At 39.4% G+C, this 56,828-nt stretch carries 67 protein-coding genes (2 of these 67 running past the window's edge); 9 read left to right on the top strand and 58 right to left on the bottom strand.

Annotated features, from left to right (window positions below; all coding sequences use genetic code 11):
• The 11 genes from rny to B9O19_RS06205 all read right to left on the bottom strand — a co-directional run.
• A protein-coding gene (gene rny / locus B9O19_RS06255; RefSeq protein ID WP_281254348.1) for a ribonuclease Y crosses the window boundary here: on the bottom strand, positions 1–1,564 show its 5' portion. The gene continues 11 nt to the left of window position 1, outside the view; the window shows 1,564 of its 1,575 coding nt (coding positions 1–1,564); its start codon is at positions 1,562–1,564; its stop codon lies beyond the left edge, outside the window.
• Positions 1,565–2,022: 458 nt separating this feature from the next.
• Positions 2,023–2,343 carry a Veg family protein gene (locus B9O19_RS06250; RefSeq protein WP_102365607.1) on the bottom strand — a complete coding sequence of 107 codons (321 nt, stop codon included), beginning with the start codon at positions 2,341–2,343 and terminating at the stop codon, positions 2,023–2,025.
• A gap of 141 nt (positions 2,344–2,484) precedes the next feature.
• Positions 2,485–3,681, bottom strand: coding sequence for a DHHW family protein (locus B9O19_RS06245; RefSeq protein WP_102365606.1), 1,197 nt, complete (start codon positions 3,679–3,681; stop codon positions 2,485–2,487).
• 50 nt (positions 3,682–3,731) lie between these two features.
• Entirely contained in the window at positions 3,732–5,126 is a 1,395-nt protein-coding gene (locus tag B9O19_RS06240) for an MBOAT family O-acyltransferase (protein ID WP_102365605.1), read from the bottom strand.
• 1,275 nt (positions 5,127–6,401) lie between these two features.
• A complete protein-coding gene (gene rodA / locus B9O19_RS06235) occupies positions 6,402–7,517 on the bottom strand; it encodes a rod shape-determining protein RodA (RefSeq protein ID WP_102365604.1) in 1,116 nt (371 codons plus the stop codon).
• 45 nt (positions 7,518–7,562) lie between these two features.
• Positions 7,563–8,219 (bottom strand): O-methyltransferase, encoded by a 657-nt coding sequence (locus tag B9O19_RS06230; protein WP_102365603.1) that lies wholly within the window; start codon positions 8,217–8,219, stop codon positions 7,563–7,565.
• A 33-nt stretch (positions 8,220–8,252) separates the two neighbouring features.
• Positions 8,253–9,407, bottom strand: coding sequence for an endolytic transglycosylase MltG (gene mltG / locus B9O19_RS06225; RefSeq protein ID WP_102365602.1), 1,155 nt, complete (start codon positions 9,405–9,407; stop codon positions 8,253–8,255).
• Between the two features lie 58 nt (positions 9,408–9,465).
• The gene (locus B9O19_RS06220) at positions 9,466–10,041 is read right to left on the bottom strand and encodes a 5-formyltetrahydrofolate cyclo-ligase (RefSeq protein ID WP_102365601.1); all 576 of its coding nucleotides are present in this window, start codon (positions 10,039–10,041) and stop codon (positions 9,466–9,468) included.
• A gap of 3 nt (positions 10,042–10,044) precedes the next feature.
• A complete protein-coding gene (locus B9O19_RS06215) occupies positions 10,045–10,575 on the bottom strand; it encodes a DJ-1 family glyoxalase III (RefSeq protein ID WP_102365600.1) in 531 nt (176 codons plus the stop codon).
• 39 nt (positions 10,576–10,614) lie between these two features.
• The gene (locus tag B9O19_RS06210; protein WP_102365599.1) at positions 10,615–11,352 is read right to left on the bottom strand and encodes a WecB/TagA/CpsF family glycosyltransferase; all 738 of its coding nucleotides are present in this window, start codon (positions 11,350–11,352) and stop codon (positions 10,615–10,617) included.
• A 774-nt stretch (positions 11,353–12,126) separates the two neighbouring features.
• The gene (locus B9O19_RS06205; RefSeq protein WP_102365598.1) at positions 12,127–13,962 is read right to left on the bottom strand and encodes an S-layer homology domain-containing protein; all 1,836 of its coding nucleotides are present in this window, start codon (positions 13,960–13,962) and stop codon (positions 12,127–12,129) included.
• A 257-nt stretch (positions 13,963–14,219) separates the two neighbouring features.
• Between B9O19_RS06205 and B9O19_RS06200 the strand changes: the two genes are divergently transcribed.
• Positions 14,220–17,099, top strand: coding sequence for an S-layer homology domain-containing protein (locus tag B9O19_RS06200; RefSeq protein ID WP_158648928.1), 2,880 nt, complete (start codon positions 14,220–14,222; stop codon positions 17,097–17,099).
• A gap of 299 nt (positions 17,100–17,398) precedes the next feature.
• Here B9O19_RS06200 and B9O19_RS06195 read toward each other — a convergent pair whose 3' ends face one another.
• A complete protein-coding gene (locus B9O19_RS06195) occupies positions 17,399–17,695 on the bottom strand; it encodes a helix-turn-helix domain-containing protein (protein ID WP_102365596.1) in 297 nt (98 codons plus the stop codon).
• An 877-nt stretch (positions 17,696–18,572) separates the two neighbouring features.
• Here B9O19_RS06195 and B9O19_RS12280 point away from each other — a divergent pair.
• Entirely contained in the window at positions 18,573–18,743 is a 171-nt protein-coding gene (locus B9O19_RS12280) for a helix-turn-helix domain-containing protein (RefSeq protein ID WP_102365594.1), read from the top strand.
• A gap of 853 nt (positions 18,744–19,596) precedes the next feature.
• A complete protein-coding gene (locus B9O19_RS06180) occupies positions 19,597–20,031 on the top strand; it encodes a GNAT family N-acetyltransferase (protein WP_102365593.1) in 435 nt (144 codons plus the stop codon).
• 42 nt (positions 20,032–20,073) lie between these two features.
• On the opposite strand, the gene rplQ is transcribed toward B9O19_RS06180, so the two are convergent.
• The 35 genes from rplQ to B9O19_RS06005 form a co-directional block, all read right to left on the bottom strand.
• Positions 20,074–20,415, bottom strand: a complete 342-nt coding sequence (gene rplQ / locus B9O19_RS06175; RefSeq protein ID WP_102365592.1) for a 50S ribosomal protein L17 — start codon at positions 20,413–20,415, stop codon at positions 20,074–20,076.
• A gap of 34 nt (positions 20,416–20,449) precedes the next feature.
• Positions 20,450–21,397, bottom strand: coding sequence for a DNA-directed RNA polymerase subunit alpha (locus tag B9O19_RS06170; RefSeq protein WP_102365591.1), 948 nt, complete (start codon positions 21,395–21,397; stop codon positions 20,450–20,452).
• A gap of 40 nt (positions 21,398–21,437) precedes the next feature.
• A complete protein-coding gene (gene rpsD / locus B9O19_RS06165; RefSeq protein ID WP_102365590.1) occupies positions 21,438–22,031 on the bottom strand; it encodes a 30S ribosomal protein S4 in 594 nt (197 codons plus the stop codon).
• 43 nt (positions 22,032–22,074) lie between these two features.
• Positions 22,075–22,467 (bottom strand): 30S ribosomal protein S11, encoded by a 393-nt coding sequence (gene rpsK / locus B9O19_RS06160; protein WP_102365589.1) that lies wholly within the window; start codon positions 22,465–22,467, stop codon positions 22,075–22,077.
• Positions 22,468–22,603: 136 nt separating this feature from the next.
• Positions 22,604–22,969: a 30S ribosomal protein S13 gene (gene rpsM, locus B9O19_RS06155; RefSeq protein ID WP_102365588.1), complete on the bottom strand. Its 366-nt coding sequence runs from the start codon at positions 22,967–22,969 to the stop codon at positions 22,604–22,606.
• A 122-nt stretch (positions 22,970–23,091) separates the two neighbouring features.
• Positions 23,092–23,205 carry a 50S ribosomal protein L36 gene (gene rpmJ / locus B9O19_RS06150; RefSeq protein WP_102365587.1) on the bottom strand — a complete coding sequence of 38 codons (114 nt, stop codon included), beginning with the start codon at positions 23,203–23,205 and terminating at the stop codon, positions 23,092–23,094.
• A 145-nt stretch (positions 23,206–23,350) separates the two neighbouring features.
• On the bottom strand, positions 23,351–24,379 hold the full coding sequence (locus B9O19_RS06145) for a CapA family protein (RefSeq protein ID WP_102365586.1): 1,029 nt from the start codon (positions 24,377–24,379) through the stop codon (positions 23,351–23,353).
• Positions 24,380–24,424: 45 nt separating this feature from the next.
• On the bottom strand, positions 24,425–24,643 hold the full coding sequence (gene infA / locus B9O19_RS06140; RefSeq protein ID WP_102365585.1) for a translation initiation factor IF-1: 219 nt from the start codon (positions 24,641–24,643) through the stop codon (positions 24,425–24,427).
• 5 nt (positions 24,644–24,648) lie between these two features.
• Positions 24,649–24,918, bottom strand: a complete 270-nt coding sequence (locus B9O19_RS06135) for a KOW domain-containing RNA-binding protein (RefSeq protein ID WP_102365584.1) — start codon at positions 24,916–24,918, stop codon at positions 24,649–24,651.
• Positions 24,919–24,952: 34 nt separating this feature from the next.
• Positions 24,953–25,720, bottom strand: a complete 768-nt coding sequence (gene map, locus B9O19_RS06130) for a type I methionyl aminopeptidase (protein WP_102365583.1) — start codon at positions 25,718–25,720, stop codon at positions 24,953–24,955.
• A gap of 2 nt (positions 25,721–25,722) precedes the next feature.
• Positions 25,723–26,355, bottom strand: a complete 633-nt coding sequence (locus B9O19_RS06125; RefSeq protein WP_102365582.1) for an adenylate kinase — start codon at positions 26,353–26,355, stop codon at positions 25,723–25,725.
• 152 nt (positions 26,356–26,507) lie between these two features.
• Positions 26,508–27,788: a preprotein translocase subunit SecY gene (gene secY / locus B9O19_RS06120; RefSeq protein ID WP_102365581.1), complete on the bottom strand. Its 1,281-nt coding sequence runs from the start codon at positions 27,786–27,788 to the stop codon at positions 26,508–26,510.
• A 2-nt stretch (positions 27,789–27,790) separates the two neighbouring features.
• Positions 27,791–28,231 carry a 50S ribosomal protein L15 gene (gene rplO / locus B9O19_RS06115; protein ID WP_102365580.1) on the bottom strand — a complete coding sequence of 147 codons (441 nt, stop codon included), beginning with the start codon at positions 28,229–28,231 and terminating at the stop codon, positions 27,791–27,793.
• Positions 28,232–28,285: 54 nt separating this feature from the next.
• On the bottom strand, positions 28,286–28,465 hold the full coding sequence (rpmD, locus tag B9O19_RS06110; RefSeq protein WP_102365579.1) for a 50S ribosomal protein L30: 180 nt from the start codon (positions 28,463–28,465) through the stop codon (positions 28,286–28,288).
• 30 nt (positions 28,466–28,495) lie between these two features.
• Positions 28,496–29,026, bottom strand: a complete 531-nt coding sequence (rpsE, locus tag B9O19_RS06105) for a 30S ribosomal protein S5 (protein ID WP_102365578.1) — start codon at positions 29,024–29,026, stop codon at positions 28,496–28,498.
• 31 nt (positions 29,027–29,057) lie between these two features.
• Positions 29,058–29,420, bottom strand: coding sequence for a 50S ribosomal protein L18 (rplR, locus tag B9O19_RS06100; RefSeq protein WP_102365577.1), 363 nt, complete (start codon positions 29,418–29,420; stop codon positions 29,058–29,060).
• Positions 29,421–29,445: 25 nt separating this feature from the next.
• Positions 29,446–29,991 (bottom strand): 50S ribosomal protein L6, encoded by a 546-nt coding sequence (rplF, locus tag B9O19_RS06095; RefSeq protein ID WP_102365576.1) that lies wholly within the window; start codon positions 29,989–29,991, stop codon positions 29,446–29,448.
• 16 nt (positions 29,992–30,007) lie between these two features.
• Positions 30,008–30,406, bottom strand: coding sequence for a 30S ribosomal protein S8 (gene rpsH / locus B9O19_RS06090; protein ID WP_102365575.1), 399 nt, complete (start codon positions 30,404–30,406; stop codon positions 30,008–30,010).
• A gap of 112 nt (positions 30,407–30,518) precedes the next feature.
• Positions 30,519–30,704 (bottom strand): type Z 30S ribosomal protein S14, encoded by a 186-nt coding sequence (locus B9O19_RS06085; protein WP_102365574.1) that lies wholly within the window; start codon positions 30,702–30,704, stop codon positions 30,519–30,521.
• A gap of 25 nt (positions 30,705–30,729) precedes the next feature.
• Entirely contained in the window at positions 30,730–31,266 is a 537-nt protein-coding gene (gene rplE, locus B9O19_RS06080; RefSeq protein WP_102365573.1) for a 50S ribosomal protein L5, read from the bottom strand.
• 33 nt (positions 31,267–31,299) lie between these two features.
• Entirely contained in the window at positions 31,300–31,620 is a 321-nt protein-coding gene (gene rplX, locus B9O19_RS06075; protein WP_102365572.1) for a 50S ribosomal protein L24, read from the bottom strand.
• Between the two features lie 100 nt (positions 31,621–31,720).
• On the bottom strand, positions 31,721–32,089 hold the full coding sequence (rplN, locus tag B9O19_RS06070; protein WP_102365571.1) for a 50S ribosomal protein L14: 369 nt from the start codon (positions 32,087–32,089) through the stop codon (positions 31,721–31,723).
• Between the two features lie 27 nt (positions 32,090–32,116).
• A complete protein-coding gene (gene rpsQ, locus B9O19_RS06065; protein WP_102365570.1) occupies positions 32,117–32,374 on the bottom strand; it encodes a 30S ribosomal protein S17 in 258 nt (85 codons plus the stop codon).
• 13 nt (positions 32,375–32,387) lie between these two features.
• Positions 32,388–32,600: a 50S ribosomal protein L29 gene (gene rpmC / locus B9O19_RS06060; protein ID WP_102365569.1), complete on the bottom strand. Its 213-nt coding sequence runs from the start codon at positions 32,598–32,600 to the stop codon at positions 32,388–32,390.
• Positions 32,600–33,031: a 50S ribosomal protein L16 gene (gene rplP / locus B9O19_RS06055; RefSeq protein ID WP_102365568.1), complete on the bottom strand. Its 432-nt coding sequence runs from the start codon at positions 33,029–33,031 to the stop codon at positions 32,600–32,602. Before rplP ends, rpmC begins: the two co-directional genes overlap by 1 nt.
• A complete protein-coding gene (gene rpsC / locus B9O19_RS06050; RefSeq protein ID WP_102365567.1) occupies positions 33,031–33,753 on the bottom strand; it encodes a 30S ribosomal protein S3 in 723 nt (240 codons plus the stop codon). Before rpsC ends, rplP begins: the two co-directional genes overlap by 1 nt.
• Positions 33,754–33,771: 18 nt before the next feature.
• Positions 33,772–34,107, bottom strand: coding sequence for a 50S ribosomal protein L22 (rplV, locus tag B9O19_RS06045; RefSeq protein WP_102366623.1), 336 nt, complete (start codon positions 34,105–34,107; stop codon positions 33,772–33,774).
• A 102-nt stretch (positions 34,108–34,209) separates the two neighbouring features.
• Entirely contained in the window at positions 34,210–34,482 is a 273-nt protein-coding gene (gene rpsS / locus B9O19_RS06040) for a 30S ribosomal protein S19 (protein WP_102365566.1), read from the bottom strand.
• Between the two features lie 15 nt (positions 34,483–34,497).
• Entirely contained in the window at positions 34,498–35,331 is an 834-nt protein-coding gene (gene rplB / locus B9O19_RS06035; RefSeq protein ID WP_102365565.1) for a 50S ribosomal protein L2, read from the bottom strand.
• A 39-nt stretch (positions 35,332–35,370) separates the two neighbouring features.
• Complete coding sequence (gene rplW, locus B9O19_RS06030; protein ID WP_102365564.1) at positions 35,371–35,655, bottom strand: 50S ribosomal protein L23; 285 nt, start codon at positions 35,653–35,655, stop codon at positions 35,371–35,373.
• Positions 35,655–36,278 carry a 50S ribosomal protein L4 gene (gene rplD, locus B9O19_RS06025; protein ID WP_102365563.1) on the bottom strand — a complete coding sequence of 208 codons (624 nt, stop codon included), beginning with the start codon at positions 36,276–36,278 and terminating at the stop codon, positions 35,655–35,657. Before rplD ends, rplW begins: the two co-directional genes overlap by 1 nt.
• Before the next feature lie 26 nt (positions 36,279–36,304).
• A complete protein-coding gene (gene rplC, locus B9O19_RS06020) occupies positions 36,305–36,940 on the bottom strand; it encodes a 50S ribosomal protein L3 (protein WP_102365562.1) in 636 nt (211 codons plus the stop codon).
• Positions 36,941–37,080: 140 nt separating this feature from the next.
• Entirely contained in the window at positions 37,081–37,389 is a 309-nt protein-coding gene (rpsJ, locus tag B9O19_RS06015; RefSeq protein WP_102365561.1) for a 30S ribosomal protein S10, read from the bottom strand.
• A gap of 1,376 nt (positions 37,390–38,765) precedes the next feature.
• Entirely contained in the window at positions 38,766–38,993 is a 228-nt protein-coding gene (locus tag B9O19_RS06010; protein ID WP_407937702.1) for a helix-turn-helix domain-containing protein, read from the bottom strand.
• Positions 38,994–39,081: 88 nt separating this feature from the next.
• Positions 39,082–39,312 (bottom strand): helix-turn-helix domain-containing protein, encoded by a 231-nt coding sequence (locus B9O19_RS06005; protein ID WP_102365559.1) that lies wholly within the window; start codon positions 39,310–39,312, stop codon positions 39,082–39,084.
• Between the two features lie 194 nt (positions 39,313–39,506).
• Between B9O19_RS06005 and B9O19_RS06000 the strand changes: the two genes are divergently transcribed.
• Positions 39,507–39,818, top strand: coding sequence for a hypothetical protein (locus B9O19_RS06000; RefSeq protein WP_102365558.1), 312 nt, complete (start codon positions 39,507–39,509; stop codon positions 39,816–39,818).
• Between the two features lie 327 nt (positions 39,819–40,145).
• Here B9O19_RS06000 and B9O19_RS05995 read toward each other — a convergent pair whose 3' ends face one another.
• Positions 40,146–40,787, bottom strand: a complete 642-nt coding sequence (locus B9O19_RS05995; RefSeq protein ID WP_102365557.1) for an RpiB/LacA/LacB family sugar-phosphate isomerase — start codon at positions 40,785–40,787, stop codon at positions 40,146–40,148.
• Between the two features lie 100 nt (positions 40,788–40,887).
• On the opposite strand from B9O19_RS05995, the gene B9O19_RS05990 reads away from it, so the two are divergent.
• Together B9O19_RS05990 and B9O19_RS05985 are read left to right on the top strand one after the other, a co-directional pair.
• The gene (locus B9O19_RS05990; protein ID WP_102365556.1) at positions 40,888–43,149 is read left to right on the top strand and encodes a hypothetical protein; all 2,262 of its coding nucleotides are present in this window, start codon (positions 40,888–40,890) and stop codon (positions 43,147–43,149) included.
• A 232-nt stretch (positions 43,150–43,381) separates the two neighbouring features.
• The gene (locus B9O19_RS05985; protein ID WP_102365555.1) at positions 43,382–44,626 is read left to right on the top strand and encodes a helix-turn-helix domain-containing protein; all 1,245 of its coding nucleotides are present in this window, start codon (positions 43,382–43,384) and stop codon (positions 44,624–44,626) included.
• Between the two features lie 727 nt (positions 44,627–45,353).
• Here B9O19_RS05985 and B9O19_RS05980 read toward each other — a convergent pair.
• The 10 genes from B9O19_RS05980 to rpmH form a co-directional block, all read right to left on the bottom strand.
• A complete protein-coding gene (locus tag B9O19_RS05980) occupies positions 45,354–46,121 on the bottom strand; it encodes a tetratricopeptide repeat protein (protein WP_102365554.1) in 768 nt (255 codons plus the stop codon).
• Positions 46,122–46,132: 11 nt separating this feature from the next.
• Positions 46,133–47,482, bottom strand: coding sequence for an asparagine--tRNA ligase (gene asnS, locus B9O19_RS05975; protein WP_102365553.1), 1,350 nt, complete (start codon positions 47,480–47,482; stop codon positions 46,133–46,135).
• A gap of 16 nt (positions 47,483–47,498) precedes the next feature.
• Entirely contained in the window at positions 47,499–48,008 is a 510-nt protein-coding gene (locus tag B9O19_RS05970) for a GNAT family N-acetyltransferase (RefSeq protein WP_102365552.1), read from the bottom strand.
• Positions 48,008–48,937 (bottom strand): ornithine carbamoyltransferase, encoded by a 930-nt coding sequence (gene argF, locus B9O19_RS05965; RefSeq protein WP_102365551.1) that lies wholly within the window; start codon positions 48,935–48,937, stop codon positions 48,008–48,010. The genes B9O19_RS05970 and argF overlap by 1 nt, the downstream gene beginning before the upstream one ends.
• Before the next feature lie 2 nt (positions 48,938–48,939).
• Positions 48,940–50,379: an acetylornithine/succinylornithine family transaminase gene (locus B9O19_RS05960; protein WP_102365550.1), complete on the bottom strand. Its 1,440-nt coding sequence runs from the start codon at positions 50,377–50,379 to the stop codon at positions 48,940–48,942.
• 2 nt (positions 50,380–50,381) lie between these two features.
• Positions 50,382–51,299, bottom strand: coding sequence for an RNA-binding cell elongation regulator Jag/EloR (jag, locus tag B9O19_RS05955; RefSeq protein ID WP_158648926.1), 918 nt, complete (start codon positions 51,297–51,299; stop codon positions 50,382–50,384).
• On the bottom strand, positions 51,265–52,299 hold the full coding sequence (locus tag B9O19_RS05950) for a YidC/Oxa1 family membrane protein insertase (RefSeq protein WP_102365548.1): 1,035 nt from the start codon (positions 52,297–52,299) through the stop codon (positions 51,265–51,267). Before B9O19_RS05950 ends, jag begins: the two co-directional genes overlap by 35 nt.
• 33 nt (positions 52,300–52,332) lie before the next feature.
• Positions 52,333–52,542 carry a membrane protein insertion efficiency factor YidD gene (gene yidD / locus B9O19_RS05945; RefSeq protein ID WP_102365547.1) on the bottom strand — a complete coding sequence of 70 codons (210 nt, stop codon included), beginning with the start codon at positions 52,540–52,542 and terminating at the stop codon, positions 52,333–52,335.
• 117 nt (positions 52,543–52,659) lie between these two features.
• Positions 52,660–53,067 carry a ribonuclease P protein component gene (rnpA, locus tag B9O19_RS05940; protein ID WP_102365546.1) on the bottom strand — a complete coding sequence of 136 codons (408 nt, stop codon included), beginning with the start codon at positions 53,065–53,067 and terminating at the stop codon, positions 52,660–52,662.
• Between the two features lie 96 nt (positions 53,068–53,163).
• Positions 53,164–53,298 carry a 50S ribosomal protein L34 gene (gene rpmH / locus B9O19_RS05935; protein WP_102365545.1) on the bottom strand — a complete coding sequence of 45 codons (135 nt, stop codon included), beginning with the start codon at positions 53,296–53,298 and terminating at the stop codon, positions 53,164–53,166.
• A 472-nt stretch (positions 53,299–53,770) separates the two neighbouring features.
• Here rpmH and dnaA point away from each other — a divergent pair, with 472 nt between their 5' ends.
• The 3 genes in view from dnaA to B9O19_RS05920 are tightly spaced (at most 20 nt apart) and all read left to right on the top strand, a layout consistent with a single transcriptional unit that may run on beyond the window.
• Positions 53,771–55,093, top strand: coding sequence for a chromosomal replication initiator protein DnaA (gene dnaA / locus B9O19_RS05930; RefSeq protein ID WP_102365544.1), 1,323 nt, complete (start codon positions 53,771–53,773; stop codon positions 55,091–55,093).
• A 6-nt stretch (positions 55,094–55,099) separates the two neighbouring features.
• Entirely contained in the window at positions 55,100–56,494 is a 1,395-nt protein-coding gene (mnmE, locus tag B9O19_RS05925) for a tRNA uridine-5-carboxymethylaminomethyl(34) synthesis GTPase MnmE (protein ID WP_102365543.1), read from the top strand.
• A 20-nt stretch (positions 56,495–56,514) separates the two neighbouring features.
• On the top strand, positions 56,515–56,828 hold the beginning of the coding sequence (locus B9O19_RS05920; protein WP_102365542.1) for a DnaD domain protein. The gene runs 697 nt beyond the window's last position; only the first 314 of its 1,011 coding nucleotides appear in the window; the start codon lies at positions 56,515–56,517; the stop codon falls past the right edge of the window.

The raw sequence follows: 56,828 nt of genomic DNA, 5'->3' as shown, positions 1-56,828 counted from the left end.
ACTCTATTGCTCTGAGTTCGCGGATTACATTCACTTTTATCTGACCCGGATATTCCATTGTTTCTTCTATTCTCTTTACTATATCCTTAGCCATCAAAATCGTATCGTCGTCACTAACCTTATCGGCCTTAACCATGATACGAACTTCACGCCCTGCCTGTATAGCAAAAGAGCGTTCAACACCTTCAAATGAATTTGATATTTCCTCAAGCTGTTCAAGTCTCTTGATATAATTTTCCAAATTCTCGCGTCTTGCGCCGGGACGAGCCGCAGAAATACTGTCAGCAGCCTGTACAAGGCATGCCTCTATTGAGTTTGGCTCAATATCTCCGTGATGTGCCAAAATACAATGAACAACCTTATCATTCTCTTTATACTTCTTAGCTATATCGGCACCTATAGTTACATGCGAACCCTCAACCTCATGATCTATCGCCTTGCCAATATCATGCAGAAGTCCTGCACGTTTTGCCAGTGTAACATCCGCACCCAGCTCCGCCGCCATCAAACCTGCTATATGCGATACTTCGATTGAATGCTGGAGAACATTCTGACCGTAACTGGTTCTATATTTCAGTCTGCCTATAAGCTTTACAAGCTCAGGATTAAGTCCGTGAACATTGGTCTCAAATACCGCTCTTTCGCCCTCCTGCTTGATAACATTTTTAACCTCTTTTTGAGACTTCTCAACCATTTCCTCAATTCTGCCCGGATGAATTCTTCCGTCAGTTATCAGCTTTTCAAGCGAACGTCTTGCAATCTCACGTCTTACAGGGTCAAATCCAGAAAGTATAACCGCCTCCGGCGTATCGTCAATTATCAAATCTATTCCTGTAAGCGTTTCTATCGTTCTAATGTTTCTGCCTTCACGGCCGATTATTCTTCCCTTCATTTCATCATTGGGAAGTGGAACGACTGAAACTGTGGTCTCGGTAACATGGTCAGCGGCACAGCGCTGAATAGCTCCGGTAATAATCTTCTTCGCCTTTTCTTCAGCTTCCTCTTTTGCCTGCTCTTCAACACTTTTAATAAGCAGTGCAGACTCATGCTTAACATCATCTTCAACTTCTTTTAAAAGCAAATCTTTTGCCTGAGACGCAGTCATAGTAGCAATTTTCTCAAGCTGAGCTATCTGCAGCTTTTTAACACGTTCTATTTCAGCCTGCAGTTCTTCTGCCTCGTTAAACCTTCTTTGAACCTGTTCTTCCTTCTTTTCAATCATTTGATTTTTCTTATCAATTGTATCTTCTTTTTGCTGTACACGTCTTTCCTGTCTTTGAAGTTCGTTTCTTCTCTCTTTGATTTCTCTTTCAAGTTCACTTCTTGACTTATGTATCTCTTCTTTGGCTTCAAGTAATTTTTCCTTTTTTATGTTTTCTGCATCCTTCTCGGCCGCAGCCGCTGCATCGTTTAAAATACGCTCCGCTTCTTCTTCGGCGCTGCCTATTTTAAGCTCAGCAAAGTTCTTTCTATATGCATAACCGTATCTAAACGACATAAACGCGCTAATAACGCCTATTATGATAACGGCAATTAAAATCAATATCCATATCAAAGTATTTATCTTAAAGCACCCCCTTCTATAATTTTGATTGTAAAACAATTCATTCTTGACTTTTCAATTAACTATCCAGCAAAATCACAATAATAGCGCACTCGCGGCGCAAATTTCTCGGGCTGTTTCAGATCAACTTTCGTAACTGTTATAATAAACACATCATTCAATTGTTCCGCTTAGTCTGCCGGGATAGTTTTGAAATAAAAATCAGCAATTAAAGAAGATGATACATGTGACACTGCATAAAATCTGTGTACGCATAAAACTCACGTATTACATTATACACAAATTTCGTCAAAAAGTCAAGACTAATAAACTTTCGTTTATCCAATATATATATTACATTTTTATAACAAAGAAAAAACGGGATAGGCCTAAGCCTAAATCCCGTTTGCGCTTCGTCCGGCAAAGTGTGCGTAACGCCGGAGCGAAGTCTAATGTTACATTTAAAAAGGTACGTTTCTTTAAACTATGTCTTCTAGTTCGGCAACAACAGAAGTCTCATCAACAGATTTCTCCGAACACTCCTCTTCGGGAGTGTAGATAACAAGTTCAACCGACTTTGTCAGCACATCAGTATAGCTGTAAGAAACCCGCTGCTCCGATGTAAAAAATTCACTCTGGTTATCTAATTTTACAGTAAAGATACTGGGGTATGTGCTCTCGATGACACCCTCGCGTGTAACAATTTGTTTTCTGCCTTTCTTAGCCGTAAGCCGGACCTTATGCCCAACATTGTCAGTAAGATCGGACTTTATCTTGGATAAATCATTCTGACCGTACAATTATCAAACCCCTCTTCACAAATATTTTTTATATTATAACATATTATTACAAATTTGTAAAGAGAAATTACAAAATTCTAACATAAAAGTTACACGACAAATTTTTCATGTCGCTGCAAACGCATTAAACCGCCGTTATTATCAATATATATCATGACACAATTTTATATAATCACGGAAATTTGTTCCCAAAATGTAATTAGTTATTAAGAAATCATCCACCGGAGTTGTGTTAAGTATCTTTGTTATACTTTGGTCAAAAGTTCTCGCGTCAACCACTATTATCTTGCTGTAGGCACATGTCAGCCACGGTATAAGCGCGTTTGAATAAGAATCTTTCAGCATAACAAGAGTTTTCTTATTCGGGCTGTTAGAGTCTATCTCTATATACGGCTGGTCGCCGCCCAAAAACATGTTATATGAAGCCCCGCGGCTCAAATCAAACATTTTTCCTGTGTAGTCAAATTCCTGATCGGGTATATAACTAAAGGTAGTACACTTAAAAGTAATATCATTTAAAGCATTTTTATAATATTCTATAGTATCCTTATGACTGTCTAAATACGGAGCCTGCGCCTGACTGTAAAGATATCCGGTGAAGTCTTTGACCTCACCTTTCTGGAATTCGTCCAGTCTCAGCGTGCCAAAGCCCATATCAGCGCCCATTTTGCAGTAAGCATAGTACGCTCCCAAGCTTGTCCAATGATGGTCTGTTCTGAAATAGACATATTCACCTGCATCAAAATGTTCTTTTAAGGTATCATAAACATTGATATTTTTTACTCTTTTATTAAAGTTACTATATAAATAATCTATATTTTCCTTTTCGTCATCACCCACTGTTTTGTAAAACGGCATAAAATCAATTTGAGTAGGGATAATCATAGAATACAGATTTATACTTGCCGGCAGTTTCTCAGCATAGAAATCCAACATTTTTATATATTCTTCCTGAGCCTGTTCATCGGCACGGTAGACTTCCATAACACGGTCATCGGTCACAAGCAGTTCACTTTTCTTAGTTGAGCCTGTCCCTAAATCGCCGTTCGTTTCCACCAGCTTGCCGAACTCATTTATACCCTTGCTGTTTTTATACGCAGCAGAAACACTCATAAACGTGCTGCGGTAGCCAACATTATCTGAAAGGTATGTCTCAAAATCAGAAGTAAACTTTCCTGATTTAAGCCTTTCAAAAGAAAATGAAGGAAAATCAGCCAGTTTTCTGTTTTCCTGCTGTGCTGACGCCTCGTCTCTGGGCAGAATTACAACAGCAGTAAACCCGGCAATTAAAAATACAATAAATAATATCAAAGTAATGACTCTTCTTGCAGTCTTCACCTTACCTGCCCCCTTAACTCCGCCGCCGCGGATATTCAGCTCATGCTTAATTAAAATCTAAAGTATAAGAACGGATTATATGTTTCGCCGACTAAAAGTATAAAGCAGAACGCCAGCAATGCTACAACAAGCACAGGAGTTACAATCACATTTACAGCGCTGCACTTCTTCGCAAACCACCTGTATCCATATCTTAAAACCGGAGTTGAAATAACGGCGCAGGCAATAAGGAGCCATAGATTCGACATAAGAGTCGTAAAGCCGGCAAAGTCATACAGTTTTCCTGTGCCTCCAAATGCGCATAAGAACCAATCCTTTAAAGCTCCGAAGTCGGTATAGTAGAACAGTGCCCATCCCAAAACAAACACAATGATTGTATATAAATGAGCAAAAAATGACGGGAGCCTCATCAAAGCGCCTCTAAACATTTTCTTTTCAATCACCAATAATATTCCGTAATAAGCGCCCCAAAGCAGGAAGTTCCAGCTGGCGCCGTGCCAAAGACCGGTAAGCGTCCAAACAAGCAAGATATTAAATATCTGATGACGCCGGTTTCCGCCAAGCGGTATATAAACATAGTCTCTAAAAAATGTACTGAGTGATATATGCCATCTCCGCCAAAAGTCTGTAACATTTTTGGCTATGTAAGGATAATTAAAGTTCTCCAGGAAGTTAAAGCCAAACATTCTTCCCATACCTATTGCCATATCCGAATAACCTGAAAAGTCGAAATATATTTGGAAAGTATAAGCAATTATACCAACCCATGCGGACAGAACAGATGATGACGCCATATTGCCGTCGAGCAGCGCGGTTGCTATTGCACCGACGCCGTTAGCAAATACTACCTTTTTAACCATTCCCTGCACAAACCTTAATATTCCATACTCAAATCCTTTAAGAGTGACATGTCTGTCATTGATTTGGTGTTCAATATCGATATATCTGACAATAGGACCAGCAACAAGCTGGGGGAACATCGAAACATAACAAAGGAAACTTAACGGATTTTTCTGAACCTCTATTTCGCCTCTGTACATGTCTATAGTATAAGACAGGGTTTGGAAAGTATAGAAAGAAATACCGAGCGGCAAAGCGAAGTTATAGTATGGGATACTAAGTCCGAAACCGGTATTTATACTGCTGATAATCCAGCTCGAATATTTAAAAGTAGCAAGAATACCCAAGTTGAGCACAAGAGACATGATAAGCGCCAGCTTAGCCTGCCATTTTCCAAAATATTTATGTATTATAAGACCATTGACATAATCTATAGCCGCGCTGAACAGCAAGGCAATAACCCATACAGGTTCACCCCAGGCATAAAAAATCAATGAGGCAATAACCATAACAGTATTTCTGTAGGTAATATTACTGTTCCAAAAGTATAGCAAAAGCACTATTGGCAGAAATATACACAAAAAAAGCAAGCTAGAAAATACCATACCTATCCTGTTCTCCCCTCTGTCAACTAACTGTTAAAAATTAAATTATCCGCAAAATAATCCATTATAATTTATAATTACAAATAATTAGGTTAGATTATAACACCAATAACTTTAAATGTCAATTAAATTTCTTTCATCAGCCGCTGAAACAATCGGCGCGAAATCCGAAATTTATCTAAACAAAATTAACAACTTATCTAAAAAATATACTTATACTTTTTAACAGTATATCTGAAAAATATAGAATGAAGAGGATTTTTTATACTTTTTACAAATTAAAACAAGTTTGAAGATAATATTACAATAATATTAAAAATATAACTTTAAAAGAAAATTTTTTAAATAATAAGATATTGGTATAAGAAAAGCTTCAATAAAACATACAGATACGTTAAGGTCATATATAATCAAAAATAAATAAACGCAATATGACAAGGCCTAGATAAGTGTGCAGGCCTCAATGACTTTTTACATTAAAACCTTAATATCTGTGACTTCTGCCGCAGCTGTAAGGTATATGTTATTCAGACTCGTCCCAATTTGAAATCTACAACGGCATTAGTCTGACTTAATCTGATATATGTTATTGTATATCTCATTAGGTGAACTGCCGGAGTACATGGAGCGTTAACATATTTAAAACAGTTCATCATAATTCTTTTTATATTGAACTATTTCGCAGCTGCACGCCTTACATACCTGATTTCATCCCACTCAAATGTTTGCTATGCCATATTAAAAAAATTCATTATTTTAGAAGTTTTTTATTTACAGTGTTGTTGATAAACATCATCAGGCTTGTTTTGATATACTTGGTGCGTGTAATACGAACCATATTTTGATAACCTGAAACGTCTGTGCCCAACCTGCAAGACAGGTGTGATACAAATTAGCTTATTTTGATTATCCTACAAAGTCAATTGCGGCTACACTTTTGTTTAAAAGTGTATGTAATACAAACTATATTGTATTACATACACTATAAATACCAATAATTAACTTAATTGTAATATATAAATCACTTAGTTGTGATGTATGACAGCAAACAAGTTAGATGTTAGCTCATCTAACACACAGCATTCAATATATAACACAAAGATACTTATTAAATATATACATGAATAATATAGAAATCCTAATTATAAAAGACTGCGCCTTTTACAACCAAAAAGACTAATTGAATCAATATGCATCCACAAATGTTTAGATTTTATGGTGCATGTCAATTCAATTAGTCTTTTTATATTTAACATCAAATCAATGCTTATCTAACTAAAAATTAATCTTCTTATACCGGTACCTCACATTAAGCACAAGTCCCACAGCCAACAAATTCGTCACAAGCGATGAACCTCCGTAACTGAAAAACGGAAGAGTTATTCCGGTTACAGGGAACAACCCTATACACATCCCTATATTTTCAAATGCCTGAAACGCCAGCATAGCCGCCACTCCCGTGCAAATATAAAGTCCCTCGCTGTTCCTCGCATTGAGCCCTATATATAAACACCTGATAATTATCGCTGATAACAGCACTATTACAGCCACACCGCCTATCATACCCAATTCTTCACAAATTACAGAATATATAAAGTCCGTGTGCCGCTCCGGCAAAAGATTATTATAGCGGCTGGAACCGTTGTATAACCCCATGCCCGTAAGCTTGCCGCTGCCTGCGGCAATTTTTGACTGAATAACATGATAGCCGCTGCCTGTCGGGTCATTCTCCGGATTAAACAAGGTGATTATCCTATCCTTTTGATATTGTTTAAGCAGAAATATCCAAATCAGCGGACAGGCCGCCAACAGAGCCCCAAAAGCTCCGGCTAAATACTTCCAGCTGATTTTTGCCATAAACAGCATAGCCAGCGCCATCATCACAAATACTACAACCGTTCCGAAATCCGGCTGAAGCAACATCAAAATACACAGCGCTGCTGGATGCAGAGCTACTTTCCACATGTTTTTCGGTTCATTCAAACCGCTTCCAACCTCACTCAAATGCTTGGAAAACGTTATCACAAATCCTATTTTGACCAGCTCTGCCGGCTGAAAACTGACAGGACCGAAAACAAACCAGCTTCTCGCACCGTTCTGCACTCTGCCCAGTCCGGGTATCAGCACTAAAACCAATAATATGATACATGCCGCATAAATATACTTTGACAATCTCGCCAAATAATCATAATCCAGTATGCTTATTATGACAACCCCTATCAATCCTAAAACTAATGCCGCAGACTGCACTATAACGTATCTAACCGCTCCGTCACCACCGGCACTTGAAATCATAACTATTCCGAAAACAGCCGTCAAAACAGTCAGTGCAATAAGGGTAAAATCAATATTCTTAATCGCGTCCCTAAACTTTCTTGTCTTTTCAAGCATCTATTAAACTCCATTCCAGCGTCATAAAAATAAGCGTAATTCCTATCAGCGTTTAATACTCAGCGCCACCCCGTCTCCCAGCGGCAGAACCGCTGTTTCGAGACTCTCATGTTCACAAAGCATTTTTATATATTCTCTGAGCCTTTTAACTATAGTACGCTTTCTATGCAGAACCAAATCGTCTGTTGCAGTCATTCCCTTGTACAGCACATTATCTGAAACTAACAGCCCCCCGTGTCGCAGCATACTGAAACATGGTTCAAAAAACGAATTATACTGGGCTTTTGCCGCGTCTATAAAAATCATATCGTATTTATTATTTTTATTCTGCGCCAATTCCGGCAATATATCATTTGCGTCACCCTCAAACAACTTTATCCTGTCAGAAAATCCCGCTCTTGCAAAATTCTTTTCAGCAAATACCGCTGCTTGGTGATTGAGTTCTATAGTATCGACCTTCCCGGCTCCTGCGCCTATCATGCGTATGGCCGAATAGCCAATAGCACTGCCGACCTCAAGGACCTTTTCACAGCGCCCAAATTTTATCAAAACTTCTATCAGTTTTATGGTTTCGGGCTGTGAAATTGGCACCTGATTTTCAGCCGCAAATTCCTCCAGCTCTTTTAAAAAACCGGTGCTCTCCGGAATAACACTCCTAATATATCTGATTATATAATCATAATTTACGCTATCGTCTATCATATCTATTCCCTTTTTAAAAAGTCTAAACCATAATCAATTTTTAGCCTTTTCGGTAGGGCTTGGTGTCGGCGTACTCTCGTCAACCGGCTTTCCCTCCTCAAGAAGCTTCATTTTTTCCTGATGTTCATCATAAGTCTGAGAGAAATAATTTTTATTTCCGCTCGGGTCAGCAAGGAAATACATATAATTGGTATCAGCAGGCCTAAGCGCCGCCTTAATCGACGCAAGCCCCGGAGAAGCTATTGGACCTTCCGGCAAACCTTTATATTTATATGTATTATATGGAGAATCTATTTCTGTATCCTCAATACTCAACACAGTTTTTCTTTCATGGAGCAAATACTGCACAGTGGCACACGATTCCAGCTTTTTGCCCTCATACAGCCTATTGTTAAACACGGAGGCAACCAGCTTTTTCTCTCCGTCATTTGCCGCTTCTCTCTCAATCACAGAAGCCATTGTCACAACCTGATCAATCGGGTCTCCGGAACCGCTCTGATTGTATACAGGCAGCACATTTGACTTAAACGCGTCCAGCATCATAATAATTATATCATGAGCCGAGGTGCCCGGATATATTTGATATGTCGCCGGATACAGATACCCCTCAAGGCGATTCTCCGAACGCGGAATCTCATTCACAAAGTCATAATCAAATTCTCCGTTATTTACTTCATCCATAAACTCTTCCTTATCCACCAGTCCGTTCTGAGCCAATATATCAGCTATCTGCCCAAGCTCATAACCCTCCGGGATAACTATCTGAACCTGTTCGCCTACGCCGCCCTCAGCGTAATTTCCAAATGTCTCCAAAAGTTCGTCATAAGTCATAGAAGAATTGACAGAATGTCTTCCTCTTTGAAAAATGTATTTATTTCCGGCATACATTTTAAACAACGCCGGATATTTTATAACGCCGCGGTTTCCAAGCAGGCTAGCAACCTTAGCCGAACCGGCTCCTGCGGGTACATCAATAACATAATTCTTTCCATCGCCGTCTAGACCGTTTATATCACGGTATGCCAAATTACCTGCAGCGCCTATGACAACAGCAACTATGACTGCAGCAATACATAGGGCTATTATTCTTCTGACCCTTTTTCTCTTTTTTTGTTTTAACTGCTTCATTGCCTCTCTTGCCGCTCTTTTTGCTTCAAGCTCTTCAAGAGTTTTATATTCATGCTCCACTTGAATCACCCTCCGTTTATATGTATTTTAAAATCCCGGCTGATTCATAAGCCGCTGTTTAACCGCACATTATATCACTGTCCGTGATAACTGTATCAACTTTTATATCAAACTCGTCACGGTATATTTTATCAAGCAGACACTCTTTAAAACAAAGACCAATAGTATCACCGGCAAAGCCGTTTAAAAACCTGTCGTAATACCCTTTGCCGTATCCTATCCTATATCCGTATTTATCAAAACCCAGTCCCGGAACCACAACTAAATCTATTTCAGAACTTTGAACAGGTTTCAAAACACCGGATTCAATCAGCTCAGAGTCAGGTTCTAAAATTCCATAACTGCCGGATTTCAGCTGACTTAGACTGTCTGCTCCAAAAGCTGTTATTTCACATTTCACACTATCACACAATGGCACAGCCAGCTTCTTACCGTCTGAAATCACTCTGTCCAAAATGTCAAATGTATCAGGTTCACTTCCAAAAGATATGTAAAGCATAACCGTTTCTGCAGATATATATTTATCTGACTTTAAAAATTTTTCTGTTATATCAGAGCTCTTTAAAGTTCTTAATTCCTGTGGAATTTCATCTCTTATTTTTCTCAAAGTTCTTCTCTGCTCTTGCTTATTCATAATCTAAACCTGCATTTTCTGCAAAATGCGCTCACCTTTTGGAGGCTCTGAGAAATAATCCACAATAGCGGCTCCAAATTCCAGCGCTTTCCCTGCGCCTTTAGCTGTGATAAAATTTCCATCTCTCACTACTCCGTCTGATAATATGTTTGATTCTGTCAGACTATCCTCAAACCCCGGGAAGCAAACTGCATCTTTGCCGTCAAGATATCCAAGATCACCTAAAATCATTGGGGCAGCGCAGATAGCGGCAACCAGCTTTTCATTTTTCACACAGTACTCAATTGCATCGGTAACCATTTTATTTTTCTGAAGATTTAGGGTTCCCGGCATTCCTCCAGGCAGAATTACACCTGAAATATCTGAATAATCCGGCTCAGAACAATCTGTTTTTATGGTAATATTATGAGCGCCGCAAACAAGTTCGCCGTCCACTCCAACGAACTTAACCTCCAGCCCTGTTCTTCTGATCACATCAACAGGAGCCACCGCTTCGGTCTCTTCAAATCCATCAGCTAAGAAAATATACAGCATCTTATCAACCTCTTTTTTATATATTTCTCCCTGTTCCCTCTATTTATTTTTCTTTTTATCCTTCCTGACAGTCATAACAAACTTTGGAAGTGTAGCAAATCTACCCAATCTGCTGGGATTCTTGCAAAATCTATACAGCCATTCAAGATTACACTTTATAAATAACTCAGGCGCTCTTTTTGCAACGCCCGCAAATACGTCTAAAGCCCCGCCGACTCCCATACAAAGAGAGACATTAGTAAGCTTTGACTTGTTTTCAAATATCCACTTTTCCTGCTTAGGAGCTCCCAGACAGACTAGAAGCAGCTTAGCGCCTGACTCGTTTATCTGTTTAACAATATCATCGGTTTCATTATCCGAAAAATATCCATGATGAACACCAACTATATTCAAACCAACATATTCATCCAGAAGTTTAACAGCTGCAGCCTCAGCAACGCCCGGCTTAGCTCCGAATAAAAAAACGCCTTCACCTGTCTTTCTGATATTGGACAAAAGACCACAGACCAAATCAAAGCCGGCAACCCGTTCAGGCACAGGAGTTCCAAGCATTTTGGCCGCATAAACAACGCCTATACCGTCAGGGGTACACATATCAGCCGAGTTCAGGACTTCTCTAAATCCGGCGTCTTCATAAGCCGCCATAACTATCTCAGGATTGGGAGTAAAAATAGTTGAAACCCCATCGCTTCTTACCATTTGCTCAGCCTTCTTCAAAGCATAAGCCGATGTAATCCTATCAATTTTAACTCCTAATATATCAATTGTATCTCGCATTCAAAAGCTCCTTACCGATATTTTTACATATTCTAATTTATTATAGCACAAAAACATATTTTATGCAAGATAGTAACGCATTTGTATATATGTTGTAATGATTTGCAAAATAAATTTATCTTTCACCGAGGGTCTATAGATTATATTTCACAAACTATTTGCTATTTGGCTTAATAATAATATTAGATTTAAATATACCTTTTAGACTTCACTGTATACAGGCTCGGTCTTCTATAAACTTTTACTCAACTAAAAATGTTATATAAATTATACCTTTTATATAGTGTTTATGCTATATTTTATTTTCATTAATCATAATACATAATATTAAAATTAATATATAAGAATAATTTTGGTTACAAACTGTATATTGAACAATAAGTGTTTATCTGCTGCTCATCTAACGAGATAAACAATATTTCTCAGGCCGGCTTTCACCGAAAACATATATTTTTATATAAAATTTTATAAATCTATAATTACTAAACACAGAAAGTCATCAAAAAATTATTAAGCTTTTCACGCTCCGTATATTATACAAATATTATATACATATGATTATGAAACAATCAGAAAAAAGATAATCGGATGTATTATTATACAGTTCAGATTATTTAAATAAATATTTTAAGTTCTTATCTATATCCATATATATTTCTTAAAAATTATAAAAATTTTTAAATTAATGTAATATTTCTGTTTTAAAAATTTTTTATTAAATTATATTTAAAAAAGTCCGGCGCTATACAGCGCCGGACTTTTTAGAGAATTATATTAATCTGAAATAACTATAGTTGCTACAAAGTATCCTGTTGAATCTGAACCTGTTGCTGTTATATTAGACCCTGCAACAATATCCTTTGCTGTAATACTCTTTCCGGTGGTTGATTTCAGGAATGTAGTTCCTGACTCATAATATACCGTCTCTGTTCCGCCAGATGAATTGGTTACTGTTATAACCTTAAGCGTTGTGTTTATGCTTACAACTTTACCTGTCACTGTCGTCTTTCCCGTTGATGAAGTCGCGCTGGACTCTATCTTGGAAATATTTGAACCATCTGTAACAACCGTTGCGGCATTTCCCGGACGCAGGTCGTATATAGTTGCGTCCACTCCGTTAACCTTAACAGACGTTGAAGCAGTAAGGTTATATGTCTCACTCTTTCCTTTTACATCAAGAGTAATCTGCGGAGTTTCGCTCAGGATTATCTCCTTTATTGTACCTGATACGTTTTCAGTCTCACTTGTAGCCTTTATTGAAACAACCTTGCCGTATGTCAGTGATAAAACAACGCTGTCGTTCTTAGCCAAATCTCTAACTCCCGCAATATTGCCGTTTCTGGTAACCTCAACACCGTTTATAGAAACGTCAAATGTCTCCTGCTCATTATCACTGTTCTTAATTGTTATTGTTGTACGATTATCGTCTCCGGCATTAACCTTTACGAAAGTTCCGGACACATCTGAGGTTTTGCTCTCTACTGAACATTCAGTTACCTTTGAACCTGACAGTACCAATCTTACAAAGTTGCCTGCCTTAACGTCTCCGTAAGAACCCTGGCTTCCTTTAATAGTATACTTACAGTTTGAAGCGAAAGTATATGTCGCCTTATTGTTCTCGTCCTCGGAATCTTTTATAGTTATCTGCTGTCCGCCGGAATTATCACTTGTCTGAACAACTATTCCATATACAGAAAGATTTTCCTCAGGCGGAACTGTCTCTATCATTCTGACATCGCCGAATGTATAAGTGACCATAACTTCGCTCTGTGATTCTATTCTGCTGAACTTTGAATTTTCGCCATTAATCTTTATACCTGTCATATCTCCGATAGTGCAGGTTGTATTCTTTCCGTCAGCGTTTACTACCATTTTTTTATTGCCAGTATCTATTGAGCTGACTTTTCCCTGAATATAATTTCTGTCCATCTTCTCCATCATACGGTTAAGAAGAGTTGCCATCTGAGCTCTGGTAAGCGTTGTTTCCGGTGAGAAAAATGCTTTGCCGTTCTCGTCGTTTCCCATACCGTTCATGAGCCCTAAATTTGTAGCATAAGCAACATAAGGACGCGCAGCTTCAGGGATAGAAGCATAATCTGAATATTCGTTTTCATCCAAAACAGCTGACTGTGCTTGGTCATCTTTTCCAGCCAGTTTAACCATCAAATACGCTGCCTGCCATCTGAGAAGAGATGTGTTTGCATTTGCCGCTGACGCATAGTCGCGCAAGTCAGTAATATTCAAAACGTCAAAATACATTAAAAAGCTAAGCTCATCAACATATGTCGTATTAATAGCGTTAACCGTAGCCGAGTAACCGGCGTCTGCCCACTTCACCGTCTGCGAATACTCAGAGTCTTCAACTCCCAGAATTCTGGACATCAGAACCAGGGTTTCCACCTTTGAGACTGCACGCTGAGGTTTAAAGGTGCCGTCCTCATAACCTTTTATGTATCCCTTGTCCGTCATCTCGTTTATTGCCTGCTTTGCCCATGCAACTGTCGCGTCGTTTTCCACGTCGGAAAAAGTCGCCGCAAAAACCGAGGTCGAAAGTACCGCTGCCAGCATTGTGCCGCAAAGCAGCGCCGAAATAAATCTTTTAATTTTCATTTTAAACCTCCTATGTATATGATACACATTATATTGTTAATTATCTACTTTAAATATACCATACGTGCCAAAATATTTCAACCGCCAATTATCCAAATGTGAAAGTTTTTTTTAACAATTATGTAACAAAAAACCAAATTTCAAATAAAATGTCTTTAATACCATAAAGTTTTCGGTGTATTTTCAATTCCTGCGCTAATACTAACATTGTAAAAAAATCAAAAATAAAGATGATTTTTGTAATAGGAGGACTGAAAATGAAAAAAACTTTCATTTCCTTTATTGTGGCTATGAGCATCGCAATCTATTCAATGTGCGGATTTGCCGTATTTGCTGATGTAGTGCCCAATGAAGGCGGAACCATTGAAAACTATCCTCAAGGTTCCGTTACTAATAATAATGGAAATAACGAAACAACAACAGGAGAAGGTCAGCAGGATGTCAATCTGCGCACATTTGACGGCACAAACACAGATGGAACAATTGACATAACTAACGGCGTTTCCACAACATTAATCGAAAACGGTTCGAAGTATAACGGTATGGCAACCATGCCGATAAACTCGAATATGGCACAGTCAAGATACAGCACGGCACGCGTTGCGCTGTCTCCGGATATATCAGATACAAAATATGCAGAGGCAGCAGAACTCCTCGGAGCATTGGGAATAATGGTCGGAGACGCCGAGTCAGGCGCATTCAGACCTAACGACCCAATCCTCAGAAGTGAGATGGCAAAAGTAGCTGTATACTCTATTGGACTTGAAGACGTAGTAAAAAGTTCCAACGGAATTACAAAATTTCCTGACGTACCTGCAGATCACTGGGCAACAGGCGCAATAAACACTGCCGACCAGCAAGGTTTAGTAGTCGGTGATACAGAAGGAACTTTTAGACCTGATGACAACGTAACATTTGAAGAAGCGGTAGCAATTATAGTTCGTGCTCTAGGATATGAGCCGGCCGCTGAGGACAAGGGCGGATTTCCAACCGGATATATGTATATCGCGTCATCTAACCAGCTGCTGAGAGGCATTGACGCTACAGCTGCTGAGCCTGCAATGAGAGGCGACATAGCACAGTTGGTATTTAATGCAATGACCGTTAACCTTATGGAGCAGGTTGGATATGGTTCAAGCATATCTTATGAAGTTGTAGACAAGACTTTGCTTTATGACAAATTAAATGTTGAAAAAGCATACGGTCAGATAACAGCAACCGGTGAAACTTCACTGTCTGGCGGTTCAACAACAGCTGAAGACAGAATCCAAATCAACGACAAACTTTATCTGATGGGTGATACAAACGCAACACAAATGCTTGGTTACAATGTATTGTATTACGCAAGAATAGATAAAACCACAGACGAAAAGACACTTATATTAGTAACAGAACAGCCGAACAAAAACAACACATTAACACTTAACTCAACAGACATCGTAGACGTAACAGGCGACACAACAGACAAGAGAACAGTTGAATACTGGGCAGACAGAAATACAGACAGAAGAACAAAAACAGTATCTATAGATCCGAACGCCGTCTATATTTATAACGGTAAGTATAAAACAGGACTCACAAACGAAGACCTTAAACCGGCAAGCGGTAACCTCGTTCTTCTAGACACTAACCTCAACAGTATGTACAATGTTGTATTCGTAAACCACTTTACTAATCTGGTAGTTGACACAGTATCAGAAATAACCGGAAGAGTTACAGACAAATATCTCAACGGTTCACTGGTATTTGACAAAGATAATGCCGACGTTAAATACAGTATCATCAAGGACGGAGCCAAGATTGACATTTCAGACCTCAAAGAATGGAATGTAATTTCTTACACCATAAGTGATGATAAGAACTTGATAAAAGCATATGTTTCAGACGCGTCAATAACCGGTACAGTAAATGAAATTTCTGAAGACGGATACAGAATAGGTGACAGTGAAACACTTTATGAAAAAGCTACAAGTTATCCAAACGAAATTAAACTCCGTGACAGGGGAACATTCTATTTAGATATTGAGGATAAGATTGCTGCTGTAAACACAAAAGCAACAAACGAATCCGCTATAACAACCAACTACGCATACTTGGTTGACGCTGCTCTCAAAGACAGCTTTGACAAAGTAGGTCAGTTTAAACTGTTCACAAAGACCGGTGAAACTGTTGTTATGGAGAGTGCAACAAAACTCAGATTTAACGAAGAATACGCTCAGACTCCTACAACCGTAGTAAATGCCTTGACAGCCGGAGGAAAAGCAACACCGCAGCTCATAATCTATGAAGCTAACAGCGACGGCAAGATAACAGCAATCGAAACAGCAAAAGATGAGACAGCAACAGGCGCTCCGAACACAAGCACATTTACTAAAAACATTCAGAAGGAAGATATGGTTTACAAACGTGCTTCCGGTAAATTAGGAAATGTAGGTATCAACGAGGACACAATCATATTTGATATTCCTGCAAGCGCTGGAACAGACACAGACAAGTATTCAATGCGTAACAGTTCCACATTGTCAAATGATTCTTCATACGACGCAATAATCTATGACCTTCAGGAAAACTATATGGCTAACGTAGTAATAATCACAAGCTCAACAAGCATCACAAGCGCTGAGTCGCCGATAACAGTTGTAAATTATCTCGCAGAGACACAGAATGCTGACTATGAGTATACCGATAAGCTTTATGGATACCAGTCAGGAGAGACAGTTGAAATAATGGCAGCAGACAAGAGCGTTCTTAGAAAGAGTGACGGAACAGCCCTTAAGTCAGGTGATATCATCCAGTATAAGACAAACGCTAAGGGTGAGATTGACGGTATAACAGTTCTGTTCGACAGCGACAACAAGACAGAAGAATTCCTGAGAAATGTAACGACCGACCTGACAACCGTTTACGGAAGAGCTATTAAGAAGTTCAGCGGAAGCGTAAACGTAGCTGTTGGTGACGCAACTTACAACTACTCTACAGGGGACGCAATAGTATATCTCTATGATTCATCAAAGAAGAAGAATAGTATATCTGTTGTATCGCCGGCTGATATAGAGCTTTACGAGAAAGACAACGAAGCAAGACTGTTCGTAAAACTTTATCAGGACGCTGTTCAGGAAATGGTTATCGTAAAATAATCAAATATTTCTAAACAGTAACAAAAGAGCACCTGACAAATATTTGTCAGGTGCTCTTGCCTATTATTATATTTATGTTTATATTTATATTTATATTTATAAAATATTTTATTGCTTTGTATACTCAGCAATATATAAAAAACATACCCGTATCGTAAAATAGGGAAAACATCACAATGTTGTAAAATTTCATGATGGAAAAAATTGTGAGAGTAATCTATCATTTACAGAAAATGGGACAGCTCTGCCAAACCGTTTAAGTTTATATAATATTGTATTTTAAGCAGCTTGCTGTTGCTCTATTTGTCCTTTGAATTTTTATCTTTTTCATCCTTATTAAAATAGGAAGACGGCAAATTAAGATTTAGCAAATCACCGGGTTTTACTCCCAAAATGTCGGCTATATTAAAGAAAACCTCAAGAGAAAAGGAAGCGGTTATATTAGGGGCTTCAATAGAACTTAGATGCGACCGGCTAATATGGGCTTTCTCTGCAAGTTCATATTGGGTATATCCCTTAGCCTTTCTTAAAGCTGAAATCATCAACCCCAATTCAACGAATCGGTCTCTGTTTTCAAAACCTGCTTCTTTACGCATTTTATATCCTCATAAAATAATAAATTAATATAGTTTGTATATTGAACACTGCGTGTTCAGATGATAGCTCACCTAACGCGGCGCATAAATGCGCCCTACCGATGTTCACTGAAAACCCTGCTTTTTTGTATTAATTTAGACTGGAAACTTAGTTTTTTAATTAGTAAATTAATATGAACTCGAAGTATCTTTATTCCGGTAGTACACAAAGTCAACGGGAAGTTACAGGGCTTTTTTCATCATGAAGCCATGCTTCATGGTGAAATGAGCGGGGGGCGAGCGCCCCTTGGAGCCGCAGGCGACCTAAGCGAGCAGTACTTTTTCTTTGGTGAAGCGTTTCTTTTTCTTACGAGAAAAAGAAATGGTTCAAACACCTTATTATGTAATAATAAAATTTTTTATATGGGGTCATATATAAAGAAAATATATACTTACCATAAATATATAATAATACAAAAAATAAGTTTTGAAAACTCTCTATTCAGATAGTATCTATATAAAGAGTATTACAAAATTAAATTAACATTTTAAACTACATTCAAAGAATTAAAACTATATACAATTACAGTCATAAAAAACACCTCAAAATAATTGTAAATAAAAAATATATCCCTACCATTTTATAAATTTTATATATTAGATAAGTATATACAACAAGCAAGTCTTTATGAAAACAAAAAAATTAATTCACCATAAACATTATCAATTATATTTATATCAATAAGATGTTTTTTCCAATATCATAATAGAATTCATTTCTCGCCTAACACAATATAAAAACCGATTGACAACACAAAATAATCACAGTTTTTTAAAAGTTAATCAACTTATTTTTATTACTAACTTTACTCCCAGTTAACTTTTATGCAAAATATTTATGTTTTATATTTCAAGAAACGAGTTGTGTAGAATGACTGGAATGGGATATAGTCAAGTCCAGCGGTATTGTGATAACAAAGTTACAAGAATTGATTTAAGCGTTTTAGAAAGAATTTGTACAGTATTGCCCAATTGCAATTTAAACGATTTAATAAAATTAACAAGATAGAAATTTCTCATTTTGAATCAGCAAAATGATATATTCTATACGGTTATATACAATATTATTTTTAATTAATATTAGATATTGAACACTACGTGTTCAGATGATAGCTCACCTCACGCGGCGCATAAATGCGCCCTACCGTTGTTCACCTAAAACCTGCTTTTTTGATAAGTTAAATCTATAGGAAATCGGTATATTTTTTCACGGTAGTTCACAAAGTCAACGGGAAAGTTACAAAGCTTTTTCTTTTGTGCGTGGAGCGCAAAAGAAATTAGCGGGGGCGAGCGCCCCTTGGAGCCGCAGGCGACCTAAACGAGCAGCACTTTTTCTTTTTTGAGTATACATAATAATGACATTGTAGGTTATTACAAAACAAGTTACTTTGTATCACACGCACCATATAGGTGCGGTCACAGGTGAAGCGTTTCTTTTTCTTGCGAGTGCGACCACACTTTTCTTGAAAGTGTGTGTTATACATATGATTTTATTTTGCCATAACCTACAATGTCATTATTATGTATACTCAAATAAAAGAAATGGTTCAAACACCATTATTATGTAATAATAAATTTTTTTATATGGGGTCATATAAAAAGAAAATATATACTTACTATAAATATATAATAATACAAAAAATAAGTCTTAAAAGCTCTCTGTTCAGATAGTATCTCTATAAAGAGCATTACAAAATTAAACTAACATTTTAAACTACATTCAAGAAATTAAAACTATATACAATTACAGTCACAATTATAAAATTATAATTAAAATTGTATTATCCCTAGCGATTTGACAATTTAACTATATTTTAATATAATTTTACTTAATAAATAAAATAAAAAACCGGAGGCAATAAATGATAATAGAATCTTTTAATTATCTTCCTTTGGAAGCTAAAAATATCAGAGAAACAGTTTTTGTAAACGAACAAGGATTTAATTATGAATTTGATGATATAGATGACATTGCAACTCATTTGGTATTATATACTGATGATAAAGCCGCCGCAACATGCCGCTTTTTTATTGATAAGGTAAAGGATACATACTTAATCGGCAGGATAGCAGTATTAAAAAACTACGGAGGTCTTGGTCTTGGTTCACAGCTGCTGCAAAAAGCTGAAAATCTCATTGCCAAAAAAGGCGGTAAACTAATACGTTTATCAGCACAGCTGCAAGCGGTGGAATTTTACCGCAAAAACGGATATATAGATGAAGGCGAACCTCACTATGACGAATCATATCCTCATGTCTGGATGTATAAAAAATTAACTGACAGTTTAGATAAATAAAAAAATCCCCCTGCCGCACAGGCAAGGGGAAAATAAACTAAATTAAACCAGCTCAAGTACAGAAACCTCAGCAGCGTCGCCGCGTCTCGGTCCAACCTTTATAATTCTTGTATAACCGCCGTTTCTTTCAGCGTACTTAGGAGCGATTTCGTCAAACAACTTCGAAACGACCTCTCTTTTTGTTATATAAGAAAGTGCCTGTCTCTTTGTGTGAAGTGTGTTTCTTTTGCCGAGCGTAATCATTTTCTCAGCCATTCTTTTAACCTCTTTCGCTCTTGTTGTGGTAGTCTCAATTCTACCATTCTCTAAAAACGAAGTAGTGAGGTTTCTGAGCATAGCACGTCTCTGGTCTGTGGGTCTACCCAGCTTTCTTTGTTGTGCCACTTAAATCACCTCTTCCTATAATTCTTAATACAAATTAGTCGTCATTTGCGAGACCAAGTTCCATAGCCTCCAGTTTCGCAATAACTTCCTCCAGCGACTTGCGGCCTAAGTTTCTAACCTTCATCATGTCGCTCTCGCTGCGGGTTGTCAAATCCTGAACGGTATTGATACCTGCGCGTTTCAGACAGTTATAAGAACGTACTGACAAATCAAGTTCTTCAATTGTTGTCTCAAGTACTTTTTCTTTCTGTCCTTCTTCTTTTTCTATCATAATCTCAACGTTTTTAGCGTCGTCAGATAAATCGATAAACAGACTGAGATGCTCACTGATTATCTTAGCTGCAAGGCTCACAGCTTCAGCCGGCGTAATAGTGCCGTTTGTCCACACCTCAAGCGTCAGCTTGTCATAATCGGTAACATTACCCACACGGGTACTGTCGGTATAATAATTCACTTTCTCAACAGGTGTGAAAATCGAATCCGTTGCAATAACACCGATTTGACCTTGAATAAGCTCCTTGTTCTGATCTGATGAGACGTAACCGCGGCCTTTATCAATTGTGATTTCCATAAACAGTTTTCCATCTTCATCGAGAGTTGCAATATGCATATCCCCATTTAGGATTTCCACATCAGCGTCATGCTTTATGTCACGGGCACAAATTTCACCCGCGCCTTCCTGATTGATGTAAACAGTCTTAGGACCATCAGAGTGAAGCTTTATAACAAGATTTTTTATGTTCAAAATAATTTCTGTAACATCCTCTTTAACGCCCGGAACGGTAGAAAACTCATGAAGCACACCGTCAATTTTAACAGACGTTGAAGCGACTCCGGGAAGAGATGACAAAAGCATTCTTCTCAGTGAATTACCCAAAGTAGTTCCGTATCCTCTTTCTAAAGGCTCTATAACAAACTTTGCGTATCTGTCGTCTTCGGATATTTCAACACATTCTATACGTGGCTTTTCAATTTCAATCATTGTTAAACCTCCTATAAATTAGGATAGTAGCGAAACCCTACTATTTGCTGTAATACTCGACTATCAAATGCTCCTCAACAGGGAAGTCGATATCCTCTCTGTCAGCAAGTGCAATGATTTTGCCTTCCAATGTGTCCTTATTCATATCTATCCACTTAGGTACCAGTCTGTTTGAGTTTCTTTCAACGATGTCTTTCATTCTGTCAGCATTTCTGCTGCTCTCTCTAAGACTGATAACTTCGCCCGGCTTTACAAGATAAGAAGGGATGTCTACTCTCTTACCGTTAACGGTAACATGTCCGTGATTAACAATTTGTCTTGCTTCACGTCTTGTGTTAGCCAATCCCATACGGTATATTACATTATCAAGTCTTGACTCCAAAATTTGAAGCAGACATTCACCTGTAACACCGTTCATCTTTGTGGCCATAACATAATATTTTGCGAACTGTTTTTCCAGAACGCCATATATAAATCTGACTTTTTGCTTTTCATTAAGCTGCATACCATATTCGCTCTGCTTTTTGCGTCTCTGGTTAAAAGTTCTGTTAGAACTCTTGTCTATACCCATAACAGACGGCTCAATACCGAGGGTACGGCATCTTTTAAGCACAGGCTGCATATTTTTAGCCATTCTTTTATCCTCCTTACAAATCTATTAACATTCTTAGTTTAGACTACACACGTCTTCTCTTCGGCGGTCTGCAACCGTTATGCGGAATAGGTGTAACGTCCTTAATCATATTAACCTCAAGACCAGCTACCTGAAGAGCTCTGATTGCTGCTTCACGTCCGGCTCCCGGGCCTTTTACGTAAACTTCAACTGTCTTCAAACCATGTTCCATTGCAGCTCTTGCAGCGGTTTCAGCAGCCATTTGTGCTGCGAAAGGTGTGCTCTTTTTAGAACCTCTAAATCCCAATCCGCCTGCGCTTGCCCAAGAAATTGCATTCCCGGCAACGTCTGTAATAGTAACAATGGTATTATTGAATGTAGATTTGATATGTGCAGCGCCGCGCTCGATATGCTTTTTCTCCTTACGGCGTCTTGACTTTCTAGCTACTTTTGCCATTGTATCTTTCACCTCCTATAAGATTACGGAATCTTGCAATATATAAAAATATTGAAGAAAATTCAAAATCATAAAACTATTAAAATAAAAATCTAAACATTAACTGTATTAAAGCTTTTAGCAATTAACTAGTTAATTATTTCTTCTTATTTGCAATAGTTCTCTTAGGACCCTTGCGGGTTCTGGCGTTTGTCTTGCTGCGTTGTCCGCGGACAGGCAAACCTTTTCTGTGACGGATTCCTCTGTAGCAGTTGATTTCCATCAAACGCTTGATATCAAGTGCGATATCACGTCTCAGATCACCTTCAACGTTGTAGTTGTCGATTTCATTTCTGAGCTTCTGAATCTCATCTTCTGTCAAATCACGAACTCTTGTGTCCGGATTAACTCCTGTTGCTGCCAAAATCTTTTTTGAAGTAGAAAGACCAATTCCAAAAATGTAAGTTAAGCCAATCTCAACTCTCTTCTCGTTTGGTAAATCCACACCTGCGATACGTGCCATAATTAATTCACCTCCATAAAAATTTCAAATGAAAAAGGAGCAGAATTTCACCCATATTTTCTATGGCATCGGCAAAAATTTAGTGGTCTTAATGCCTAACCCTGCTCACATTATGTTAAAGCTTAACCCTGCTTCTGTTTATGACGCGGGTTTTCGCATATAACCATAACTTTACCTTTTCTCTTAATTATTTTGCACTTTTCACAAATAGGTTTAACTGAAGGTCTGACTTTCATTTCCTTCACCTCCTAAATTTGTATTATATCCGAAAATATGTATTTCCATACTAACGAACCGTATTATTTTACCACAATTACTGCTTAAAGTCAATCTTTATTAAAAATATTCATCTATTTATCTTTAACAAAGTTTAAATATCTGTTACTCAAATTTTAAGTCAAGATTACCATCGCCGACTTTCTTTGATCTTTCGGAAATCTTCTGTTCAACTCTATTCCTCTCCTCACCCTCTAAAGGTGTCGGCTGATAATTATTGCTTGTCCTGCTTGAAGATATTGAACAGGGAATTATTGAGTAGTAATCATCTTTTGCTGCCATACCTTCTCTAAAAGTAAAGGTCTGTCGGAAAATCATTGTATCTGTGTCGCTGGGATTTGGATTTCCGCCAAAGCAAAAGTTTCCTAAACTGTAACATATGTATTTTCCCTTATATTTCTCAATTCCCTGCAGAACATGAGGGTGATGACCTATTACCAAATCGGCGCCCATATCTATAGCACGGTGCGCAAGACTTACTTGCTCGTCTGAAGGCGTATCTGATTTTTCTTCGCCCCAATGAACCTGAACAATTTTCAAATCATCATTCTCAATCTTAGACATAGCCGACGGTAATACCTCACCGGCAGACCCGTCTAACTGATAAAGACCGATAATCCCAACTTTTGCTCCCCGAATGTTAAAATGAGCCGTTTCGGTATTTAAAGCATATTTTATATCCGAATCATAAAGCGTCTTTTTAGTATCTTTTAAACTTTCCGGTCCATAGTCCTCACTATGATTGTTTGCCAAAGTGACAGCCTCAACACTGCCCTTTTTGAGAATGTTTACATAATCGGGTTTTCCTCTGAACGCATATTCCTTATCCTGTCTCTCCCCATTATTGGACAATGTACCTTCAAAATTGACAATGGTAATATCGTCATCTTCAAAAATATGTCTAACGTTTTTAAAAAAATAAGAATAATCATTCTTGTTATTTTTAAGTACATCCTCAAATGTATTGTCAGAAAAACTCTCATCTGACGCCAAAGTACAATCTCCGGCACAGCTAATTGTAACTGTGCTTACAACATTAGCAACTGACTGCGCTTCATTATCAGAATTTCCGCATGATGACAGTGAAAATGCAGAAATGACCATACATATAAGAATCAGACAGATTTTTTTCATAAAACAGGCCTCCCCAACTACTTATAAGCCCTATACAAATAGGACTTATTTTGCTCTCCATGTAATTCTGCCCTTTGATAAATCATAAGGTGAAATTTCAACTGTAACCTTATCACCCGGCAGTATTTTTATAAAGTGCATTCTTAGTTTTCCTGAAATATGAGCTAAAATTTTGTGTCCATTTTCGAGTTCTACCTTAAACATTGCGTTTGGCAGCGCCTCCAAAACCTTGCCTTCAACTTCCAAAACATCTTCTTTTGACATACTCGCTACACCTCCTTTAAAATTTTTCTGATTTCAGCATCCGCAGTTCCTCCGGGAGCATCCAAAAAATCTAAGTCATTAATATTTCCCAGTTTAACTAAGTGCTTATTCTTTTTTAATTTTGCATTATTAATTTTTCTAGTCTTTCCGTCAGAAATATAAACGTATCCGTTTTCTAAAGACTTTACTACCAAATATATTCTTCCGCTTCCGCGGCCGGCGGTAGATTTGACTATATCTCCGACTGTAAGCTTCGATTCAATAAGATCTGTCATTGGTTCACCTAAATATTATGCTGATTTTTGACTTTTATTCAACTTCCGGAAAACCATCCGGCAAAGTTAAAAGAACAGGGTCGCCTGCTGTAATTAAAATAGTATTTTCATAATGAGCTGTGTTTTTTCCGTCTCTAGTGATTACTGCCCATTCATTATCAGCAACATACACGTCTTCGCTTCCGCCGCATATCATGGGCTCAACAGCTATAACCATTCCCGGTCTAAGCCTTATCCCCCTGCTTTTGGTAACATAATTCGGCACTTCAGGGTCTTCGTGGAGGTCAGCGCCAACACCATGACCGCAGTATCCACGCAGCACAGAAAATCCGTTTGCCTCAACGTACGTCTGTACAGCTCTGGAAATATCAGATATTCTGTATCCGTCACGAGCAAATTTTAATGCTTCAAAAAAGCTCTGTCTTGTAACCTGAATCAAGCGCTCTGTTTCTGAATCCACTTTTCCAACCTTAAATGTCCTGCAAGCATCTCCATGATATCCCTCAAAACATGCTCCTACGTCAATACTGACTATATCTCCATCTTTTAATGGAACATTATCAGGAAATCCATGTATTATAGTATCATTAACACTGGCGCAAACTGTGCCGGGAAATCCGCCGTAACCCTTAAAAGAACCAGTACATCCACGAGAACGGATATAATCCTCGGCAATCTTATCGAGTTCCATTGTGGTAACGCCGGGTTTTACTGCCTTAGACACTTCCTTTAAAGTTTCATATGTTATCCTGCCGGCTTCTTTCATCTTTTCTATTTCTGACTTAGATTTTATAATAACCACTTTTATTCCCCCAGAGCCTTTATGACTTCAGCTGTCGTGTCCTCAATCTTCTCTTTGCCTGCAGCTATTCTCAGCAAACCTTTTTCTTTATAATAATTTATAAGAGGCTCTGTCTGAGTATGATAAGTCTCAAGACGTGCCTTTACAGTTTCCGGCTTGTCGTCGTCACGTACTGTCAGATGACCTCCGCATTTGTCGCATATGCCTGCCTCTGCAGGAGGCCTAAACTCCTTATGATAAGTAGTAGCACAGCTTTCACACTCCAAACGTCCTGAAAGCCTGCTTATTATTGTTTCATCAGCTACGTTAAGCATCAGAACCTTATCAATTTCTATAGTTGATTTTTCAAGAGCTTCAGCCTGGGCTAAGGTTCTAGGAAATCCATCTAAAATAAATCCGTTTTTACAGTCCTCATGACTCAATCTGTCGGACATAACCTGAATCATAACATCATCGGGTATAAGCTTTCCATCATTTATATACTGTGCTGCTACTTTCCCCAGCTCAGTTTCTTCTTTTATGTTTTTTCTGAGAATCGCTCCTGTAGAAATAGTGGGTATACCATAATGCTCACTTAATTTCTCCGCTTGCGTACCTTTTCCCGCACCTGGTGCAGCCAGTAAAATCAATCTCATAAAACATACCTCCTATTCATTTTTGACAAAACTTGAAATATTAAATCAAATTTTATCCTAAAAAACGGATAGAGCAGGCATTTAACCTCACAAAACAGTGAGGTAACACCTACTCATGCCGTAAATAATCGCTTAAATTGTTAAAACTCAGATTATTCCAAGAAACCCTTGTAGTGTCTCATTAACATTTGTGACTCCATATCCTTAACGGTTTCAAGAGCAACTCCTACAACGATAAGCAGTGATGTACCACCTATTGCGAAATTATTTATACCAAGTCCCAAATTAATGAAAATAGGCAGGATGGCGATTAATCCTAAGAAAATAGCGCCAACCAATGTAATTCTCGAAAGTGTCTTTGAAATGTATTCTGATGTAGGACGGCCGGGTCTTATACCCGGAATAAATCCGCCGTTCTTCTTCATATTATTAGACATTTCAATTGGGTTGAACTGTATTGCTGTATAGAAATATGTGAAGAAGATAATCAGCAAGAAATACAGTATTGCATAAACCCAAGAAGTTGAAGAGAATATCTTTAAGAATCCTCCCCAGAATCCGCCTGTCTGTGATGTCACACCGAAAAATCCGGCGATTGTGCTCGGGAATGACATAATTGACATAGCGAAAATAATAGGAATAACGCCTGCTGACGCAACCTTAATCGGGATATGCGTACTCTGACCGCCGTACATTTTTCTCCCTACAACACGCTTTGCATATTGCACCGGGATTCGTCTCTCGGCCTCATTCATCATTACAACAAGACCAACTACTACGACTATCATAATAAGCAGAGCAACTACTCCAATCAAGCCGATTCCGCCGCCTTTTGCATATGCGTAAAGCGACTGTGCCATAGATGGCAGACGTGAAACGATACCTGCGAAAATGATAAGTGAAATACCATTACCTACACCCTTTTCGGTTATCTGCTCACCAAGCCACATCAGGAACGCTGTGCCGGCTGTGAATGTAAATATAACAACAACAGCGGTAAGAAGTCCCGGATTAGTTACTGCATTATAGCTCTTCAGCATGAAATAAAGACCGATTGCCTGAATAAATGCCAAAACTACTGTGCCGTATCTTGTAATCTGTGCTATCTTCTTTCTTCCGTCCTCACCCTGCTTCTGAAGTCTTTCAAGAGCAGGAATAGCAACGGTTAAAAGCTGCATAATAATCGATGAATTGATGTATGGTGTGATACTCATAGCGAATATGGTCGCGTTCTGGAACGCACCACCGGAAATAACGTCAATGAATCCAAAAAGTGAATTATCAGATGTAAATATTTCCTTCATTGCCGCCGGATCCAAAAGAGGAACCGGGATACATGAACCAAGACGGAAGATTATTATCATTAAAATCGTGTATAAAATCTTTTTTCTGAGGTCGATAATCTTCCATGCATTACGTATGGTATCTATCATGATTAAATCACCTCAGCCTTTCCGCCTGCTGCACTAATCTTTTCTTCAGCGCTCTTGCTGAATCTCTTAGCCTTAATAGTTACTTTCTTGTTTAAGTCTCCACGACCCAAAACAACTATGCCATCATTAATCTTTTTGATAACGCCGTTCTCTTTAAGAACTTCCGCTGTAATCTCAGTACCGTTATCAAACTTGTTGAGATCTTCAACATTGATTGATGTGTACTTCTTTGCAAAAATATTTGTAAAGCCACGTTTTGGAAGTCTTCTGTAGATAGGCATCTGTCCGCCTTCAAAGCCGGGACGAACACCGCCGCCGCTACGAGCTTTTTGACCTTTTTGACCTTTGCCGGATGTCTTACCGTTTCCGCTTCCGTGACCTCTGCCGACTCTGAACGCCTTCTTCTTTGAGCCCTCGCTTGGAGATAATTCGTGAAGTTTCATTGAGTCCACCTCCTCCTTTTTTATCGAAAATTGTCTAGTTAAAATCTTTTGAAATTATTCAGCTACAGTAACAAGATGCTTAACCTTGAAAATCATTCCTCTGATTTGAGGATTGTCAGGCTGCTCAACTGTCTGGTGCAGCTTTCTAAGACCCAGCGCCTTGACTGTGGCTACCTGGTCCGGCTTAGCACCGATGGTGCTTTTTGTTAAAGTTACTTTAATTGTATTAGCCAAGGATCTTTCCTCCTGTCTCAATCGCCTTTATTAGCCCAGTATTTCTTCAGGCTTTTTACCTCTGAGCCTTGCAACTTCTTCTAAGCTCTTCAGTGAAGCCAATCCCTCGATTGTTGCTGAAACAACGTTCTTCGGGTTATTACTGCGCAAACATTTTGTTCTTATATCTTTTATACCTGCAAGCTCAAGCACTGCACGAGCAGGTCCGCCTGCGATAACTCCGGTACCTTCTGCAGCCGGTTTAAGCAGTACTCTTCCGGCTCCGAATTCACCGATAATTTCGTGTGGAATAGTAGTTTCTACCATTGGAACTGTAATCATATTCTTTTTAGCGTCGTCGATACCCTTACGGATAGCGTCCGGGATTTCAGCAGCCTTACCCATACCGCAGCCAACATGGCCGTTATGGTCGCCCACTACTACCAGTGCGCTGAATCTGAAGTTTCTACCACCCTTTACAACCTTTGCAACACGGTTTAAGAAAACAACTTTTTCTTCCAACTCAAGAACTTCTGCGTCTATACGCTCCTGCTTCTTTGTTCTTTCGCCCTTTTCTGCCATTTATCGTTTCACCTCTTTCTTGTTATCTAAACTAGAATTTCAGGCCGCCTTCACGTGCGCCTGCGGCGAGTTCTGCAACTCTGCCGTGATATACATATCCGCCTCTGTCAAATACAACGTTCTCTATACCGGCAGCCAAAGCTTTCTTTGCTACAGCCTGACCTACAGCTTTTGCTGCATCTTTATTGCCGCCATAGTTTGCCTTTAAATCCGCATCAAGCGAAGATGCTGATACTAAAGTTGTTCCAGTTGTATCATCAATAATTTGAGCATAGATATTTTTAAGACTTCTGAACACGCAAAGTCTCGGACGCTCAGCAGTGCCCGATATCTTCTTGCGGACTCTGGCATGTCTTGCGAGTCTTGATACATTGCTGTTTTGCTTCTTAATCATTAAATTTGCACCTCCAAGCGTCTAATTACTTCTTAGAACCGGTCTTACCTTCCTTACGTATGATATACTCATCAACGTATTTAATTCCCTTGCCCTTATACGGCTCAGGCGGTCTCTTCTCTCTTACCTCTGCTGCAAACTGTCCAACCTTCTGTTTGTCAGCTCCTGAGATAATAATTTGGTTTGGCTGCGGAACATCAATAGAAATTCCATCCTTTTCTTCCATCTCAACCTGGTGAGAATAACCCAAATTCATAACAAGCTTATTGCCTTGCTTTGCTGCTCTGTAACCAACACCGTTGATTTGCAGCTCCTTCTTGAATCCCTCGTTTGTACCGACAATCATATTGTTCAGCAGAGTACGAGTAAGACCGTGAAGTGACTTATGCTTTTTAATTTCTGACGGACGCTTTACGTTAATCGTATCTCCGTTTTGTTCTAAAATAATATCTTCGGGGAGTGACTGTTTGAGTTCTCCCTTAGGACCCTTTACGGTAACTTCATTGTTTGCACCGATTGTAACAGTAACGCCTGCCGGCACTGTAATCGGCATATTTCCTATACGTGACAATGAATTCTCCTCCTTTCTACCAAATAAATGCCAGTACTTCGCCGCCAACATTCTGCTTGCGGGCTTCTTTATCTGTCATAACTCCCTTGGATGTTGAAATTATAGCTATACCCAAGCCTTTTAGAACTCTGGGCAGCTCATCCTTTGAAGCATAAGATCTAAGACCGGGCTTTGAAACCCTCTTAAGACCTGTCAATACCTTTTGCTTGTTCTCTGCGTACTTAAGTGTAACGCGGATAACTCCCTGTATGCCGTCGTCAATAACCTCGGCACTCTTAACATATCCTTCACGAACCAAAATGTCAGCTATTGCCTTCTTCATTTTTGAAGCGGGAATATCAACGGATTCGTGTCTTGCATTGTTAGCATTTCTGATTCTAGTGAGCATATCTGCTATAGGATCTGTAATATGCATTTAGACTTACCTCCTTTTTATCGGAATCAGAGATTGGTTTGGTTTTCCGTCTCTATATCAAAGACCACCTTATCTCCTTCTATGTTTGTATTCTGTTAACTTTTATATCGGCTTACCACGAAGCTTTCTTAACGCCTGGAATCTGGCCTTTATAAGCAAGCTCACGGAAGCAAATTCTGCAAATACCGAACTTGCGAAGATAAGCATGCGGTCTGCCGCAAATCTTGCATCTGTTGTATTCGCGTGTAGAATACTTCTGCTTTTTTTGTTGCTTAATAACCATTGACTTTCTAGCCATAAGCTTTTATCCTCCTTATTCGGTACTATTTTGTGAACGGCGCACCCATAAGGGTGAGAAGCTCTTTTGCTTCCTCGTCAGTTTCCGCTGTTGTAACAAATGTTATATCCATTCCTCTGAGTTTGTCTATCTTATCATACTCAATCTCAGGGAAGATAAGCTGCTCTTTGATACCTAAATTATAGTTTCCTCTGCCGTCGAATGAATTCGGGTTAATTCCCCTAAAGTCACGTACACGAGGCAAAGCTGCATTGAACAATCTGTCAACAAACTCATACATCTTTGAGCTTCTCAATGTAACCTTACATCCGAGATTCATTCCTTCTCTTACTTTAAATGTTGCGACAGACTTTCTTGCTTTTGTGATAATCGGCTTTTGACCGGTAATCAGCGCCAAATCGGCAGCTGCGCTGTCACAAGCCTTAGAGTTTTCTCTAGCGTCGCTTACGCCCATGTTTACAACAACTTTAACGAGCTTTGGTATCTGCATTACGCTCTTGTAATTAAACTTGGACATCATAGCGTCTTTAATCTCTTTAGTATATTTCTCTTCAAGTCTCATTTAGACTCTTACCTCCTTCCATAAGTTTTAAGGTTAAAATGTTTCTCCGCACTTTTTGCAGTAACGAACATGTTCGCCGTCCTCAAGCACTCTGCGTCCTACTCTTGTAGGAGCTCCGCACTTGTCGCAAATATGCATAACCTTACAAGCATAAATCGGTGTTTCCTGCTTTATGATACCACCGGTTTCGCCCATCTTGCGCGGCTTCTTATGCTTTGTGGCAATAGAAACGCCCTCGACAATGACAGTGCGCTTTTCAGCGTTTACAGACAAAACCTTGCCTTTTTTGCCCTTGTCTTTTCCGCTGATAACGATTACCTCGTCGCCGGACTTGACGTGCATCTTAGTAGACATCGTATTCCTCCTATTCTAGTTCATAACGCTGCATAGCAGCCGTTTGATATCTTAAAATATCTGTATATATCCAATAATTTATCCGCTGCAAGCACAGAAATTAAAGAACTTCCGGAGCCAAAGACAATATCTTCATATAATCTTTATCTCTCAATTCTCTTGCAACCGGACCAAATATACGGGTTCCTCTTGGTGTCTTATCGTCTCTGATTAAAACAGCGGCGTTCTCATCAAATCTAATTTTTGAGCCGTCGTTTCTCTTAATACCGTTCTTTGTGCGGACAATTACAGCCTTTACGACTTCACCCTTCTTAACACCGCCGCCGGGCGTTGCTTTTTTAACAGAAGCAATGATTACGTCGCCTATATTTCCATAACGTCTGAAAGAACCGCCCATAACACGGATACAAAGGATTTCCTTAGCTCCGCTGTTATCAGCAACCTTTAAAACAGTTTGCTGTTGTACCATAACGGAATTCCTCCTATTCTTCCTATCTTATTTAGCTTTCTCAACTACTTCAACCAGTCTCCATCTCTTATCTTTAGAGAGAGGTCTTGTTTCCATGACTTTAACTTTATCGCCTATGCCGCATGTGTTGTTTTCATCATGAGCCTTAAGCTTATAGGTTCTCTTCATTACCTTGCCGTAAAGCGGGTGCTTCTCATTTTCCTTGATTGCAACTACAATCGTCTTATCCATCTTATCGCTCACAACTTCGCCGATACGAGTCTTACGGTAATTACGCTCTTCCATTTATCTGCACCTCCTACGCATTTATGTTTGAATTCAAACCGAGTTCTTTTTCTTTTAATACTGTCTTGCACCTAGCGATTTCCTTTTTAACGCTAACCATTCTCATCGGATTATCGAGCTGGTTGGTAGCGTTTTGAAAACGTAGGTTGAAAAGTTCTTCTTTTAAGTCTTGAACCTTATCTTCAAGCTCTTGCGTTGAAAGGTCTCTTATCTCATTTATTTTCATTAACTATCACCTTCCGTTTCTTGGTCAGCTTTTCTGACAAACTTACACTTCATCGGAAGCTTGTGCATTGCAAGACGCAGCGCCTCACGTGCTACTTCCTCACTAACACCGCCAATTTCAAACATTACACGGCCCGGCTTAACAACGGCTACCCAGTACTCAGGTGCGCCCTTACCTTTACCCATACGGGTTTCAGCCGGCTTCTTTGTAACGCTCTTGTCAGGGAATATCTTAATCCAAACCTGACCGCCTCTCTTTGTATAACGCGTCATAGCAACACGGGCAGCCTCAATCTGATTGCTTGTAACCCAAGCAGGACTAAGCGCCTGGATACCGAATTCACCGTAGGAAACCTTGTTTCCGCGATGAGCAGTACCCTTCATACGTCCGCGGTGTACTCTTCTATATTTAACTCTCTTTGGGGATAACATTATCTTCTGCCTCCTCTCTGACTTGCACCTCTCTGCTGTCTTCTAGGAGCGTCTGACCTATTATTGCTTCTGTTTTGAGTACGTCCGCCTTTGTCAGCGAGAACCTCACCGTTGTAGATCCATGTCTTAACACCAATCTTACCATAGGTTGTGTTCGCCTCAGCAAATCCGTAATCAATATCCGCTCTTAATGTCTGGAGAGGGATTGTACCTTCATGATAGTGCTCGGTTCTGGCAATTTCTGCGCCGCCAACACGACCGGCAACCTGCGTCTTTATACCTTTAGCGCCAAGCTTCATAGCTCTGCCCATACACTGTTTCATAGCTTTTCTGAAAGATATACGTCTCTCAAGCTGTGACGCGATATTTTCAGCAACAAGCTGAGCGTCCAAATCAGGATTTCTTACTTCGATAACATTCAGGATTATTGTCTTTCCTGTCATCTTTTCAAGTTCCTTCTTCAGCTTTTCAATCTCGCTGCCGCCCTTACCGATAACAATACCCGGCTTGCCGGCATGGATTGAGATACGAACCTTGTTCGCGAACTTTTCTATTTCTATCTTTGAAACCCCGGCCTGGAATAATTTCTTTTTCAAGAATACCCGGAGGTTATAATCCTCAACGAGGCTGTCGCCGAAGTCCTTTTTACCTGCAAACCAACGTGAATCCCAGTCCTTGATAACGCCGACTCTGAGACCATGTGGATTAACTTTTTGACCCATGCTTTTATTCCTCCTATCTTATTCCTTCTCCTGAAGTTTTATTGTAATATGACTTGTTTTCTTATTAATTCTAAACGCACGTCCCTGCGCTCTTGCCTGAATTCTCTTCAGCGTCGGTCCCTGATCTGCATAAACTTCCGAAACGTAAAGCTTTTCAACATCCATCTGGTGGTTGTTTTCTGCATTTGCGATTGCGGAGTTCAAAAGCTTCTCAACAACAGGACTTGCTGCTTTTGGAGTATTCTTAAGAATACCGATTGCTTCGCCCACTGACTTATTTCTTATCAAGTCGATAACTACACGAACTTTTCTCGGCGCAATACGTACATGAGTAACTTTTGCTACTGCTTCCATATCTGTATGGCTCCTTTCAATACTGTTTCCGCCGCCGGGCAAATTATATTAAACCAGCGGCTGATGATTTCTGCTTAAATAATCCAGCTAAAACCGATTTTCTTAGCCTGTTGTTTTAGCGCCGGCATGACCTCTGTAGGTTCTTGTAGGAGCAAATTCTCCAAGCTTGTGGCCTACCATGTCTTCACTTACATATACCGGAACATGCTTTCTTCCATCATACACTGCAATGGTATGTCCTACCATCTCAGGGAATATTGTGGAAGCTCTTGACCATGTTTTTAATACGTTCTTTTCATTCTTTTCGTTCATAGCAACTATTCTTGCGAGAAGTTTCTGATCAACGAAAGGTCCTTTTTTAACACTTCTACCCATATATATATTCCCTCCTTATCTAGAGTTACGTCTCTTAACAATAAACTTGTCAGACGCTTTCTTCTTGTTTCTGGTCTTGTAACCTAAGGTTGGCTTACCCCATGGTGTAACAGGGCTCGGCATACCGATAGGGGACTTACCTTCACCACCACCGTGTGGATGGTCATTCGGGTTCATAACAACACCACGAACAGTAGGTCTCCAGCCCATATGACGCTTTCTGCCGGCTTTACCCAGGTTGATGTTCTCATAATCAGGATTTCCTACCTGACCGATTGTCGCACGGCAGTTAAGTCTAACCATTCTAACCTCGCCGCTTGGCAGTCTAACCTGTGCATAGCCGTTTTCCTTAGCCATGAGCTGTGCAGTGTTACCTGCGCTGCGGACCATCTGTCCGCCTTTTCCCGGGTTAAGCTCTATGTTGTATATCATAGTACCAACCGGAATATCTTTAATCTCCATAGCGTTGCCCGGCTTAATATCCACGCCTTCGCCTGAGATAACCTTATCACCCTTCTTTAATCCGAGAGGAGCGATAATGTAAGTCTTTACACCATCCTCATACTGGAGCAGAGCGATGTTTGCTGATCTGTTCGGATCATATTCAATTGACAAAACGGTAGCTTCCATTCCGTCCTTGTTTCTCTTAAAGTCAATAACTCTGTATTTTCTTTTAGTACCACCGCCACGGTGTCTAACAGTAATTCTACCGTACGAGTTACGTCCCGCTTTACTATGAAGCGGACGAAGCAGCGATTTTTCAGGAGCGACCTTGTCAAGCTCCTCAAATGTAGAACATGTCATCTGACGCAGTGAAGGTGTAGTAGGATTATATTTCTTAATTCCCATTTTCTATATCTCCTTATCTGCAAAATTTTAAGGTATCGATTAAGCCTCAAACAGTTCGATAGTTTTGCTTGACTCAGTCAGCTTTACAACAGCTTTCTTCCAGTCAGCTCTTTTTCCAACGAACACGCCCTGTCTTTTAGGCTTTCCGCTGTAGTTAATTGTAGTAACCTTAGCGACTTCAACCTTAAAGATTTCCTCAACGGCTTTCTTTATCTGAATCTTATTCGCATTTTTTGCAACTTCAAAAGTGTACTTTCTATCTGCGACCTGGTCCATGCTTTTTTCAGTTATGATAGGTCTTCTAATAATATCGTGTGCTACCATTATGCGTACACCTCCTCAAGTTTCTCAACTGCATCTTTTAAGATAATGCACTTTGTGTGGTTAAGCACTTCATAAGTGTTAATAGCGCCAACAAATGTTGCGTCAACACCTCTGATGTTTCTTGCTGAGTTAACAATTTTCTTGTCGTTCTCAGGAAGAACTATAAGCGCCTTTTCTGTAACATTTAACTTAGCGAGCATATCAGCAACCTGCTTTGTCTTGAACTCCTTGCAATCAAGAGCGTCAAGAACGATAATCTCGCTTTCCTCAACCTTTGAAGATAAAGCCGACTTAAGAGCAAGTCTTTTTACCTTCTTGTTTAATCTATAGCTATAGTCTCTTGGCTTAGGACCGATAGCGACGCCGCCGCCGACCCACTGCGGAGCACGGATACTACCCTGTCTTGCACGGCCTGTACCCTTCTGTCTCCACGGCTTGATTCCGCCGCCTCTGACTTCTGTACGTGTCAGTGTTGACTGTGTACCCTGTCTCTGATTTGCCAAGTAGTTAACAACTACTTCGTGCATAACGTCTTTGTTTACTTTAACACCAAAAACGCTGTCATTTAACTCCATTGTGCTGACAACCTTACCGTCAGCATTATAAACGTCTACTGTAGGCATATCTATATCCTCCTCTCTCTGTGGTTTTAAGCGTTAGCTTTAACTGCGTTACGAACAACAACCAAGCCGCCTTTAGGTCCCGGAATAGAACCCTTAACCAACAGAAGATTGCGCTCTTTATCTATTTTAACTAAATCAAGATTCTGAATTGTAACCTTTACAACACCATAGTGTCCCGGCATCTTCTTGCCTTTGAAAACTCTTGACGGGTCAGAACATGCGCCCAATGAACCAGGGCCTCTGTGATAATGTGAACCGTGAGTCATAGGACCTCTGTGTGTTCCCCATCTCTTGATTGTACCTGCGAAACCATGACCTTTGCTTGTTCCGGTAACGTCCAAAACGTCTCCGTCTGCAAACTGTTCAACTGTAAGCTCGTCGCCGACGTTAAGCTCTGCGGCATTGTCAAGCTTGAACTCTTTAAGATACTTCTTAACAGGCACGTTTGCCTTTTGGAAGTGTCCCTTTTCAGGTTTGTTCGCGCGTCTTTCCTTCTTGTCCTCATAACCGACCTGAACAGCTGTATAGCCGTCAACTTCTTCGGTCTTTTTCTGTACTACCTGACATGGTCCTGCCTGGATAACGGAAACAGGGATTAACTGTCCGTCCTCAGTGAAGACTTGTGTCATGCCAATCTTTTTACCTAAGATTGCTTTCTTCATTATTATTTCCTCCTATATTACACAAGCATTGGTTTAATAAAAAACATACCTGCGGGCCAGCGGTTGGGATTCCAACATAACCAAATTTTTGGTAAACTAAATAAATTTGTTATCAATCCTATATTATGGAAAGCAATAAACTAAATTTTAAGTTCTATATCAACACCAGCCGGCAAATCCAAGTGCTTAAGCGCGTCGATTGTCTTGCCGTTCGGGTTAAGAACGTCGATAAGTCTCTTGTGAGTTCTAAGTTCAAACTGCTCACGAGAGTCCTTATACTTATGAACAGCTCTCAGGATAGTAACAACTTCCTTTCTAGTAGGAAGCGGGATAGGACCCGATACCTTTGCACCTGTTCTCTTAGCTGTCTCAACAATCTTAGCGGCGCTTTGGTCGATAAGATTTGAATCATAAGCTTTAAGTCTGATTCTGATTCTCTCTGTTGCCATAAAAAATACCCTCCTTATTAAAATAAGTTTACACTGTGCCGGGCGTTTCGCACAGTTTCATAATTAATCCCGAATAACGCATCCTAACGGATACGCATTCGGGTGGAATAGACACAGTAATACATACTCCCGCACCAGCATAATGCGAGCCATGTTACTTCTGTATTTCGATTAAGTGTGACCTTCCGCCCTGTTTTTAAAACCGGACAATCTCCCCCGAAATTTCCAAACCAACGTATAAACGTTGTTTGCCACCTCCGAGTTCATCGTATGTCTCTGTCACGCTTGATTATTATACTATCTGTGGCGGAAAATGTCAAGAAAATTTTCAGTAAAATTTACACAAAATTCGGCTTTTACCACAAGTTTCAATTCACAAATTTGTGCATTCCTACAAAAATTTTTATTTTGCAGAGATATGGCGGAAGATGAGGCATAATTATATTATTTATTTTTCAATTGCTACCAGTTTGGAGAATGGTTTTTGAAAAATTCACACCAAAACTATCCTTATATATAACTCCATATAATTTTTTTATTATTTTACTTTACGAAAAAAATATTTATATACTTTGTATATGACCCCATATAAAAAAGTTTATTATTACATAATAAGGTGTTTGAACCATTTCTTTTTCTCGTAAGAAAAAGAAACGCTTCACCAAAGAAAAAGTACTGCTCGCTTAGGTCGCCTGCGGCTCCAAGGGGCGCTCGCCCCAGCTAATTTCTTTTGCGCTCCACGCACAAAAGAAAAAGCCTTGTAACTTTCCCGTTGACTTTGTGAACTGCCGTGAATAAAGATATTCCGAGTTCCTAATTTATTTACCTATAAAAAACTGAGTTTTTAGTTTAAATTATTACACAAAAAAGCAGGGTTTTCAGTGAACTTCGGTAGGGCGGCTAATGCCGCCGCGTTAGGTGAGCCCTCATCTGAACACGCAGTGTTCATTATATAAATTTAATATATATTATTTTGTTTAATAAAAATACTATCCATTTACTTTGTATATGACCCCATATAATATCTATTATTTTACTTATAATAGGTGTTTGAACCATTTCTTTTTCTCGCAAGAAAAAGAAACGCTTCACCAAAGAAAAAGTGCTTGCTCGCTTAGGTCGCCTATCGGCTCCAATGGGCGCTCGCCCCCGCTAATTTCATCTTGAATCTGCGCTTCAAGATGAAAAAGCCTTGTTACTTCCCCGTTGACTATGTGTACTGCCGTGAATAAAGATATTCCGATATATTATTTATTTTCTCATCAAAAAAGCGGGGTTTAGCGAACATCGGCAGGGCGCATTTATGCGCCGCGTTAGGTGAGCCATCATCTGAACACGCAGTGTTCATTATATATGTTGCTTTTATATTATTTTATTTAACCTTTAGGATAAGGCTTAATTTCATTTGTGCGTCCAACTAAATAATCTATGCTTGTATTATATATATCAGCTAATTTATCAAGTACATCAACCGGAGTTTGTATGTTTTCCAATTCATAGTCAGAATACGTTGTTTGATGAACATTTATTTCCTTTGCAATCTGTTTTTGTGTCAAATCATTATCTTCACGCAAATCTTTGATTCGATATTTCAATTTAATCACCTCATACAAAGATTAATATAAGGGAAAATATCTTATTGACTTTTAAGGGAATTTCCCTTATAATAATAATGAAAATAAAAACTGAAAATTATTTTTTTGATTTACCTCTAGGATATGGTTTTTTTTCATCAGTACGTCCGACTAGATAATCTATACTTGTTTTATAGAAATCAGCTAACTTATTAAGTACTGAAACCGGAATATTCAAATCTCCCAATTCATATGATGAATATGTTGTCTGATGAATATTCAAAAGATTTGCTATATCTGTTTGAGTTAAGTCTTTATCTTCACGTAAATCTCTAATACGATAATTCAATTTAATCACCCTTCGCAAAGCTTAACATAAGGCAAATTCCCTTATTAACTTTTAAGGTAAATTCCCTTAAAAGCTATCTTTTGTAAATAGAAAAACTTTATTTATGAAAAAATAAAATGCCTATGAGATTAAATGAATCTGAAGATTAAATAATTTTTATCTATAAAATTATTAAAAGTCTATGGAGGAAAAAAATGTTTTGTGAGGAATGGGCAAAAAATAAATTTAATGATGATTTAAAAGAGTGGTTTCCAAAATATAAAGAATATGAGAAAAAGGGATTTAAAATAGAAGCGGACACAACAATATTTAAGGTATATTATAAAAAATATACTTTTTATATTTCTCTATTTAAAAAAGAAGAAGATAATTTGTTAAAGAATTATTGGAGAATAAGAAATAGTACATTAGGTGAATTTTGCTGTGAGGTAAAAGTCAATGAAGACCCGGATGATATGGAGGCGGTTATATATAATGAAATAATAAATATAGTAGATAAAAAATAAAATAACTGAAAAAAGCTAAATGTGTGGAAATTAATCAAATATGTATTCAGCGGATTCATCTAAAATTTTAAAAAATAATATGAATAATATGAGTCAAGATTAAACAATCTATTTTGAATCCGCTGAATACATATTTGAAACTCAAAACTTCTGTAATATAAAATTGAATTAAAAGAACTTCGGTTGATAGACTTAATAAATAAAAAAGCTCCCTGTAAATGAACCTTTCCGGCTTGTACTGCACGCACAAACCTGTTTGTTCAAAGACCGGGAGCTTTTATATTTCATGTCAATATACTATTTGTTTGACCATGAATTTTTGTCCAATTATTCGCTGATAACTTTTTTAATATAATCAGCTATTTCAGGAACCTGACAGTTTGCAAAGAACAATTCTTTGAACTTCTCACCGCTTACGGTTGTTTTCAGAAAGTCCTGGTCAATGTTCTCAAGAACATACATAATATCGTGATGGGTTATCTTTTTAACCTCGTCAAGAATCTTTTTGTTTCTCTGCTCAGGCACAACCCTCTCTTTAGGATATCCGCCGCCCATCTCTGTTGAGAAAAGCTTTTCAAAAGTATAGTCAAGGTTAAGCTCAGCACCCCATCCAAAGCCCTGGGCAAACGGCATAGCTATAGCGTTTCCGTCATTAACCTGTCCAAAAAGATATGCGTCAAGCGGGCTTGTAACGTGTCCGCACAAAACGCCCGGGAATGAGTTGAGAGCCAGCATAGCGCCCTCGCCTGTGCCGCAGCCTGTAACGACAAAATCTACAGCCTTTGAGTTGAGCAGTATAGCAGCCAAAAGCCCGTTCATAACATATGTAAGCTGAGTTTCATCGTCTGCCGAATACATACCGAAATTTAACACTTCGTGTCCCATTGGTTCAACTGTATTTTTTAGTGAATTGTAAATTATCTCATTCTTTGCAGCCTGAGAATTCTCATTAATCAAAGCAATCTTCATTTTTTTCATACTCCTTTAAATAATTCTTTCTTTTTTTATTCTTTTATAGTATAATGATAAATAATTAATTTGTCAACCAAAATCAAAGGAGAAATGAATCATGGAGCGTCCGGTTAAATTTCTGGCGTCGCTGTCTGCTGACAGTGTAACCGATATGGAACTTATAAAGTCCAGAATATCAGATTTTAAAGGATATGGGCTTGATGGTTTTGTTTTTGCTCTCGAAGATTACTCAGACGATATTGAATATATGAGCGATGAGTTTATTAAAAAAGTTAGTGAAATAATCTTGTATGCTAAATCTGAAGGTTTGGAAATATGGCTGGAAGCGAAACCGACTGAGCCTCCGGAAGTCGGGATGCTGTCCTCATGGCTGGAATATGACGGCGGCACTGTTAAGCAGTGCTGCTCGCCTGAAAGAAGTCCTTTTGATTACACGAATTCCGCTGTCTTAATTGACAGCGTATTGGAACGTTATAAATCAGGGCTTTCAAAAGAAGCTTATGGATATTTGGCAGGATTCACAAGTGAAGTTCCTGATTTTTCCGGTCAGGACAGTGAATATCCGGCAGTTCCGTGGTATGATGAGCTGGAAACCGAGTATACTGAAGAATTTAACGGCGATATATTTTCAAATCTTAAATCTCTTTTTGAAGACAATGAAGATGCGTCAGAGTTTAAAGCGTGGTATTGGCAAAAAATAACAGACCGCATGGGAGAAACCGCATTAATATCAGAGTGGTGCAAAGAGAATGAAAAGGGATATTTTCCGCAGATAAAAACGAATGCAAACCCGTATTCCCAAGTCTTACAGACCGGATCAGCACTGCAATATCTGCGCCGGTTTAATTTGCCTTCTGTCAGTTTTTCGGGCAAGACAGCTGTGAGTCATTTTCTGCCTGTCTCGGTTTCAAGCCTTGCGAAACAGTTTGGCAGCGGTACGGCGGGCGCCTCTGTTTTAGGAGGTTTAGGCTGGGGAATACGCCCCGGTGAATTTGAAGAGTATATGACCAGGCTTATAGAATGCGGTATAAATATGTTTGTATTTCATACCAGCTTTCTGCACCTGAATTATAAAAGCCTGAGCCGGAATCAAATTTCATTTCCTACTCATATAACCTGGAAAAAGGTTGTTCCGCAAATATTGGAGCGATTGAGAGAGAAAGCCGAAGATGAGACAAAAAGACCGCATAAGATTTTAGTCGTCTGCCCTACGAGAGCTATTTGGGAACACTTTGTTCCAACATCGGACAAAACAATATCATATGATTACAGTCAAAACGTTGCGGACATATGCGGACGGCTTTATGAAATGAACAGGCGCTTTGACCTGACAGATGAAATTATATTTGAGGAAAATGCAGATTTTTCAGGCGGCGGTATGAAACTCGGAGAAGCTGAATATGGGACTTTGCTGACGGTTCCTGGGGCGTCGTTTTCAAAAAAGGGTATGGTCGCGATAGAAAGGGCAAAAGCCAACGGAGTTCGCATCTTAAACGACATACCTAAATCTGATACAGAAATCATTCCTCTTGACCAAATCAGACAGCTGACCAAAGAAGTAGTGCCAATCAGCACTGTTCAGGACAGCTGGACCATAACGCTTCCGAAAGAAAACCGTTTTCTGCTCGAATCATCATATAAAGACGGTTCATTTATATGCGAGTTTAATGTTGATGATGAATTTGATTCCGATTTAACTTTGCTGGTAACTGACAACAATAATGAGGTCAGCATAAACAATATTTTAGTCCGCCCGATAATGAACGACTGCCTTGGGAATTATTATAATATAACGAGTAATGTTTTAGGCGGAAAAAATACTGTGATGGCAAGCGGCGGCGACAGACCGGTTTTCTGTTTGGTGGGCGACTTTAAGGTGACGGCCAATCAAGGATACCGAGGATTTGACGACAGACAGGTGCAGACAAGGTATGACTTTACGGTCAAAAACACAGGCATGGACAGCGAGAACAATATGATTCGCTGCGGCTATCCTTTCTGCCGTGATTATGTTTCAGCAAAAAAGGTTATATATATTGAGGAGAATATTAACAAACCTCAGATTAAACTGGACTGCAGCTGCTCCGCGGTAATTGAAGTGTTTTTTGACAATGAGTCTCTGGGGTTTGTTTATGAGGGCAGCGAGACACTGCCTTTGCCGTCAATTGCGGCGGAGGAACGTCATCTGATAGAGATACACTGTTACCCGTCGGCCTTTAACGCCTTCGGCAGACATCGCTCACTGTTCGGAGACTCTGAAAATAGCAGCGGTTTAAATTTGACCTATGGGGATTCACAGGACTTAAAATTTACACTTTGGAAAATACCCAGAGATATAGAGCTGATTCAAGAGTTTTGAGCATAATATTGCTTATAAGTAAACATTTTGTAAACTCATCAGTTTTGTAGAAAAATAAGGTTTACAAAAATTTAGGTGTGTGTTATTATTACTACATAAACATGGGTTTTAATATATAATAATCAAACATTGAATTTTAATAATAATGTTTTAAAATTCACTTTTCAGCCAATATAATTATTTTTCAAACATTTGGTATATATACCCAATTATTATTCGGGAGGCGCAAAATATGGACGCATTTAACATAAATGGCGTACAGCCGGCAATGAATGAGCACGCACAGCTCCAAACTCTCGAGCATAAAAACGAGACTAACGAGAGAGAAAAATTTATCCGGAAACTATTAATGGGCAACAGCGATTTTAATCCAAAGACCGCCGCGGAACTGGGCATTAAGTTTGGAGAAAATAATTTTTCTGTGATACTCGTAAGAATAAATAAGACCGAAGACCTGACAATTTCAGACTTACCAAGCATAATTTTCGCTATTAGAAATATTGGCGAGGAATTGTATGGCGAGAGTTCTGAATGCTATGGCGTTGAGACAGACGGCGTAACAGTTGCCTTTTTGCTCAATCACGGTTCTGACACAAAATTTATATCAGACCAGTCAGCTGATTTAAAGAGGCATATCGTTGAGTTGTTCGGTGTCAACACAACCCTTTCTTTGTGCACTCAAAAGGATTGTCCGGTGAGCGATTGCCAAATATTATATAATAAAGCCAAGTATGCTATGCTTTATAGATTATCGTTTAAGCCCTATTCAATTATTGATTATGACAAGACTTTATCAATGTCCAGGCTGAGCTGCGAATACCCGAGTCTGCTTGAGCGGGAGATTTTTGAATGTATACACGCGCGTAACGAAGAAGTTTTAGACCGTGCAATTTCGGCGTTTATAGGAACAGTGGATAAGATGTCGTATGATACCATAGTTCTTCATACTGCGAGGCTGCTGATAGCGGTAGATAATTTGACTATTGACAGTTCCGGGAATAACAGCGTTGTTCACAACAGCGTTATAGAGGACTTAAGCACGCTTGAGTCAATTGATGATCTGACAAGATTTATAAAGTCGCGGTGTATGGAGATAATGGATATTATATCCGCCCAAAAGCCCGATACAAAGAAAGATATGATAGTCACTAATATAATCAACTATATAAATGACAATTACAAAGACCCTGAACTGTCGGTTGAGGCGATAGCCGCAAATGTTAACAGAAGTTCGAATTATATTAGGAGCATATTCAAAAAGAGCCAGGGCGTTTCTATTTCGGAATATTTGGCACAGAAGCGTTTTGACCAGGTATGCAAAATGCTGATAGAAACCAATCTGACCGCCAGGGATATAGGAAGAGCCGTAGGTCTGAACTCGGGAAGTTATTTTTACACCTCGTTTAAAAAGTATACCGGCTGTACGCCCGACAGTTACAGAAAGGCGCACCAAGCTAAAATTTTTGATAATAAGTAATATCTTTGTATAGTAATTATATTTTATCTAAACTTTAAATCGTATCACAAAGATTAGACGTTAATAAATTAAATATTTAAGAATGAGTTCGGTTAAGTACCGAACTCATTTTTTAACTTCACCGGTATTCAGTGTATCTGAAATCATCAATATAAAGCTATATCTCTTTAATTAAATTTTCCGCATTAAAAATATATTCTCCATAGTAAATCTTTTAAGCGGTTAAGTCCTTTAATCCGCTAAAAAGTTTTCTATTGTCCCCTGGCTCATGCAGTCTATTTTTCTTGACACACTTTAAGTAATATCAGGCCTTTATCATATCTTAGTTTGACTTTTCTTGTGAAACCGCATTACAAGATCTTATCTTAGTTCTACTATAAAATTTTTCGTTTTTTCTTCTATAAATATTCATTACCGCTTTTTAAGCCAATTTTGCAAATTCCAACTAAAACTCCCTTTCTCCGGCATTATATTATTGGTTCTTCGTAATTAAAACCTTTTATCCTCATATCCATTATTAACAAATATTATATATTTAGTTTTCTCATAAAAATATGCACCTCCAAAAGTGTTTAACTTTCGAGGTGCATATCATTTGTCTTAAAATTTTATAAAACTATATAAAACCTAACTATAAAAATAATATATTATTTAATCTAATAACGACTAATAAAAGATAACATGCTTTTAAACAATTTCTTAGTAAAATGTTTGCTGCTTTTATGTACTATACTGCTTCTCCTGCCTGCTGTTTATATGAGCTAAGCATATTTTCTATATCCTCTTTGGTTTTTAAACTAAGAAAAGAAAACGGCTTTGTCAGAGACTTCTCAATCATGTCTATTCCCTCATGTGTTTTCCCAAGATTTATTAAAACCTCTCCATATCCGTAATATGCTTCCGGGAATCTCGGCTCGGGTTCCCTGTTTATTAAATCTTCATATATCTTTTCCGCCTCTTTATACTCACCCATTAAACTGTAAGTATCGGCTAGATTATCAACAATTATATTGTCATCGCTGTTATAGTCATACGCTTCTTTGTTAAAAGCCAAGGCTTTTTCATAATCACCGCTGAGATTATACATTATTCCTAAATTTTGATAAATATTAGTGTTCTTAAAGCCCTGGTTATATACGTCCTCCAGCTTTCCTACCGCCAGTTCAATATCCCCTTCTTTCCAGGCAACCAGCGCCTGAAGAGACATTATCCTGAACCTATCGGCAGACGCAGGCTTAGACAGCATATAAGCCATGCTGAATACATTCTTAGCCGCTGCCAATTCCCCGCATCTGAGACAATTGTAACCAAACAGAATCTTATCCCCTATACCTAAATTTCCTACCTTGTCGGCAATTCTGAAAATCTTAAGCGCTCCGTTATAGTCACCCTTGCTATATTTATATTTGGCAAACAGCGCAACAATACCGGCACGCTTTACTATTATAAATACAAGAGCCACCAAAAGCAGCAGCTTCCAAACCAAATCAAACATAAAAATGCTCCTTAAACCAAATTATTCACTATTCTGGGATATGGTATAACATCCCTAATATTCTGCATACCTGTCACATACATAACCAAACGTTCAAATCCAAGACCAAATCCGGCATGTTTGCATGTTCCATAACGTCTCAGATCCAGATAACGCTTATAGTCCTCCTGAGATAGTCCCAGTTCCTCCATACGCTCCTCAAGAACGCTCAGCCGCTCTTCACGCTGACTGCCGCCTATTATTTCGCCTACTCCGGGAACTAAACAGTCCACAGCCGCAACAGTCTTTCCGTCATCATTCAGTCTCATATAAAACGCTTTGATATCCTTAGGATAATCGGTTACAAACACCGGGCGCTTATAAACCTCTTCTGTCAAATACCTCTCATGCTCTGTTTGTAAGTCAATCCCCCATTCAACCGGGAAGTTAAACTCTTTTTTTGCGGCTTTTAGTTTTTCCACCGCCTCAGTATAGGTTATTCTTACAAAACTGTTATCCGCAACATTATTCAGCCGCTCCAGCAGACACTTGTCCACAAAACTATTGAAGAAGTTAAGCTCATCGCATGCCTCAGACAGAACAAACTTTATCAGATACTTTAAGAGGTCCTCCGCCAAATCCATATCCTCTTTCAGTCCGGCAAACGCCATTTCGGGCTCAACCATCCAAAACTCCGCCGCATGACGGGCTGTGTTGCTGTTTTCAGCTCTGAACGTCGGTCCGAAAGTATATATATTCCCAAAAGCCATGGCAAAGTCCTCGCCCTCAAGCTGTCCGCTCACTGTAAGAGACGCCGGCTTTCCGAAAAATTCTCGCTTTTCAGCACTGTTTGGGTCTCCCGCTGTCAGTCTGAACATCTCCCCGGCTCCTTCGCAGTCGCTTCCGGTTATGATAGGAGTATTGACATATATAAACCCATGTTCCGAAAAATATCTGTGAATAGCCTGAGCCAGCATAGAACGAACTCTGAAAACGGCTGACAGCGAATTCGTCCTTGGTCTCAGATGAGGAATAGTTCTCAAAAACTCAAACGAATGCCTTTTCTTCTGCAAAGGATAATCCGGCGCGCTGACGCCTTGTATTTCTACTTCAGACGCTTTCAGCTCAAATGGCTGTTTGGCTTCCGGCGTGAATTCCAGATTTCCTTTAACCGAGACAGAAGAACCGACGCTCAGTTTTGAAACCTCTGAATAGTTCTCCAGCTTATCTTCTTCAATAACGATTTGAAGGTTTTTAAACGAAGACCCGTCATTTAATTCTATAAACCCAAAACTCTTAGAACATCTAAGTGTTCTTATCCAGCCGCTTACGCTGACTGAATCTCCTTCAAATCTATTTTTATATAACTCGCTTATTCTCATAGGAATCTACCTCCGGTTATTTACAAAAACGCTCCTGAGGATTCTTTGTATAATCCTTTATAAGTTCAGCTCTGGGATATCCGCGGCTGTTCTCTACTGAAGCTATGTAAAAACCTCTGCCGTAGTAAAACCTTATCAGAGGGGTCACGTGGGAACCTGTATGCAGACGCAGATATTTTACTCCGTTCTCACGCATAACGCTGTCAACAACATTCATCAGCGTCTTTCCTATACCGTTATTCCTCTCGCTGGACTTAACCGCGAATCTGCTCAGATACGCCTCGTTATTGTCCTGGAGCTCGATACGAACCGCACCTATAGGCTCGTTGTCTATAAAAACTACATAGACCTCTTTGGTCTCTATATCATGCTTAACATCATCGTATGTTTCGTTAAGAGCCTCTATATCGTAACTCAGACCGGCCATTTCACAATATTTCAAAAACGCGTCCTTTGTTATCTTGATGATTGCAGGAATATCCTCCTCGCTGGCTCTTTTTACCTCAAACGCATAAAGCTTATCCATTACTTATTGTCACCTACCATCAACATAGCCATAACCGCCTTTTGGGCATGAAGTCTGTTCTCTGCCTCGTCAAATATGATACTTCTTCCGCTGTCAATAACATCCTCTGTCACTTCATAACCTCTGTACGCCGGCAAGCAGTGCATAAACACACTGTCAGGCTTTGAGTACCCGAATAATTTCGAATTCACCTGATAATCTTTAAATATTTCAGCTCTCTCTGCCTTTTCCGCTTCTTGACCCATACTTGCCCATGTATCAGTATAGACAACGTCCGCGTCTTTTATAGCCTCCACAGGGTCGTTTGTCAAAACAACCTTGCTTCCCATACTTTTCGCGTCCTCAACAGCGTTTGCCACAATCTCCTTATCGCATTCATAGCCTGCCGGAGTTCCGATACTTATATCCATTCCCGCTTTAGCGCAGGCATACATCAGCGAATGTGCAACGTTATTGCCGTCGCCTATATACGCCAATTTAAGGCCTCGGAGCTGACCTTTATGCTCTTGAATAGTCATCAAATCTGCAAGCGCCTGACACGGATGAAGCAAATCAGTAAGACCGTTAATAATTGGAATAGTGCCGTACTTTGCTAAATCCAGAACGTCCTGATGGTCAAATGTTCTAATCATAATTCCGTCTAAAAATCTGCTCAGAACATTAGCCGTATCGTAAATAGTCTCGCCTCTGCCCAGCTGAATATCATTTGAGCTTAAAAACAGCGCCTGACCGCCGAGCTGATACATTCCAACCTCGAAAGACACACGGGTTCTGGTTGACGACTTCGTAAATATCATACCCAAAGTTTTACCTTTTAATATATGGTGTTCTTTCCCAGATTTTTGTTCTTTCTTGAGCTTATCAGCCAAAGATAAAAGCTGGGAAAACTCCTCATGTGTAATGTCATGCAAACTAATAAAATGTTTCATATTTATATTGCCTCCTTTAAAGCGTTAATTAAATAATCAATATCGGATTTTGTCACTATAAGCGGCGGTACTATACGCAGAACCCTATCGCCCACAACGCCTACCAAAACTTTATTCTCCCTAAGCTTTTCACCTATCTCTTTGGCTATAGGTTCTGAAAACTCCAGTCCGCACATCAGTCCGCGGCCGCGCACATTTGCAATTTTTGAATTTGCATCCGCCAGCTGTCTTAATTTATCAAATAAGTATGAACCTGTCTCTCCGATATTTTCCAATACTCCGCCGTGTATAAGTTCATCCAAAACTACCAATCCGGCCCTGGTTGACAGAGGGTTTCCTCCGAAAGTGGTTCCATGGTCACCGGGTTTAAACGCTGAAGCAAATTTCTCGCTAGCGCAGAAGGCTCCTATTGGAACTCCTCCGCCCAACCCCTTTGCCATTGTAACAATGTCAGGTTTTAAATCATAAAGTTCATATGCAAAAAGTTTTCCGGTTCTGCCAATTCCTGTCTGAACCTCATCCACAATAAGTGCAATGTCATTTTTTCTGCAAAGTTCAGCTGCCTTTTCCGCAAACTCCCGGCTCACAGGATTCACTCCGCTCTCGCCCTGTATCAGTTCAATCATGATTCCGGCGGTATTTTCATTGACAGCATTCTCCAGCCCTGATATATCGTCTCTGTCTATATGAACAAACTTTTCTATCAAAGGCTGATACGGCGCTTGATATTTGGGCTGACCTGTAGCTGCCACAGTGGCCAGGGTTCGTCCGTGAAACGAGTTTTTAAGGGTAACAAATTCAATCTTATTTTTATTTCCTTTCTCTACCTGATATTTTTTCGCAAGTTTTATCGCGCCTTCATTTGCCTCGGCGCCTGTGCTGCAAAAAAACACTCTGTCGCCGCAGCTGTGCTTAACCAGCATTTCTGCAAGTCTCGCTTGATTTTCAACGTAATATACGCTGGATGTATGTATAAGCTGTTTTACTTGTTCGGTCAGTTCACGGGTCAGTCTTTCATGGTTATATCCCAGTGAGCAGACAGCTATGCCCGCAAAAAAATCCTTATACACGTCTCCGTCCGTTGACGTAAGTTCTATTCCGTTTCCCTCAGTAAAACATAAAGGTATTCTGTCGCCAAAGGTATTCATATAATACTTTTTATCCAAATCGATTACCTGTTCCAAACTCATATGCTCTTCCATCTTTTTATCTCCTTTTCCTGCAAGACGCCCTGTCACATACTCATATCCGCCATCTGTATGCGGAATTATACAATTGGAGCAATCCTTAATCAGTTTGCCATTCCTGTCATATATCCATTTGAAGTTTCCGCCGCAGTCTGTACTATATAAAGGACAAAAGCAGAACAGACAATTTATCCGCTCCGCTTTATGACAAGGGTAATATTCACAATCCTTATTTTCAAAAAAATTATATCCCATAACTAGTCCTGAAGCGCTACAACCACCTTACGGTTTGGCTCCTCGCCAACACTGTAGGTCTTTATCCGGTCATTATCCTGAAGAGCAGAATGAATTATTCTTCTCTCGTTCGGAGACATAGGTTCAAGGGTGACGGGCTTTCTCTCTCTGAGAACGCGTCTCTCTAAGCTATGCGCCAGCTTTATCAGGGTCTCCTCACGCTTTGCACGATATCCTTCAGTATCAATATTTACCTTTATATAGGAATTTTTCTCCCTATTTACATACAGGCTGGTAAGATACTGAACAGCGTCAAGCGTATCACCGCGCTTTCCTATAAGCAAGCCCATTCTCTCGCCTGAAACTTCAACATCCACTGCGCTTCCGCCGTTTGAAGCTTCAACCTTAGCCTCCGGAAGCCCCATCATGTGTATAACATTCTCAGCAAAATACTGTGCGTCGCTCACTGACTTTTCTGTGACCTCACGGTTTCTTTCCTTTTTAGGAGCCTGTTCCTGCTGTTTTGACGTCTCCTGCTGTTTTTCAGTCTCACCGTCAGAAGTCTGAACGGCAGCCTGTTTCTTAACCGGCTGTTCCTTCTTAGCCGCCGGCTGTTCTTTTTTTATCAGCGGTTTTTCTATTTCAGTGTTCTTATTATTTTGTTTTGAAGCATCGGTTTTTTTCGCCGATTCAGCGGCTTTTCTCTCACGAACCTGTCTTCGCTGCTCTCTCGCGTTGCGGAGCTGTTCTTCCTCCTGCGCTTCCTTCGTTATCCAAGCCGAAATAATAACCTCTCTGCCAAGCAGCCGTCCAAGAATTCCTTTGCCGATTTCTCTCTCAACCGTATAAGAAAGTTCCTCAATGGAAACTCCGAATTCTTCAGCGGCAAGCCTTAACGCTTCCTCTTTACTTTTTGCGTTTTTTTCTATTTTTCTTGGCATTTTCCATTTCCTCCTTAACGATATCATCCGTTAAATCCACATTAGCAACTTTATTAATCGCAATCTGCTGTACCAACTGGAGAATACTGCTCAAAATCCAGTAGAAACCTATAGCCGCCGGCATTGTAAAAGCAATCCACGCCGAGAAAAGCGGCATCATTATCATCATTGTCTTCATTGGATTCGGCTTTTCCAAACCGTTCTCATCTTTCTGAACCGGTTGCGGCGGCTGCATTGCCTGAGTGAGCTTAGATGTCAGATATGAGCTTCCGCCGGCTATAATCGGTATCAGCCACAATCCTATCGTATTCCAAGTGATTCCGCCTTCCGGAAGCTTTCCGGTAATCAGTCCTATCAAGCCCCAAAGATCCGGGGTTGCCGAAAGATCGATCCCGAAAAAGTTAAAGTCTATAAGCGTATATGTTATACCTGTATCCGTTATCCAATGACTGTTCATGATAGCCGGATACTCGTGCAGAAATCTGGCAATCTGAATTTCATACTGTCCGAAATTCTTAAACTGCTGTTCTACAAATACATTGAGCGAGTCTATTTTCATAGACGAAAGCAGCTGATTAACAGCGTCAGGGTTTCCTGCTCCCCAATCCTCAATTGCGCTTACAATTCTCCACACATCAGAACCGCCGACGCCCATTATGTATATAATAGGCTTTTTCACAACCCAATACAGTGCCAAAAGTATAGGCAGCTGTATCAGCATTGGAAGACATCCGCTCATGGGGTTTATCTTATACTTCTGATAAAGCTTCATCGTTTCCTGATTAAGCTTGTCTTTATCATTGCCGTACTTCTTCTGGATTTCCATTAAAAGCGGCTGAAGCTTCTGAGTTTTCAGCATTGATTTTTGCTGCTTAACCGTAAGCGGCATTAAAATCAGTTTAATAATAATTGTAAACAAAATAATTGCTATACCATAGTTACTGGTTATAGTATACATGAGTTTGAGGACCCAGCCAAGGCCCAGCATTATATAGGACAATTCGATGCCCTCCTAACTTCTATTTTTACTTTTTTATGGATAATCTATTCCGCCCTTATTCATAGGATTGCAGCGCAGAACTCTCCACACCGCCATAAACAATCCCTTTATCAGCCCGTACTTTTCAACTGCCATAATAGCATATTGAGAACACGTAGGATAAAATCTGCATGTCGGTCTGCCCTTTATAGGCGAAATATATTTTTGATACCCTTTTATACATTTAATAAATAACTTTTTCATTTGATATTCATCCGTTCTGTTGCCATTGGCAAAGTCCCGAAATTAAGCTATTTTAATAATAACACGAAAAGGAAAAATTTGCAACAGTTTTTAATTGTTTTTTTATGTCAAAAAAACTCATACTCCCGCCGCTTTAATCACCTTAGAAACAGCGGTTTCAAAATCCGCTCTCAGACGGGCAGGACTTGCGTCAACAGCGGCGGCGCGCGCTACAATAACAAAATCACAGCTTTTCTTAACCGAACCGCTCAATCTTTTGATGGAATAATCTGCAAACAGTGCTCTGAGACGCCGTTTAGCACGGTTTCTCTTCACTGCGCATCCCACCTTTTTGCCGGCGGTCAGGCCAAGACGGTCTGTTCCCTGCCGATTTGGCATAGCATACACAACCAAAGTGGAAGTAACGGCCGATTTGCCCTGTCTGTACAGGCGCCTGAAATCTGTATTTCGCTTTAATACGGCTATTCCTTTCATAAACTCTCCCGTCTCATAAAAATAATATAAAAATCCCTCTGCCGTTATCAATTTTCACCTGCTTCTTCAACAGCAAATTTGAGAACAGCTGAATAATAATTTTACTTAATAAACAAAAAGACGCCATGACCGGCGTCTATTTTTTCATTAAGCAGACAGGCTCTTTCTGCCCTTGAGCCTTCTTCTCGCCAATACTTTGCGGCCATTTTTAGTGCTCATTCTCTTTCTAAAGCCATGAACCTTAGATCTGTGTCTCTTTTTAGGCTGATATGTTCTAAGCATTCTATATCCCTCCTTAAAACTTCTATATTATTACTGCAATTTTTAACGTAATATAATACTAATACGGCAGTTATTACCTGCCTACGAAAAATCTATAATATTCTATCACGACTTACATGAATTGTCAAGAATTATTTTTTTGCATATTAGTAAAAATAAATTTTTTAAAAAATTTTTTTCTGTTTAATTTTATGATTTTCGCATATATTGTTACTTCAAAATTTTCAATCAACAATATTTGGTATCAACCATTTTTGCGTGGTTTTTGGAAAAATTTTTTAGCTATTTTGGTGTTGAAAAATGAGTTTCTTTCTGTTAAAATATATTACAACAATGTAACAGCATAGGGAATAGGGATTAGAGATTAGGAATTTAGAGCGCTTCACTTTGCATGGCGGCCTTAACGCCGGCGCCGTAATTCCGTATTACAGACCTAAGCCACGACAATAGGTATAAGAGGAGAAGAGAGACGTTGGAAAATATTAATGACATTTGGGGAAACGTTACTAAACAGCTCCGTGACGAAATGTCCACGGTAGCTTTTGATACTTGGATAAAGCCAATCAAGCCGGTTGAGGTAGCAGGGGATTCTATTACGCTCTGCGTACCCGGAGGACTGCAAAAAGGAAGCCTGAACAAAAGTATGATAATGACAAAATACCGCTCGCTTATAGAGAGCAGTATAAAAAATGTGACCGGTAAATCCCTTGATTTGGATGTATGCTTTGAGACAAACAGCGGCGTTCAGGCAGACGACCCTATTAAACAGGAAAGCGCGCTGAATCCTAAATACACATTTGATAATTTTATAGTAGGAAATAACAACAACCTTGCTCAAGCAGCGTCGTTAGCAGTGGCCGAAACTCCGGCGCATAAGTATAACCCGCTTTTTATATACGGAGGAAGCGGTCTCGGCAAGACTCATCTTATCCAGGCCATAGGGAATTTTTATCTTACCAATAATCCCGGAAAACGCGTCCTATATACCACAAGTGAAAAATTTACATATGAATTGGTAAACGCTATACGTGAAAAGACAAATCAGGATTTTAGAAATAAGCACAGAACTGTAGACCTTTTGCTTATGGACGATGTCCAGTTTCTTGCAACTAAAGAATTGGCGCAGGAAGAATTTTTCCATACTTTCAACGCTTTATACGAGGCAGGGAAGCAGATAGTTCTGACGTCTGACCGCCTGCCGTCCGAAACGCCTCATCTAGCGGACAGGCTCAAAACCAGATTCCAAATGGGTTTGCTGGCTGACATCCAGCCTCCTGACTACGAGACCCGTCTCGCAATTCTTAAGAGCAAGATTGAGGACGAATATTTCACCTTTGACGAGGAAATCGTCGAGTATGTTGCAAACAATATTACTTCTAATGTTAGAGACCTTGAGGGGGCTTTAAAGAGGATTCTGGCCTATGCTGGAATTGAGAGAACCAACACCATATCCATGGAGCTGGCACAGAAAGCGCTTAAAGAAATATTATCTACTCTTCCGCAGCGCAATATAACCATCAGCGTTATTATTGACGAAGTAGAAAAATACTACCGCCTTCCCAAAGGCTCGCTTATCACAAAGAAACGTTCAAATGATATAGCATATCCCCGTCATATTGCCATGTATATTTCAAGAGTAATACTTGACGAGTCATATGCCAGTATTGGCGACGCATTCAAACGAGACCATTCCACGGTTATGAACGCAGTTAAAAAGATTAAAAAGATGGTAACCGAAGACACTGAGCTTCAGGAAATAATAAATGAACTTGTTACTAATATTAAAAAGGACTAAAGCATAATGAAAATGTTTGATACTATAGCCGCTATTGCCACCCCTCTCGGATCGGGTGGCGTTGCCATTATTAGAGTAAGCGGGGCTGATTCTGAAAAAGTTTCCCAAAACGTTGTGAAAACAAAATCCGGTAAAAAACTGACGGAGCTTGAAAGTCATAAACTGACGCTGTCGGACATTCACAAAGCCGGTGATGAATCAGCTTCTGTCGACCAGGCGCTCGTCTCTGTAATGCGCGCTCCGCATTCTTATACCGGAGAAACCGTTGTGGAAATAAACTGCCACGGCGGATACTTTGCCGCCGGTCTGATTTTAAACGAGCTGCTTTCCTGCGGCGCCAGGCTGGCTGAACCGGGAGAGTTTACACGCAGGGCTTTTATAAACGGTAAAACCGATATGACAGGCGCAGAGGCTGCTATGGATATTATCGATTCAACCTCCGGTTTGGGTCTCGGCAATGCCGCCAACGTGCTGAACGGCGCTCTTGCTGAAAAAATCAATGATATACGGCAGGATATTATGGAAATCACATCTCATATATCCGCAGCTGTCGACTATCCTGACGAGGTTGATCCACTTACAGATGAAGAAGTATTGGAGAAGTTGAATCTTATAAGTTCTAAAATTTCTGAACTTATAGACAGCTTTGAAACCGGCAAAATATTGCGTGATGGAATCCACACCGTTATTGTCGGAAAGCCAAACGTAGGCAAATCTTCGCTTCTTAATGCACTTTCACGCTCCGACCGGGCAATTGTGACAGATATCCCCGGAACCACACGGGATACGATTGAGGAATATATAAATATAAAAGGAGCGTCGCTTCGTCTTCTCGACACAGCCGGGATACGGGCTGAGGTTTCTGACGAGGTTGAACAAATCGGAATTGACCGCGCAATGGAGAATATTAAGATTGCAGACCTTTGCCTATTTGTTATAGACAGCAATTCAAAACTTGAACCGGAAGACGAAAAGATAGCAAAAGCACTGAAAGGCAAAACCACTATTGTTATACTTAATAAGACCGATAAAAGTGCGGAAATAACTCCTATAGAACTAAAAAACAGGTTTGGTTTTGAAACAGATGATATAGTCGAAACTTCCACTCCGAAAGACAAAACTCCGGCAGGTATAGAAAAACTTGAAGAACGAATAGCCGAAAAGTTTGCTCTGGGCACAATAAAAAGCGGCGAAGTATACGTATCAAACACAAGACAAAGAGATTCTCTGGTAAAAGCGAGAGAGTCTGTAGATCTAGCTTTAAACGGTGTTGGTATGCCTTTTGATCTTCTATATGTAGACTTAGAAGACGCACTTTCTGCATTAGGAGAAATAACAGGCGCTACAGTACAGGAAGAAATTATAGACCAAGTATTTTCAAGATTTTGCGTCGGAAAATAAAATTCATCAGAGGTAATCATATGGACAAAATTGAATTAAGCTTTGAATTTGTTGAAAAGTATGTTCGCTTTGCAAATCCGCAGTATATACAAGTCTATCTATATACAAAATATCTTTTAAATCATAATGATGAGATGCCAAACGCCGAAACTGTGGCCGGCGGGCTTTGTCTACCGGCGGACAGGATAAAATTTATATTCGGATATTGGGTAAGTCTCGGAGAGATGAGACAGATAGATGAAGATACCTATGAATTCACAGAAAAAGACAAAAGCGACAAGAATCCTTCAGCTAGACCGACTAAGAGAAAGAGATCCAATGCCAAGATGCGGCC

The sequence above is a fragment of the Monoglobus pectinilyticus genome, assembly GCF_002874775.1.
In the GTDB taxonomy this organism is placed as follows: Bacteria; Bacillota; Clostridia; order Monoglobales; family Monoglobaceae; genus Monoglobus; species Monoglobus pectinilyticus.
Note: the sequence above shows the minus strand (reverse complement) of the source record. Positions and strands in the feature narration are given on the sequence as shown.

Excerpts from the sequence above, each read along its gene's own strand:
- B9O19_RS06240 (WP_102365605.1), bottom strand. The coding sequence starts at position 5,126 with ATGGTATTTTCTAGCTTGCTTTTTTTGTGTATATTTCTGCCAATAGTG.
- rodA (WP_102365604.1), bottom strand. The coding sequence starts at position 7,517 with ATGCTTGAAAAGACAAGAAAGTTTAGGGACGCGATTAAGAATATTGAT.
- B9O19_RS06230 (WP_102365603.1), bottom strand. The coding sequence starts at position 8,219 with ATGATAGACGATAGCGTAAATTATGATTATATAATCAGATATATTAGG.
- B9O19_RS06220 (WP_102365601.1), bottom strand. The coding sequence starts at position 10,041 with ATGAATAAGCAAGAGCAGAGAAGAACTTTGAGAAAAATAAGAGATGAA.
- B9O19_RS06215 (WP_102365600.1), bottom strand. The coding sequence starts at position 10,575 with ATGCTGTATATTTTCTTAGCTGATGGATTTGAAGAGACCGAAGCGGTG.
- B9O19_RS06210 (WP_102365599.1), bottom strand. The coding sequence starts at position 11,352 with ATGCGAGATACAATTGATATATTAGGAGTTAAAATTGATAGGATTACA.
- B9O19_RS06205 (WP_102365598.1), bottom strand. The coding sequence starts at position 13,962 with ATGAAAATTAAAAGATTTATTTCGGCGCTGCTTTGCGGCACAATGCTG.
- B9O19_RS06200 (WP_158648928.1), top strand. The coding sequence starts at position 14,220 with ATGAAAAAAACTTTCATTTCCTTTATTGTGGCTATGAGCATCGCAATC.
- B9O19_RS06195 (WP_102365596.1), bottom strand. The coding sequence starts at position 17,695 with ATGCGTAAAGAAGCAGGTTTTGAAAACAGAGACCGATTCGTTGAATTG.
- B9O19_RS12280 (WP_102365594.1), top strand. The coding sequence starts at position 18,573 with ATGTTTTATATTTCAAGAAACGAGTTGTGTAGAATGACTGGAATGGGA.
- B9O19_RS06180 (WP_102365593.1), top strand. The coding sequence starts at position 19,597 with ATGATAATAGAATCTTTTAATTATCTTCCTTTGGAAGCTAAAAATATC.
- B9O19_RS06170 (WP_102365591.1), bottom strand. The coding sequence starts at position 21,397 with ATGATTGAAATTGAAAAGCCACGTATAGAATGTGTTGAAATATCCGAA.
- rpsD (WP_102365590.1), bottom strand. The coding sequence starts at position 22,031 with ATGGCTAAAAATATGCAGCCTGTGCTTAAAAGATGCCGTACCCTCGGT.
- rpsK (WP_102365589.1), bottom strand. The coding sequence starts at position 22,467 with ATGGCAAAAGTAGCTAGAAAGTCAAGACGCCGTAAGGAGAAAAAGCAT.
- rpsM (WP_102365588.1), bottom strand. The coding sequence starts at position 22,969 with ATGGCACGTATCGCAGGTGTGGATTTACCAAACGAGAAGAGAGTTGAG.
- rpmJ (WP_102365587.1), bottom strand. The coding sequence starts at position 23,205 with ATGAAAGTCAGACCTTCAGTTAAACCTATTTGTGAAAAGTGCAAAATA.
- B9O19_RS06145 (WP_102365586.1), bottom strand. The coding sequence starts at position 24,379 with ATGAAAAAAATCTGTCTGATTCTTATATGTATGGTCATTTCTGCATTT.
- infA (WP_102365585.1), bottom strand. The coding sequence starts at position 24,643 with ATGTCAAAAGAAGATGTTTTGGAAGTTGAAGGCAAGGTTTTGGAGGCG.
- B9O19_RS06135 (WP_102365584.1), bottom strand. The coding sequence starts at position 24,918 with ATGACAGATCTTATTGAATCGAAGCTTACAGTCGGAGATATAGTCAAA.
- B9O19_RS06125 (WP_102365582.1), bottom strand. The coding sequence starts at position 26,355 with ATGAGATTGATTTTACTGGCTGCACCAGGTGCGGGAAAAGGTACGCAA.
- secY (WP_102365581.1), bottom strand. The coding sequence starts at position 27,788 with ATGATAGATACCATACGTAATGCATGGAAGATTATCGACCTCAGAAAA.
- rplO (WP_102365580.1), bottom strand. The coding sequence starts at position 28,231 with ATGAAACTTCACGAATTATCTCCAAGCGAGGGCTCAAAGAAGAAGGCG.
- rpsE (WP_102365578.1), bottom strand. The coding sequence starts at position 29,026 with ATGGCAGAAAAGGGCGAAAGAACAAAGAAGCAGGAGCGTATAGACGCA.
- rplR (WP_102365577.1), bottom strand. The coding sequence starts at position 29,420 with ATGATTAAGAAGCAAAACAGCAATGTATCAAGACTCGCAAGACATGCC.
- rpsH (WP_102365575.1), bottom strand. The coding sequence starts at position 30,406 with ATGCATATTACAGATCCTATAGCAGATATGCTCACTAGAATCAGAAAT.
- B9O19_RS06085 (WP_102365574.1), bottom strand. The coding sequence starts at position 30,704 with ATGGCTAGAAAGTCAATGGTTATTAAGCAACAAAAAAAGCAGAAGTAT.
- rplE (WP_102365573.1), bottom strand. The coding sequence starts at position 31,266 with ATGAGACTTGAAGAGAAATATACTAAAGAGATTAAAGACGCTATGATG.
- rplX (WP_102365572.1), bottom strand. The coding sequence starts at position 31,620 with ATGTCTACTAAGATGCACGTCAAGTCCGGCGACGAGGTAATCGTTATC.
- rplN (WP_102365571.1), bottom strand. The coding sequence starts at position 32,089 with ATGGTACAACAGCAAACTGTTTTAAAGGTTGCTGATAACAGCGGAGCT.
- rpsQ (WP_102365570.1), bottom strand. The coding sequence starts at position 32,374 with ATGGAAGAGCGTAATTACCGTAAGACTCGTATCGGCGAAGTTGTGAGC.
- rpmC (WP_102365569.1), bottom strand. The coding sequence starts at position 32,600 with ATGAAAATAAATGAGATAAGAGACCTTTCAACGCAAGAGCTTGAAGAT.
- rplP (WP_102365568.1), bottom strand. The coding sequence starts at position 33,031 with ATGTTATCCCCAAAGAGAGTTAAATATAGAAGAGTACACCGCGGACGT.
- rpsC (WP_102365567.1), bottom strand. The coding sequence starts at position 33,753 with ATGGGTCAAAAAGTTAATCCACATGGTCTCAGAGTCGGCGTTATCAAG.
- rplV (WP_102366623.1), bottom strand. The coding sequence starts at position 34,107 with ATGGAAGCAGTAGCAAAAGTTACTCATGTACGTATTGCGCCGAGAAAA.
- rpsS (WP_102365566.1), bottom strand. The coding sequence starts at position 34,482 with ATGGGTAGAAGTGTTAAAAAAGGACCTTTCGTTGATCAGAAACTTCTC.
- rplB (WP_102365565.1), bottom strand. The coding sequence starts at position 35,331 with ATGGGAATTAAGAAATATAATCCTACTACACCTTCACTGCGTCAGATG.
- rplW (WP_102365564.1), bottom strand. The coding sequence starts at position 35,655 with ATGGTAGCACACGATATTATTAGAAGACCTATCATAACTGAAAAAAGC.
- rplD (WP_102365563.1), bottom strand. The coding sequence starts at position 36,278 with ATGCCTACAGTAGACGTTTATAATGCTGACGGTAAGGTTGTCAGCACA.
- rplC (WP_102365562.1), bottom strand. The coding sequence starts at position 36,940 with ATGAAGAAAGCAATCTTAGGTAAAAAGATTGGCATGACACAAGTCTTC.
- rpsJ (WP_102365561.1), bottom strand. The coding sequence starts at position 37,389 with ATGGCAACAGAGAGAATCAGAATCAGACTTAAAGCTTATGATTCAAAT.
- B9O19_RS06000 (WP_102365558.1), top strand. The coding sequence starts at position 39,507 with ATGTTTTGTGAGGAATGGGCAAAAAATAAATTTAATGATGATTTAAAA.
- B9O19_RS05995 (WP_102365557.1), bottom strand. The coding sequence starts at position 40,787 with ATGAAGATTGCTTTGATTAATGAGAATTCTCAGGCTGCAAAGAATGAG.
- B9O19_RS05990 (WP_102365556.1), top strand. The coding sequence starts at position 40,888 with ATGGAGCGTCCGGTTAAATTTCTGGCGTCGCTGTCTGCTGACAGTGTA.
- B9O19_RS05985 (WP_102365555.1), top strand. The coding sequence starts at position 43,382 with ATGGACGCATTTAACATAAATGGCGTACAGCCGGCAATGAATGAGCAC.
- B9O19_RS05980 (WP_102365554.1), bottom strand. The coding sequence starts at position 46,121 with ATGTTTGATTTGGTTTGGAAGCTGCTGCTTTTGGTGGCTCTTGTATTT.
- asnS (WP_102365553.1), bottom strand. The coding sequence starts at position 47,482 with ATGAGAATAAGCGAGTTATATAAAAATAGATTTGAAGGAGATTCAGTC.
- B9O19_RS05970 (WP_102365552.1), bottom strand. The coding sequence starts at position 48,008 with ATGGATAAGCTTTATGCGTTTGAGGTAAAAAGAGCCAGCGAGGAGGAT.
- argF (WP_102365551.1), bottom strand. The coding sequence starts at position 48,937 with ATGAAACATTTTATTAGTTTGCATGACATTACACATGAGGAGTTTTCC.
- B9O19_RS05960 (WP_102365550.1), bottom strand. The coding sequence starts at position 50,379 with ATGGGATATAATTTTTTTGAAAATAAGGATTGTGAATATTACCCTTGT.
- jag (WP_158648926.1), bottom strand. The coding sequence starts at position 51,299 with ATGCCAAGAAAAATAGAAAAAAACGCAAAAAGTAAAGAGGAAGCGTTA.
- yidD (WP_102365547.1), bottom strand. The coding sequence starts at position 52,542 with ATGAAAAAGTTATTTATTAAATGTATAAAAGGGTATCAAAAATATATT.
- rpmH (WP_102365545.1), bottom strand. The coding sequence starts at position 53,298 with ATGCTTAGAACATATCAGCCTAAAAAGAGACACAGATCTAAGGTTCAT.
- mnmE (WP_102365543.1), top strand. The coding sequence starts at position 55,100 with ATGAAAATGTTTGATACTATAGCCGCTATTGCCACCCCTCTCGGATCG.